This window comes from Listeria sp. ILCC792, from assembly GCF_900186135.1.
Taxonomy (GTDB): Bacteria; Bacillota; Bacilli; order Lactobacillales; family Listeriaceae; genus Listeria; species Listeria goaensis.
Genome location: NZ_FYBO01000003.1, coordinates 57,672 through 115,342, shown reverse-complemented (window position 1 = coordinate 115,342; position 57,671 = coordinate 57,672). Strand labels below are relative to the sequence as shown.

63 protein-coding genes and 1 other annotated feature (2 of these 64 cut by a window edge) are annotated in these 57,671 nt (G+C 40.4%); of the genes, 55 read left to right on the top strand and 8 right to left on the bottom strand.

The features are described from left to right. The 12 genes from CFS60_RS05290 to CFS60_RS05245 form a co-directional block, all read left to right on the top strand. Positions 1-68: the 3' end of an XkdX family protein gene (locus CFS60_RS05290; protein ID WP_088838926.1), read on the top strand. The gene continues 76 nt to the left of window position 1, outside the view; the window shows 68 of its 144 coding nt (coding positions 77-144); its start codon lies off the left edge, out of view; its stop codon occupies positions 66-68. Positions 69-121: 53 nt separating this feature from the next. Beyond that, complete coding sequence (locus tag CFS60_RS14035; RefSeq protein WP_255387550.1) at positions 122-253, top strand: hypothetical protein; 132 nt, start codon at positions 122-124, stop codon at positions 251-253. Positions 254-271: 18 nt separating this feature from the next. Continuing rightward, positions 272-649, top strand: coding sequence for a hypothetical protein (locus CFS60_RS05285; RefSeq protein ID WP_088838925.1), 378 nt, complete (start codon positions 272-274; stop codon positions 647-649). A 22-nt stretch (positions 650-671) separates the two neighbouring features. After that, positions 672-953: a phage holin gene (locus tag CFS60_RS05280; protein ID WP_088838924.1), complete on the top strand. Its 282-nt coding sequence runs from the start codon at positions 672-674 to the stop codon at positions 951-953. Beyond that, the gene (locus CFS60_RS05275) at positions 953-1,816 is read left to right on the top strand and encodes a M15 family metallopeptidase (RefSeq protein ID WP_088838923.1); all 864 of its coding nucleotides are present in this window, start codon (positions 953-955) and stop codon (positions 1,814-1,816) included. Before CFS60_RS05280 ends, CFS60_RS05275 begins: the two co-directional genes overlap by 1 nt. 887 nt (positions 1,817-2,703) lie before the next feature. Beyond that, entirely contained in the window at positions 2,704-4,197 is a 1,494-nt protein-coding gene (locus tag CFS60_RS05270) for a T7SS effector LXG polymorphic toxin (protein ID WP_088838922.1), read from the top strand. Then, entirely contained in the window at positions 4,184-4,519 is a 336-nt protein-coding gene (locus CFS60_RS05265) for a hypothetical protein (protein WP_088838921.1), read from the top strand. Before CFS60_RS05270 ends, CFS60_RS05265 begins: the two co-directional genes overlap by 14 nt. Before the next feature lie 197 nt (positions 4,520-4,716). Next, positions 4,717-4,923 carry a hypothetical protein gene (locus tag CFS60_RS14030; RefSeq protein WP_255387549.1) on the top strand — a complete coding sequence of 69 codons (207 nt, stop codon included), beginning with the start codon at positions 4,717-4,719 and terminating at the stop codon, positions 4,921-4,923. Positions 4,924-5,361: 438 nt separating this feature from the next. After that, positions 5,362-5,487, top strand: a complete 126-nt coding sequence (locus CFS60_RS14025) for a hypothetical protein (protein WP_255387548.1) — start codon at positions 5,362-5,364, stop codon at positions 5,485-5,487. Between the two features lie 279 nt (positions 5,488-5,766). Further along, positions 5,767-6,345: a LysM peptidoglycan-binding domain-containing protein gene (locus tag CFS60_RS05255; protein ID WP_088809539.1), complete on the top strand. Its 579-nt coding sequence runs from the start codon at positions 5,767-5,769 to the stop codon at positions 6,343-6,345. Positions 6,346-6,471: 126 nt separating this feature from the next. Next, positions 6,472-6,879, top strand: a complete 408-nt coding sequence (locus CFS60_RS05250; RefSeq protein WP_088809540.1) for an arsenate reductase ArsC — start codon at positions 6,472-6,474, stop codon at positions 6,877-6,879. 110 nt (positions 6,880-6,989) lie between these two features. After that, the gene (locus CFS60_RS05245) at positions 6,990-7,385 is read left to right on the top strand and encodes a hypothetical protein (RefSeq protein WP_088809541.1); all 396 of its coding nucleotides are present in this window, start codon (positions 6,990-6,992) and stop codon (positions 7,383-7,385) included. Positions 7,386-7,424: 39 nt separating this feature from the next. Here CFS60_RS05245 and CFS60_RS13825 read toward each other — a convergent pair whose 3' ends face one another. Further along, positions 7,425-7,583, bottom strand: a complete 159-nt coding sequence (locus CFS60_RS13825) for a hypothetical protein (RefSeq protein WP_159457901.1) — start codon at positions 7,581-7,583, stop codon at positions 7,425-7,427. A 129-nt stretch (positions 7,584-7,712) separates the two neighbouring features. Here CFS60_RS13825 and CFS60_RS05240 point away from each other — a divergent pair, with 129 nt between their 5' ends. The 5 genes from CFS60_RS05240 to CFS60_RS05225 all read left to right on the top strand — a co-directional run bounded on the left by CFS60_RS05240 (position 7,713) and on the right by CFS60_RS05225 (position 12,133). Then, complete coding sequence (locus tag CFS60_RS05240; RefSeq protein WP_088809542.1) at positions 7,713-8,279, top strand: LemA family protein; 567 nt, start codon at positions 7,713-7,715, stop codon at positions 8,277-8,279. A 27-nt stretch (positions 8,280-8,306) separates the two neighbouring features. After that, positions 8,307-9,137: a YgcG family protein gene (locus tag CFS60_RS05235; protein ID WP_088809543.1), complete on the top strand. Its 831-nt coding sequence runs from the start codon at positions 8,307-8,309 to the stop codon at positions 9,135-9,137. Positions 9,138-9,258: 121 nt separating this feature from the next. Beyond that, positions 9,259-10,860, top strand: a complete 1,602-nt coding sequence (locus tag CFS60_RS05230) for a copper resistance CopC/CopD family protein (RefSeq protein WP_179946599.1) — start codon at positions 9,259-9,261, stop codon at positions 10,858-10,860. A gap of 3 nt (positions 10,861-10,863) precedes the next feature. Continuing rightward, on the top strand, positions 10,864-11,463 hold the full coding sequence (locus CFS60_RS13900) for a YcnI family protein (protein WP_179946598.1): 600 nt from the start codon (positions 10,864-10,866) through the stop codon (positions 11,461-11,463). A gap of 22 nt (positions 11,464-11,485) precedes the next feature. Then, a complete protein-coding gene (locus CFS60_RS05225; protein WP_088816135.1) occupies positions 11,486-12,133 on the top strand; it encodes an MOSC domain-containing protein in 648 nt (215 codons plus the stop codon). Positions 12,134-12,418: 285 nt separating this feature from the next. On the opposite strand, the gene CFS60_RS05220 is transcribed toward CFS60_RS05225, so the two are convergent. The 4 genes from CFS60_RS05220 to CFS60_RS05205 all read right to left on the bottom strand — a co-directional run bounded on the left by CFS60_RS05220 (position 12,419) and on the right by CFS60_RS05205 (position 15,784). After that, a complete protein-coding gene (locus tag CFS60_RS05220; RefSeq protein WP_088816134.1) occupies positions 12,419-13,150 on the bottom strand; it encodes a glucosamine-6-phosphate deaminase in 732 nt (243 codons plus the stop codon). A 63-nt stretch (positions 13,151-13,213) separates the two neighbouring features. Continuing rightward, positions 13,214-13,924 carry a potassium channel family protein gene (locus CFS60_RS05215; protein ID WP_088809548.1) on the bottom strand — a complete coding sequence of 237 codons (711 nt, stop codon included), beginning with the start codon at positions 13,922-13,924 and terminating at the stop codon, positions 13,214-13,216. 17 nt (positions 13,925-13,941) lie between these two features. Then, positions 13,942-14,784 carry a Cof-type HAD-IIB family hydrolase gene (locus CFS60_RS05210; RefSeq protein WP_088809549.1) on the bottom strand — a complete coding sequence of 281 codons (843 nt, stop codon included), beginning with the start codon at positions 14,782-14,784 and terminating at the stop codon, positions 13,942-13,944. Positions 14,785-14,866: 82 nt separating this feature from the next. Continuing rightward, positions 14,867-15,784 (bottom strand): heme A synthase, encoded by a 918-nt coding sequence (locus CFS60_RS05205; RefSeq protein ID WP_088809550.1) that lies wholly within the window; start codon positions 15,782-15,784, stop codon positions 14,867-14,869. Positions 15,785-16,056: 272 nt separating this feature from the next. On the opposite strand from CFS60_RS05205, the gene cyoE reads away from it, so the two are divergent. The 8 genes from cyoE (at position 16,057) to CFS60_RS05165 (ending at position 22,701) form a co-directional block, all read left to right on the top strand. Beyond that, positions 16,057-16,971: a heme o synthase gene (gene cyoE, locus CFS60_RS05200; RefSeq protein WP_088809551.1), complete on the top strand. Its 915-nt coding sequence runs from the start codon at positions 16,057-16,059 to the stop codon at positions 16,969-16,971. Positions 16,972-17,157: 186 nt separating this feature from the next. Next, entirely contained in the window at positions 17,158-18,600 is a 1,443-nt protein-coding gene (locus CFS60_RS05195) for a lipopolysaccharide assembly protein LapB (protein ID WP_088838919.1), read from the top strand. Between the two features lie 62 nt (positions 18,601-18,662). Further along, positions 18,663-19,718, top strand: coding sequence for a CAP domain-containing protein (locus tag CFS60_RS05190; protein ID WP_088816131.1), 1,056 nt, complete (start codon positions 18,663-18,665; stop codon positions 19,716-19,718). Between the two features lie 61 nt (positions 19,719-19,779). Continuing rightward, positions 19,780-20,223, top strand: a complete 444-nt coding sequence (locus CFS60_RS05185; RefSeq protein WP_088809554.1) for a YlbF family regulator — start codon at positions 19,780-19,782, stop codon at positions 20,221-20,223. Between the two features lie 28 nt (positions 20,224-20,251). Beyond that, the gene (locus CFS60_RS05180; RefSeq protein WP_088809555.1) at positions 20,252-20,533 is read left to right on the top strand and encodes a YlbG family protein; all 282 of its coding nucleotides are present in this window, start codon (positions 20,252-20,254) and stop codon (positions 20,531-20,533) included. Then, positions 20,534-21,154, top strand: coding sequence for a 16S rRNA (guanine(966)-N(2))-methyltransferase RsmD (gene rsmD, locus CFS60_RS05175; protein WP_369823179.1), 621 nt, complete (start codon positions 20,534-20,536; stop codon positions 21,152-21,154). A gap of 5 nt (positions 21,155-21,159) precedes the next feature. Continuing rightward, on the top strand, positions 21,160-21,645 hold the full coding sequence (gene coaD, locus CFS60_RS05170) for a pantetheine-phosphate adenylyltransferase (protein WP_088809557.1): 486 nt from the start codon (positions 21,160-21,162) through the stop codon (positions 21,643-21,645). A 15-nt stretch (positions 21,646-21,660) separates the two neighbouring features. Continuing rightward, positions 21,661-22,701: a SepM family pheromone-processing serine protease gene (locus tag CFS60_RS05165; protein WP_088838917.1), complete on the top strand. Its 1,041-nt coding sequence runs from the start codon at positions 21,661-21,663 to the stop codon at positions 22,699-22,701. A 101-nt stretch (positions 22,702-22,802) separates the two neighbouring features. Here CFS60_RS05165 and CFS60_RS05160 read toward each other — a convergent pair whose 3' ends face one another. Continuing rightward, positions 22,803-24,104 (bottom strand): immunoglobulin-like domain-containing protein, encoded by a 1,302-nt coding sequence (locus CFS60_RS05160; protein WP_159458292.1) that lies wholly within the window; start codon positions 24,102-24,104, stop codon positions 22,803-22,805. A gap of 370 nt (positions 24,105-24,474) precedes the next feature. On the opposite strand from CFS60_RS05160, the gene CFS60_RS05155 reads away from it, so the two are divergent. Then, entirely contained in the window at positions 24,475-25,878 is a 1,404-nt protein-coding gene (locus CFS60_RS05155) for a glycosyl hydrolase family 28-related protein (RefSeq protein ID WP_088838915.1), read from the top strand. Here the strand turns inward: CFS60_RS05155 and CFS60_RS05150 are convergent. After that, entirely contained in the window at positions 25,852-27,012 is a 1,161-nt protein-coding gene (locus CFS60_RS05150; protein ID WP_088809561.1) for a nucleotidyltransferase, read from the bottom strand. The two genes, CFS60_RS05155 and CFS60_RS05150, sit on opposite strands and share 27 nt — an antisense overlap. A 137-nt stretch (positions 27,013-27,149) precedes the next feature. Here CFS60_RS05150 and CFS60_RS05145 point away from each other — a divergent pair, with 137 nt between their 5' ends. From CFS60_RS05145 to CFS60_RS05130, 4 genes are all read left to right on the top strand, one after another. Next, a complete protein-coding gene (locus CFS60_RS05145; protein ID WP_088809562.1) occupies positions 27,150-27,683 on the top strand; it encodes a DUF177 domain-containing protein in 534 nt (177 codons plus the stop codon). Between the two features lie 71 nt (positions 27,684-27,754). Next, positions 27,755-27,928, top strand: coding sequence for a 50S ribosomal protein L32 (rpmF, locus tag CFS60_RS05140; protein ID WP_088809563.1), 174 nt, complete (start codon positions 27,755-27,757; stop codon positions 27,926-27,928). A gap of 144 nt (positions 27,929-28,072) precedes the next feature. Beyond that, positions 28,073-28,954 carry a 2-dehydropantoate 2-reductase gene (locus CFS60_RS05135; RefSeq protein WP_088838914.1) on the top strand — a complete coding sequence of 294 codons (882 nt, stop codon included), beginning with the start codon at positions 28,073-28,075 and terminating at the stop codon, positions 28,952-28,954. Further along, a complete protein-coding gene (locus tag CFS60_RS05130) occupies positions 28,947-29,336 on the top strand; it encodes a DUF3397 domain-containing protein (protein WP_088809565.1) in 390 nt (129 codons plus the stop codon). Before CFS60_RS05135 ends, CFS60_RS05130 begins: the two co-directional genes overlap by 8 nt. On the opposite strand, the gene CFS60_RS05125 is transcribed toward CFS60_RS05130, so the two are convergent. Next, complete coding sequence (locus CFS60_RS05125; protein ID WP_088816127.1) at positions 29,325-31,043, bottom strand: ABC transporter substrate-binding protein; 1,719 nt, start codon at positions 31,041-31,043, stop codon at positions 29,325-29,327. The genes CFS60_RS05130 and CFS60_RS05125 overlap by 12 nt on opposite strands. A gap of 126 nt (positions 31,044-31,169) precedes the next feature. Here CFS60_RS05125 and CFS60_RS05120 point away from each other — a divergent pair, with 126 nt between their 5' ends. The 25 genes from CFS60_RS05120 to CFS60_RS05000 all read left to right on the top strand — a co-directional run. Beyond that, positions 31,170-32,441, top strand: coding sequence for an MFS transporter (locus CFS60_RS05120; RefSeq protein WP_088838913.1), 1,272 nt, complete (start codon positions 31,170-31,172; stop codon positions 32,439-32,441). Positions 32,442-32,619: 178 nt separating this feature from the next. Next, positions 32,620-33,051: a division/cell wall cluster transcriptional repressor MraZ gene (mraZ, locus tag CFS60_RS05115; protein ID WP_088809568.1), complete on the top strand. Its 432-nt coding sequence runs from the start codon at positions 32,620-32,622 to the stop codon at positions 33,049-33,051. Positions 33,052-33,063: 12 nt separating this feature from the next. Then, entirely contained in the window at positions 33,064-33,996 is a 933-nt protein-coding gene (gene rsmH / locus CFS60_RS05110; RefSeq protein ID WP_088809569.1) for a 16S rRNA (cytosine(1402)-N(4))-methyltransferase RsmH, read from the top strand. Between the two features lie 16 nt (positions 33,997-34,012). Then, entirely contained in the window at positions 34,013-34,375 is a 363-nt protein-coding gene (gene ftsL / locus CFS60_RS05105) for a cell division protein FtsL (RefSeq protein ID WP_088809570.1), read from the top strand. Beyond that, positions 34,372-36,633: a penicillin-binding protein gene (locus CFS60_RS05100; protein ID WP_088809571.1), complete on the top strand. Its 2,262-nt coding sequence runs from the start codon at positions 34,372-34,374 to the stop codon at positions 36,631-36,633. Before ftsL ends, CFS60_RS05100 begins: the two co-directional genes overlap by 4 nt. A gap of 153 nt (positions 36,634-36,786) precedes the next feature. Beyond that, a complete protein-coding gene (locus CFS60_RS05095) occupies positions 36,787-38,256 on the top strand; it encodes a UDP-N-acetylmuramoyl-L-alanyl-D-glutamate--2,6-diaminopimelate ligase (protein ID WP_240310308.1) in 1,470 nt (489 codons plus the stop codon). 49 nt (positions 38,257-38,305) lie between these two features. Beyond that, positions 38,306-39,280, top strand: coding sequence for a phospho-N-acetylmuramoyl-pentapeptide-transferase (gene mraY / locus CFS60_RS05090; protein ID WP_088809572.1), 975 nt, complete (start codon positions 38,306-38,308; stop codon positions 39,278-39,280). 102 nt (positions 39,281-39,382) lie between these two features. Continuing rightward, a complete protein-coding gene (gene murD / locus CFS60_RS05085; RefSeq protein WP_088809573.1) occupies positions 39,383-40,750 on the top strand; it encodes a UDP-N-acetylmuramoyl-L-alanine--D-glutamate ligase in 1,368 nt (455 codons plus the stop codon). After that, positions 40,747-41,838: an undecaprenyldiphospho-muramoylpentapeptide beta-N-acetylglucosaminyltransferase gene (gene murG / locus CFS60_RS05080; protein ID WP_088838912.1), complete on the top strand. Its 1,092-nt coding sequence runs from the start codon at positions 40,747-40,749 to the stop codon at positions 41,836-41,838. The genes murD and murG overlap by 4 nt, the downstream gene beginning before the upstream one ends. Before the next feature lie 35 nt (positions 41,839-41,873). Beyond that, complete coding sequence (locus CFS60_RS05075) at positions 41,874-42,665, top strand: cell division protein FtsQ/DivIB (RefSeq protein WP_088809575.1); 792 nt, start codon at positions 41,874-41,876, stop codon at positions 42,663-42,665. Between the two features lie 216 nt (positions 42,666-42,881). Next, entirely contained in the window at positions 42,882-44,159 is a 1,278-nt protein-coding gene (gene ftsA, locus CFS60_RS05070) for a cell division protein FtsA (RefSeq protein ID WP_088809576.1), read from the top strand. A gap of 36 nt (positions 44,160-44,195) precedes the next feature. Beyond that, on the top strand, positions 44,196-45,347 hold the full coding sequence (ftsZ, locus tag CFS60_RS05065; RefSeq protein WP_088809577.1) for a cell division protein FtsZ: 1,152 nt from the start codon (positions 44,196-44,198) through the stop codon (positions 45,345-45,347). Positions 45,348-45,401: 54 nt separating this feature from the next. Then, positions 45,402-46,073, top strand: a complete 672-nt coding sequence (locus tag CFS60_RS05060; protein WP_088809578.1) for a YggS family pyridoxal phosphate-dependent enzyme — start codon at positions 45,402-45,404, stop codon at positions 46,071-46,073. A 20-nt stretch (positions 46,074-46,093) separates the two neighbouring features. Then, positions 46,094-46,555, top strand: coding sequence for a cell division protein SepF (locus tag CFS60_RS05055; protein WP_088809579.1), 462 nt, complete (start codon positions 46,094-46,096; stop codon positions 46,553-46,555). A 23-nt stretch (positions 46,556-46,578) separates the two neighbouring features. Then, positions 46,579-46,869: a YggT family protein gene (locus tag CFS60_RS05050; protein ID WP_088809580.1), complete on the top strand. Its 291-nt coding sequence runs from the start codon at positions 46,579-46,581 to the stop codon at positions 46,867-46,869. 89 nt (positions 46,870-46,958) lie between these two features. Beyond that, positions 46,959-47,735, top strand: a complete 777-nt coding sequence (locus CFS60_RS05045; RefSeq protein ID WP_088816124.1) for an RNA-binding protein — start codon at positions 46,959-46,961, stop codon at positions 47,733-47,735. A gap of 19 nt (positions 47,736-47,754) precedes the next feature. Continuing rightward, entirely contained in the window at positions 47,755-48,273 is a 519-nt protein-coding gene (locus CFS60_RS05040) for a transcription repressor NadR (RefSeq protein WP_088809582.1), read from the top strand. Between the two features lie 131 nt (positions 48,274-48,404). Next, a complete protein-coding gene (locus CFS60_RS05035; RefSeq protein WP_088809583.1) occupies positions 48,405-48,938 on the top strand; it encodes a DivIVA domain-containing protein in 534 nt (177 codons plus the stop codon). Further along, positions 48,937-49,152 (top strand) — a binding site (T-box leader). Its footprint overlaps the gene before it by 2 nt. Before the next feature lie 258 nt (positions 49,153-49,410). Beyond that, complete coding sequence (gene ileS / locus CFS60_RS05030; protein WP_088816123.1) at positions 49,411-52,170, top strand: isoleucine--tRNA ligase; 2,760 nt, start codon at positions 49,411-49,413, stop codon at positions 52,168-52,170. A 70-nt stretch (positions 52,171-52,240) separates the two neighbouring features. After that, positions 52,241-53,209, top strand: coding sequence for a diaminopimelate epimerase (gene dapF / locus CFS60_RS05025; protein WP_088816122.1), 969 nt, complete (start codon positions 52,241-52,243; stop codon positions 53,207-53,209). Positions 53,210-53,220: 11 nt separating this feature from the next. Then, on the top strand, positions 53,221-53,919 hold the full coding sequence (locus tag CFS60_RS05020; protein WP_088809587.1) for a phosphatase PAP2 family protein: 699 nt from the start codon (positions 53,221-53,223) through the stop codon (positions 53,917-53,919). A gap of 354 nt (positions 53,920-54,273) precedes the next feature. After that, entirely contained in the window at positions 54,274-54,474 is a 201-nt protein-coding gene (gene cspD, locus CFS60_RS05015) for a cold-shock protein CspD (RefSeq protein ID WP_007472424.1), read from the top strand. 124 nt (positions 54,475-54,598) lie between these two features. Next, positions 54,599-55,261 carry a deoxyribose-phosphate aldolase gene (gene deoC, locus CFS60_RS05010; protein ID WP_088809588.1) on the top strand — a complete coding sequence of 221 codons (663 nt, stop codon included), beginning with the start codon at positions 54,599-54,601 and terminating at the stop codon, positions 55,259-55,261. A gap of 134 nt (positions 55,262-55,395) precedes the next feature. Next, positions 55,396-56,397, top strand: a complete 1,002-nt coding sequence (locus CFS60_RS05005) for a LacI family DNA-binding transcriptional regulator (RefSeq protein WP_088809589.1) — start codon at positions 55,396-55,398, stop codon at positions 56,395-56,397. Between the two features lie 104 nt (positions 56,398-56,501). Further along, on the top strand, positions 56,502-57,671 hold the 5' portion of the coding sequence (locus CFS60_RS05000; protein WP_088838911.1) for a pyrimidine-nucleoside phosphorylase. 132 nt of this gene lie beyond the right edge of the window; the window shows 1,170 of its 1,302 coding nt (coding positions 1-1,170); it begins with the start codon at positions 56,502-56,504; its stop codon lies beyond the right edge, outside the window.

Below are 57,671 nucleotides of genomic sequence, written 5' to 3'. Positions count from 1 at the left end.
TCGTAGGATTCGGCGCTATAACGAAAGAAGAATACCAAGAGATTACGGGCGAGGTATATCCCGAATAATCTCTTGGTATTTTGCAATTTAGACCAGACTTAAAGTGAAAGGAGGGTTTGAGTTGCAAACAAGTTTTAAAAACGGCGACTTAGAAATTACAGTCATTATAAATGGTGTTAGTGATAAAAATGCGGATAAAGCAAGACGGTTATTTGTCGCTGTGTATGAGACGCTAACAAAAAATATCAAGTAGTTTTTTGGGGTGGTGAAAATGGAACAAGAAGTGAAAATTTCTAACGCGGAATATCTTACTTTAAATAGACGTATCCAAAGTAACGAGAAATATGTGGAGGCTTTAAAAGAGGATGTCCAACAAGCGAATGCGGTTGTTAGTAGATTGCAAGAAGAGTTTGAAGAAGTCAAACATAACCGCGTATTAAACGAAGACACCCTTTCGCTAATGATGGAAAACGCCGTCCGCAACGGTCTAGGAGAGGTCTTGAAAGAAATAAAAGACCACGAAAAACAAATTCACGAGTTAAAAATAGATAAGTATAAAATGTCTTACCGCATTATTGTTTGGGGATTTAGCGTTGCGGGGGCGGTCGCTATAACTTATTTTGTCACTCGGTTTTTGCACGGATTATAAAATGTTAAGGAGTGTTTAAAAAATGAAAATCAATTGGAAAATTCGCTTTAAAAGTGTGACAACGTGGATTGTAGCAGCAATACCCGTCTTGACGATTATTTGGAGCACGGGAGGGTTTCAAGCTTCGGATTTAAACAGTTGGCAAGAGCTAGGGAAGTCTTTTATGACATTTATTAAAAGCCCAGCGGCTATTGTTGCGGTTCTATCTGCGTTATTCGCAACATATATTGACCCAACGACAAAGGGTATAGGCGACAGCACGCAAGCTTTAAAATATGAAAAACCAAGAAAGGAAGATGAATAATGTCCGTATCTTTAGAATGGCTCATCAAAAATGCGAATAAACGTCTCAATAAAAAAGGCATGCGGCTTGATACGGCTTCCAAAACAAGGAACGTGATTAAGAAAATGCATGCGCAAGGAATTTACGTTGGCATTGCGCAAGGGTATCGAAGCATTGCAGAGCAAAATGCGTTGTATGCGCAAGGACGAACGAAAAAAGGAGCAGTCGTAACGAATGCAAAAGGAGGCCAGTCTAACCATAACTTTGGCTGTGCGGTAGACTTGTTTATTTATTCGAGCAACGGCAAAAGCGTGGCTGCATGGAATCCGCCTAGCTCTGTTATTCATGCTATGAAAGCAGAAGGTTTCAAATGGGGTGGAGACTGGAAAGGTTTTGTGGATAAGCCGCATTTTGAATTATATGACGCTGCAGGCGGAGAGAAGATGCCAGCAGATAGGAATTTCGAAGTGGCAGTGAATCCAAACAGGCATTCCGGCCATATCGTCAACGGGATTCCGATTCTACCCAAAACAGACTTTAAAGCAAAACCGTATCGAATGTATAAGGCTGGGACGAAATTCAAGGTATATGAGCACTCCGCCTATTGGTATAAAACATATATTAATAACAAGCTGGTATATGTTTATAAAAGTTTCGTAAAAGTGACTGGGAAGAAGGATAAAAAAGGACGTATTCCAGTACAAGTGAAGCCGAAAAATCAATTAATCATTCCAATCTGGAATAATACGAAATTACGAGGCGGAAAAATTAAATGGTATCATGTAGGGCAGGGGCTATCTTGGTACGACCACGGAAAAGGTTATTTAGAATTGTGGTATCCTAATGGTGGCTGGTATTATGCAGCACCGTATACACTGAAATAATAATCCTACTCCTACACTATACCGTAAAAGCGGCAAAATTATTATCTGTCGACCAGCGATAGGGTGAAAACTCTGGCAGGTCGACAGATTTTAGATAAACGTTGCAGCGGAGAGGATTAGCATCATTTGGACTCATTTAAAGGTTAAAAAAACTTTAAAAAAATCGAGAAAATCTTGGGGTCGACAGAAAAGTCTTTTTGAGTTAAGATAGGAGTAAGGCTCGCGAGGGCACCTCTATGTATTGTGAAATGTAAATGCAGGCGCTAAATTTGTGGCTTTTTCACCAGCTTCCCACCATCTATGTATTGTGAAATGTAAATGCAGGCGCCTTTAGCCAGTTAAACAGTTCGGTCGCGTTTTAATCTATGTATTATGAAATGTAAATGTTACGGTGTATTGTTTTCCTGTCGTTAAACCGGAGCTCTACATGTATTATGAAATGTAAATACATGTAGAGCTCCATTTTCTATCTCTTCGTAAGTGTTTTAATCTATGTATTATGAAATGTAAAAGTTGGTGTATATTTCTAAGGCTAAGAATAAAAATTCAGTGTAAAGAATGCTTGAATCTTTTTAAAGCCATTTTTAGATTCGAATAAGTGTGTCTAGCTCCTCCTGGTGTTAGGCACACATCTCCTGCCTCGTCTAGTACGATTGCTTTTTTAGTAGAGATAAAGGAATGACTCACTTCCCTTGATTGGCTTTCTTTTTCTTAGGCTGATATTTGTTTAGCTTGGAAGATATCGGGTAAAAAATACTACTCCGCAAAACTTTTTATGAATAAATTTAGTTGACCTCTCTTTTTAGGAGTGGTCTTTTTTTGTTCAAAAAATAGACACATCTATACACCTTCCTAAATGGTATACTAAATGCGAGGAGGGAGATGGAATGAGTCGAATTGATATGGCAGAGGTACGTCATTTTCTCACAACATTAAAACAAACGAATGCGAATGCGCGAACGTGGCTACTGGATGTAAAACAAAGTGTCCAAGTTTATATAGAAGATACACGCTTATCGGGAAAGGCGGTTGAGGCGTCTAAGTCTTATTTTGAAAGCAGTTACCCAGCTTTGATTGATACTATTTTACAAGCATTTGACACCAGTGAGGAACTCTTGGCGCAGTATATTCAAGACTTTCATCATCAGGTGGATGCTTCCCCAGATGCCCGAATTGATGCAGAAATACTCGGACAAGTGGCAGAAAAAGTGGCAAGTATTCGAAAGAAACAAGAAGCGTTACGGCAATCGTTATCCAGTTCAACAGCAGGACTTTATGAAGGAAGAGCCCAGACATTACGTCTTGAGTTTGTCGAAGCAGTGGAACAAGAAAAGATTCTCGAAAAGTACTTGCAATTTGAACAAAGCCATACGAATTTTTTCGCCCCGTTTAGTGAGCTTGTACGCGCCGTGCAACGTGCCGTGGATGCGCTACAAAATCAGGTGCGCTTTCATGAACAGACGGGAACATATAAGGTAGCAGAAACTTTTGCCCCTGCCATGGAAAGCTTGCGGAAGTCGTTAGATCAAGCACGTGGCATGGATTCGAAACTAAATGAAGCGTTAGAAGATTACCACGTGTTTGCGGTTGTTTACAAAGACAATATGGGAAAAGATGCGGTGATGTGGATTTTAGAAAAGAACGGGGTACGGGTACAAAACCCTAAGTTACAAACATACATGGAACAGACAGGCCCCTATCAAGATGCGGATAAATATACTATAATCACATTAGAAGACCTCAATAAAAAGATAACAAAAGCGTGGAAAAAGGGCACCTATTATATGGACGGGAAAGTTTACTCTGGGGGAACGGGAAAAGTTTTACAAGCATCTGCGTATGTGCAGGAATGGAAAGGGAAATTTGATGAATCAGGCTTAACAGATGTGGTGCTTGGCTTGGGACTTAGTACGGCAGCGATTCGGTACAAAGATATAAAAGTGGATATGGTGGGTGGCAAAATCCCTATTAATGAGCATGCTAAAATTGCAAAAGCTTCCTTACATAATGTCAAAACAGACTCCATGACACTTGGGAAATATACACCAACCATAGAAAATGGTGTGGCTAACTGGGGGAAAGCTGGTCCAGATTCTTATATTGCCAAAGCTGGTAATGACTCGATGTATTTTGATTTAGGACAAAAATGGGGAGTAGTACAAAAGAAATATACGTTGTCTGATATTGAGATGTTTGAATATTTTAATGTTCCTGCACTAGAAAAGGCTATAGTTTCAAATAAATCAATTAAATTTTCGCATAACCCACTTGATTATGATAAAGGTTTTATAGTGGACGAGTGGGAGTATATAAAAGACAGGTTAAAGGTGACGGATAAAAATCTAATATTTAAGGATGGGTATTGGTATGTACAAAAATGAGATGATGGCAGAAAGTAAGAAGTTAAAAAGTTTAATTTCAGAATACTGGGGAGAAGAAGCTTCTGAAATAGAGGTAGAAATACCAGACAATACTCCATTTGGCATATTCTTTTTGGAAATGAAATTATACGGTAAATTCAAAGTGAAAATGGAATATGAACGTTCTACCTTAGGAATTAGCGTGAAAAATGAGAATTCTAATGATTATGTAATTCTAAGTAAAATGACTGACCAAAAAATTTATAGGGGTTTGCAAAGCTACAAAGAAAGTAATCTGAAACATAATTTTGAGGTGCTAAATAATCTCTTAAAAGATAAATAATCTAAATACGATGTTTCATAGTTATGATGAATTAACAAAAGAAGGAGATGTTTGGATTGCCAAAAAGTGAAGGATATGAAAGTATTAAAAATGAGTTAAAGGCTAAGCTAAAGAATTACTTTGGGGATAAAATAGATGATTTTATGATTTCGGGACAAACAGATACTCCGTAAACTATGTTTCATATGGAGTTTGAAATGTATAATTATTTTTATATAGCCTTAAATTTTGACCGTGGGAGTTTTGGCTGTGCCATTATTAATGGAGAGCTAGGTATAGGACTTGAAAATAGCCAAAAATGGTATGATAAAGCAGATTTAACCGTTTTTTGTAAAGAGCTTCAAGAAGATTTAGAGTCCCGAATCCCAGATAAGTTTTTACAAAGAAAAGGCTGGTTGGATTAATCATTTGTTGCACTATAAAAATCCCATTCTTTTTCCGTTGGCGAGTTTTATGGGGCAAAAAAGGGGCAAAAAAACATAAAATGGTGAAATATTGTTGATATATAATTGAGTGAATAAGTATACTTAAACCATTGATATGACAGCGTTTTGATATATTGTTGACACACCCTAGAATGTAAATTTCACTTGCGTAACTTACGCGGTAAAGCGGCTCGTATTAAAGAAATTCGTTAATTTAAAGGAAGCACCCTTTCAAAAGGGTGCTTTTTTTATTGGATAGAAATGATAAAACTAGAATATTTTTGTGGAAGTAATAAGGAAAATTACGATATGGAACTAGAAATATTCCAAAGTTTGGTGTGTGTGAAGAATTTCAAAACATTTATTTTAAGTTAATAGGAGAAAAGGTGGAACTTTTTTCGTGAGGAGCCTTTATTCATGGCTGAAAATTTACCAATTGTTGTTTTAAATGATGAAGTTATCAAAAAAGGTGGGCTTCTTATTATAGAAGAAATAGAACAAATTTTGGATATAGGGTTGTCGATACAGGTAGAAAATGAATAAGTTTATCCGTGTTTTTTAATGAAATCAAGCAATTTCACTAATAAATTCAGTAAAAAAATAAATTTTAATGAAGGGATATGTCACTAAACGTCTGAAAATTCAAACTTAGAAGAAGGGCTGTATAGCAGGAAGTTAGATTTTAATTGGTAAAATTTTCCTATTGACGTTTGGTGCCTGTGACTTTGTTTTGAAACAAAATGAAATGGAACAGTAGTTGTTTTGAAATGTTGCTATGTTATGATGAATCCCGTAGAAAAATTAAGGAGTTGTTTTTAAGGAATGAAAAAAAATGCATTAGGAATTGCCGTATCATCTTTTGTGATTGGAGCAGTAATTATCGCTGGAGGTCAATTCGTAGACGCTAAACAAATCAATGTAGCAAAGGGAGACACTCTATCCGAAATCGCCAAGAATAACAATACGACTGTCGATCAAATTGCCAAGGATAACAACATTTCGAATATTAATCTTATTTATATAGGTCAAGCGCTTGAAGTTGGAGAAGGTGGAAATGGCGTAGCTACTGCTGCACCTGCACCAGCTGCACAAAGCAAGCAACCGACACAACAACAACCAGCGCAAAAACAAACGCAACCTCGTCAAAGCGCGAGCGCATCAACTGGAAGTTCCACAGAGCAACAAGCGAAAGAATGGATTGCACAAAAAGAATCTGGTGGTAACTACGGTGCAGTAAGTGCAACAGGTAAATATATTGGTCGTTACCAATTAACGAACTCGTACTTAAATGGTGACTATTCTGCTGCCAATCAAGAACGTGTAGCTGAAAACTATGTGAAGAGCCGCTATGGTTCTTGGAGTAATGCGAAAGCACACCACTTACAAACTGGTTGGTATTAAAACGAAGGATTTTATAATCTTTGAATGACTATGTTTGGCTAGTATGAAAGATAGAGGCACTCTGTTGCCTCTATCTTTTTTTGCTTTAATACTATACAATAAACACGGAGAAATGTTTGGAGGATTATTATGCGGAAAATTGCCTTTATTTGTATTCATAATTCATGTCGCTCTCAGATGGCTGAAGGCTGGGGGAAAGTATTATTAAATGATATAGCAGAGATATATTCAGCAGGAACGGAGAACTATCCAGAAGTAAAACCGTTAGCAGTCGAGGTTATGGGGGAAGCAGGAGTAGATATAGCCGAGCAATATCCTAAATTATTGGCGGATATTCCTGGCGAAATAGATATAGTGATTACAATGGGGTGTGGCGTTTCTTGCCCTAATTTGCCGAGCCGTTATCAGGAAGATTGGGGCTTAGTTGATCCAAGTGGAAGCTCAATTGATAAGTTTAGAGAAACAAGGGACTTGATACAAAAGAAAGTTTCAGAATTACGAACAAGAATACTTGGTGGAGAGTTTGATAAATAAAAAATAGCAGGCTCACCTAGGCCTGTTCTTCTTTTATTGTAATCCGCTATTTAATTATGTTTTATTTTCAGGTATAATGTACTTTAGAATAAACAGAAAGTAGGGCAATTATGATTAATAGAAAAGCAGAATTTATCATGAGTATTATTGGTGCCAGTTTAGCAGCTCTAGGCGTCTTTATTATGGGAGGGTTTAGCATTATAATGCTATTTGCAGCATCGGTTGATCCAGTAGTGACACGTGATGATTTTATTGATATGTCATTTGGTATTGGATTTATTGCACTTAGCCTCTTGCTTGCTATTGCAGCTTGCGTGTTTGGTTTTATCGCTGCCTTTAAATTGAAAAATGGTGTTAGTGTAAAAGGCTGGTCAATCGTTTTAATTGTGATTGGCGGAATCAGTTTCTTTAGTTATGGTTTTGTAACGGGCGTTTTATTCCTTATTTCAGGAATTATGTCGCTAGCAAAACTTTCTAGTGAGAAAAATCAATTTGATTCATTTTAAATTATGAAAAGAGCCCGTGCTGCGTGTCAGCACGGGTTTTCAATCCTCATAAATTTCTATTTTATCCTTAATCGCTTGTTTGGTAAGATTATTTTTTTTCATATAACGAATGGCTCGTTTCACTGTGTAATGATATTCAAATACAAGTGCAATGAGTCCGAGGACGATAATACTCGTTAAAATGAGTGCTTCCTGCATCTAATCACCTCGCTTCACCTTAGTGTAGCACAGAATAAATGTGTTTTACAAAAAATCATGCGAGGGAAGTATGAAAAAATACAGCGTTATTGATATAATGAAAATATCTTATTTAAAAGGAGAAAACGAATGAAAAATACTTGGAAAGTAATTATTGGGATAGCGATTGCTTTGATTGTTTTAGGCGTGCCCTTTATTGCTACATATAATTCTTTAAATAAAAAAGAAAATGAAGTTTCTGCGCAGTGGGCAAACGTAGAAAGTAAGTTGCAACGCCGCTATGATTTAATTCCCAACTTAGTAAATTCAGTGCAAGGCAGCATGAAGCAGGAAAAAGAAGTTTTCGGTCAAATTGCCGAAGCAAGAACCGCTGTGTCTAAAGCTAGTACGCAAAGTGAAGAAATGAATGCGGCTAACCAAATGGACCAAGCTGTCACACGCCTAATTGCAACCGTAGAAAACTACCCAGAACTAAAATCAAGCGAGAATGTGACGCGTTTAATGGACGAGTTAGCTGGAACGGAAAATCGAATTTCAGTTGAACGAGATAAATATAATGATGTCGTCCGTTCCTACAATACGAAAGTGACAAGCGCGCCAACAAGCTTTGTTTCTGGCATGCTAGGCTTTGAAACGAAACCGTATTTTAAAGCTGTAGAAGGGGCGGATAAAGCGCCGGAAGTGAATTTCGACTAACTATAGAGGAAAGGGAGATGACGCGTTTTGAAACGGCTAACCTTTTTTACATTTTTTATTTTATTTCTGGCTGTTGTATTTCTGCCCAATCATGCACAGGCAGTCAAACTTCCTGAACCAACCGAGCAATTTTATGTTACGGATAGCGCGAATATTTTAGATGAAACGACGAAAAATATGATAATGTCGGTGAACTATGCGTATCAAAATCAGATGGAAAAGCCACAAATTGTGGTGGCAACGGTGGATTCATTTGATGGTTTAACCAAAGAAGAATACGCGCATCAACTTTTTAATAAGTGGAAAATTGGTAGTGATTCTCTCGACAATGGCGTTTTGATTTTGCTCTCAACTGGTGAGCGGGAAATTAAAATTGAAGTCGGCTACGGGCTTGAGGGCGCAATTACGGACGGTACGGCGGGTGAAATTTTAGACAATAACCTGACTTACTTAAAGGCGGATGATTATAACACGGGGTTGCGCAATATTTTTTCGGAAGTGGCTTTAAAAGTAAATCAAGAATATAACTATAAAGACGAAACGATTTTTAAGAACTACACTAACGAGATGCAACTGGCAAAAACGAATGGAGAGAAAGGCGCTTCAGGTAAGCTTAGTCCGGGCGTTATTGGCATCATTATTCTTGTAGTTGTTACATTTATTATTATTTCGATGATAAATGGCAGAGGCCCGCGCGGCGGTTCACGAGGTCCGTTTGATAGCGGACGGGGGCGTGGTGGCGGTCCATTTATCGGCGGCGGTTTTGGAGGCGGACGCTCAGGCGGCTCTGGTGGAGGTTTCGGCGGCTTTGGTGGCGGCGGAAGTTCTGGCGGTGGCGGAGCTGGGAGAGGCTTCTAAACGGTTATTTATGAAAGTCACGGTATTATATACTGTGGCTTTTTTGAATGCATATTGCTTTAAATAGAAAAAGAATTCAGGTATCGTAAAATGGAAAGTGATTATGAAAAGGGAGGAAGAAATGGCTGTTAATCGATTTTGGCAAGGGTTCCTGATTTTTTTCTTACTTATCCTTTTTCCGGCAACTCACGTAGATGCCCATGCCTATTTACAAAATTCAACACCGGCAGATGGTAGCAGTGTAGCTAAAATGCCGGCAGAAATTGTTCTTACATATAATGAAACGATCAAATCTGATTTTCCGCTAATTACAGTGACCAACTCGAAAGGGGAGCGAATTTCGACAGGAAAAACGCTTGTGTCTGCGGAGAATGATCATGTTGTTTCGGTGCATGTGGACGGAGAAGAAAAACCAGACGTGTACGCGGCAGAATGGCGTGTCGTTTCGGCGGACGGTCATCCAATTTCAGGTGTTATTTCTTTTAAAGTCGGTAAGACGGACAAAGAACTCCCGAAAACGATTGCTGAAACGCCAAACTCAGAAATAACGAACACCATTTTAAAAGACTTTCTTTATATAAGCTTTAGTATTGTTTTCGGTGTGTTGTTCGTTTTATTCGTTCTTTTCCCGCAGAAAGAAGCATTTTCGCGGCAAATGCTGAAACGGGCAAAAATCCTGACAGCTATTGGAATGGGGATGATGGGCAGCGTGGTGGCGCTTTTCCTACCGGTTCAAGTCAAAACCATGACATTTGGCGCCGCCCTGACGCCCGAACTCATACGCACATTTTTCGGCACGAGCACTGGGAAACTTTGGCTTACGCAATTCATTTTGTGGCTCATACTCGCTAGTTTGTTTTTCTTTTTGTTTAAAGGAAAAAGCCGGATTTTAATGCCGCTTCTTGCTGCCCTAACTTTGCTTGCCATCTTTATGACCAAAGCACTTAGTGGGCACAGCCAGGCGCAGGCGGACCGAATTGTTGCGACAACCGCTGACTTCTTGCATCTCATTTCGGCGAGCCTTTGGGTAGGCGGCATTATTACCTTGCTTTTCGTTGTCCCAAAACAAGAAGCCAAAGCAATGTGGAACCGATTTGCGATTTACGCGATGGCTGCGTTTGGTCTGCTCATTTTATCGGGCATTCTCATGTCCGTCATGAATATCGGGCAAATGAAAAACCTTGTCCAAACCGCGTATGGCATCACGCTACTCATCAAAATCGGCCTCGTCATTTTAATGGCGCTAATCGGTTTAGGCCACTACTTCTATTTGAAGAATACGCAAAAACAAATTCCGGTTAAAACGATTCTCATTGAAATGCTACTGGGCTTGCTTATTTTAAGCGCCGCGAGTATTTTATCTGACACGAAAACACCGCCCCCTGCGCCAAGCAAACCTTTCAGTGAGGTGATGGCGGACAAAAATGATCGAGCAAAAATTCGGCTGCAAATTACGCCGGCCAAAGTCGGAGATAACACATTTATAGCTCGTTTTTTAACCAAAGAAGGGGCTGTGCTTGAAGCGTTTCAACAAGTAACATTTAGCGCTAAGCATGCGGGCGGCCGTGCGCATGAGTTTCAGGGCGAGCTCGCGGAAAGCGGCGATTATGTCGCAAGCGGTTTATACTTAAATCAAATTGGAAAATGGGAAATTACGGTGCGCGGTTTAACGGAAAATTTTGAGACGATAGAACAAACATTTACTGTGCAAATAAAGGAGTAAGCGATGAAAAAATGGATTGTAATGTGTAGTGTAGCGATGTTAGTTTGGGGATTTCCTGCTCTTGTGAGCGCCCATGTCAGTGTTTCGCCTAGTGAATCGCAAACGGGAGCGTACGAGACGTATACGATGAAGGTGCCTGTTGAAAAAGAGAGTAACACGACGAAAATTGTACTTAAAATGCCTGCCGGAGCTACGTATGTTTCTTATGAGCCAGTGGCTGGATTTAAAACGACTTTTGATAAATCGAAAAATGTGATAACATGGGAGGCAACAGGCGCGGGCATTTTGCCAGGTCAGTTTATGCGTTTTAGTTTCATCGCGAGCAACCCGGAAAAAGCCGCTCAACTTAATTGGGATGCTTTTCAATACTATGCGGACGGGTTGATAGTGGAATGGACGGGGGATGCGAATTCGGATACGCCGCATGCGGTTACGACGGTGAATAAATCGAGCGTTCCGCAGACGGACGCGCATGGAAATACCACGAGCAAAGAGCAGGACGAAAAAAATGAATTCTCTGCTTGGCTCATTTACACGACACTTGGAATTAGCCTTTTAGCCATTATTGTTAGTTTGTTTGCTTTACTTCGGAAGAAAAAATAATACAAAATGGAGTGTGCTAGAAATGAGAAAAGTACATCATGTCGCGATTGGGAAGCCTAAGGAACTGGCGTTTTCGAGCAAGTCGAAAATGTTGACAGGAATTGAAAAAACAGGTGTGTTAGAAGCCCAGCTCACATTTCAAGGATTTGTTGGCGATGGACCGTTTAACATGAAGCATCACGGCGGCCCTGACCGTACGGTATGTGTGTTTCCAGTGGAACATTATGCGTATTTTGAGGAGAAATTTCAAAAGAAGTTACCAAAAAGTGCATTTGGCGAAAATTTAATGGTTTCTGGCATGCTTGAAAAAGATGTTGCGATTGGCGATATTTTCCAAATTGGTGAAGCGGTCATTCAGGTGACAGAGGCGCGTAACCCGTGTTCCACCATTGGAAAATATAATCATATGCCTGAACTCTATAAAGAAGTGCAGCAAACCGGCTTTACAGGCTACTTGTGCCGCACGATTAAGGAAGGGAAGATTCAGCAATTGGACGAAGTGATTTTGCTCGAAGCGGACGCGCACCAAGTTACGGTTGCTTATTGTCACGAGATGGTTTTACATAAAAAAGGAGCAAAAGCTGATTTCGAAAGGATTGCCGCCGTCAAAGCTTTGTCCGAACGCTACTATGAGTCCTTGCAGAAAAAGTTGCAAAACTCAAGTAGGTGACATCGCCAAACTTGGTCGAACATAGAGGGGATTTTAATCTACCGACTTATAATGATCTAGTTGATGCTGTTCAACTAGATGTAGATGAATACGTGAGTGTTAATACGAAGGCAATAATTGATTATATTCTTGAATAAAGTAACTGAACTTAAAAGATACTTTAATTTGAAGCTGTAGTGAGTAGACCACATCATTTTTAGATAATGTAAAGGTTGATTTTTCAATAATAAAACAGGAGAGAAAATCTTTTTTGATTTTCTCTCCTGTTTTAGATTCATCAAGAATTTATTGTTCCTCCACATCTAACTCCATAGCCGCTTCCGCATCTAAAATTACGGTTAAATTCGGATGCATCTGAAGAATGGAAGCAGGGACAGCGCTGTCGACCGGGCCAAAAAAGGCTTTTTTGATGATGCTTGCTTTTTTTCGTCCATTTGCAAACAAAACAATTGATTTGGCTGCCATTACGCTTTTTGGCCCCATCGTTACGTAAACGTCAGGACATTTGGATTCGTCGCCGCCAACTTCTGCAATTAAGATGTCGCGCATTTCAGGAATAGAGTCTGTTCGCACGAGTGTTGTTTCATCTGCGAAGGTTGTTGTTCCCGGAAGGTTGCCACAAAAGTGCCCATCTTCACCAATACCGAGCAAAATTAAATCTAAGCTGCCGTCTGCTTGAATACGAGCATCTTGATTTTGATAGTTTTCAGTATCTAAAACGTGAATGTTTCGTTCCGAAATTTTTGCCGGATGAAAGAAAAGGCGATTTAAATTTGTCATCGTCACACCAAAACCGCTTTCGCCAGCATAAGGAATTTCGTCAAAGTTATAAAAATGAACATTTTCCAAATAAGGACGCTCTTTTATCTCTGCTACTAAATACTCATACATTTTGACTGGCGTGTTTCCGGCCGTAATGGCTAAATTCACCCGATTTACTTGATACATTTTTCCAAGTAAAATATTCGCTGCAACTCTGCTCATCGACGCATAATCTTTTTCTACAATTAGTTTCATTAAATAGCTCCTCCTTTTTTGTTCTACAAGAAGTATACATTCTGTAATGCATTTCAGAGCAAGCTATTTTTTCTTTTTCATATCAAGATAACTTTCCAAAACAGCAATTTCCTTTTCATCAAGCTCTTCCACTTGGTCGATTGCTTTCGTAATATGCGAGATTTTTTCAGAACTGGTGGAAATTTTTCGTTGCTTACTCGCGTAGCTCATAATCGTACTAGTAATCATACCGATAAAACCGATACCGACAAGCATCATAATACTGGCTAAAATGCGCCCAATTGGTGTAATGGGAATGATGTCGCCGTAACCAACAGTTGTAGCGGTCACAATTGCCCACCAGATTGCATCAGGGTAGTCGTGGATATCTGGCTCAATCAGTACCATTGGAAGTGGAATGAAAATAACAAGTAGTAAGAAAATTAAAATGAAGCGATTCAGACCGTTTGTTTTTAAAAAATTAAAAAGAGGTGTTAAATAGCGATTTCCCATTGCAGTAAGGCGTAAAATATGGAATAGGCTCACGATTCGCGCTGCCCGAAAACCGCCGTATAATGGGATAATGGCAATTAGTTGGAACGGGTGTGTTTTAATGTAGCGTTTTTTGTCCTCTGCCCGAACGAGGCGGGAAAAATAGTCTAATGTGAAGATTCCCCAAATCACCCAATTTAAAAGGATTGTCCAAAAATTATGATAGGGAAGTAACGCGAGGGATAATATAACAAGTAAAAGCATGAATAATTCGTATATAAGTGTCCTTTTTGATATTTTCATAATCATCATCCTTTCATTCAAGTGAGACCGTGTTGCTTAAAGAAATTTGCAATGCCATCTTCATCTGGCGTACCTGTGACAAAATCGGCAATATTTTTTAATTCTTGTTTTGCATTTCCCATTGCAACACCGTAATTTACAAATTGGAGCATCTCAAAATCATTCATACCGTCCCCAATTGCAATTGTCTGTGCAGGGCTCGCATTGAGATGTGTCAGTAAGTAGCGAATTGCGACTTCTTTATTAATACCACGTAAAACAATTTCGCCGCTATTTTCTCCAAAAAGTGGAACAGTAGTATGTAAAATTGTAAATTTATCTTGATATGTATTTTTAACTTTTTCAAAAGGCACGTGTTCGCTCATAAATGAAATTTTGTTTACCGTAGTCAGTTCAGAAACGGGCTTTTCAGGTAAAAGTAAGTCAAAAAAGAAACTCAATTCGCTGGCGCGTTTTTGGTATTCGGCGTCCGTTTTGTTTAGCCCTTTAAAAATTTGTTTGCGAATTTCTGGAATGCATGTGTCACTTGCAAAAAGGCCGTCGTTTGATTCCAAATAGTAGCCGATACCTTCTTTTTTGAAAAAGCGAACGATGCTTGAAAGATCTGCTAAATCGAATTTTTTATGCAGAAGGAGCTTGCCTTGCTCTTCAATGTAGCCGCCGCCTGCGCCGATAAAGCCATCAAATTCAATATTTTTAATTTCGTCTGTGATTTCCGCTTTGGATCTGCCAGTGCATAAATAAACTTTATGCCCGTTTTGTCGTGCTTTATGAATGGCCACCCCAGCGGACTCGGGAACGCGGCCATAATCGTTACAAAGTGTACCATCAACATCAATGAAAATAATTTGTTGGTTCATGTCAAACTCCTTCAATGTTCTATTCTCACTTAGCTATCATAGCATATGTTGAACAAAAAAAACGAGCCTGAAAGGGCCCGTTTTAACGAATACGTAAACGATTTTTTTTGCTCCGCGCACCGAGCATACATAAGTAGCAGAAGAGCGCGAATAAAATGGTAATGATTAAACTGTGGAATAGTGCCACATAAAGATTAACCTCGGTGTAAACAGACAGGATACCTGTGAGCGCCTGAAGTGCTACGAGAATAACGGCGAGGACCATGCCATAGGTGAGCACGCGGTAATGTCTGTAATCACGGAAAACAAGCCATGTCACATAGAAAATCCAAACGACTAAAATGAAAGCGGCAATGCGGTGCCCATATTGAACATAATCTTGAATGGAATCTGGCCAAATGAATGTCCCGTCTTGGAATGGCCAAACTGGAACGGCGAGACTTGCGCGCTCATGTCGAACCAGTGCGCCGGTATAGACGGCTAAGTATGTATAGATGGTTAAAAAGTAAAGATTAAATCGCAGTTTCGTGCCCATCACTAAATTTCTGGCATCAAATTTGCGGTCAAACTCAAATATAAGTAGCGCCAGTAAAATGATTGCCGCATAACAGATAATGGAAATGCCAAAATGTAACGCCATGATGTATGGATTTTGGCCCCACATGACGGCGGCAGCACCCATGAAAGCTTGTAAAATTAAAAATAAAACAGCGATAATAGCGAGTGGTTTTGTTTCGCGGCGATCTTTAATTGTTCGCCAAGCGAGTATGGCCAACACAATAACAAAAATGGAAGCGAGTCCCGTTGTCATTCGGTGCGCGACTTCAATTAGTTTTTCCGTTGTAACGTCTGTCAGGCGAACGAGTTGTCCGTTGCAAAGTGGCCAAGTGTTTCCACAACCATCTGCTGAACCCGTTTTGGTCACCAAAGCCCCACCAAAAACAACAAATGTCATGAAAATAATCGTCAAGACGGACCAAATTTTAAGAAACTTATTCATGATTTCTTATTCTCTCCTTTTAGATGAATCTGTCATCAAACGTGCTTTTACACATTAATTTTATTGTAGCGAATTTTAAAACAGAAGTAAAGAATTCGTTATTTGGCGCTGTTTCACAAACTAAAACGAAATCTTTGCTAACAAATTCACATAACGCTTGCTTGGAATTAGTTTTATCCAGCCGAGTTTTGTGAAGCCGATTGATTGACAAAGCATGTCCTAATTTCACATAATAGACGTAGAGTGATTTACGCGTTTAAGGGGGAGAGATTTTGAACAGAATAGAGAATACTGGCGAGTTAAAAACAGGAGTTGCCAGTAAATTTACGGTTCGGGATTTCACGGAACTGGTTAAAATAGGAATCGTTAATTCCAATACAATTACAGCATTTACAGGAATGTGGCTTGCATTCCAGTTAAATGGTATTTCATTTATGCAAAATCTTGATGTGATGTTCTTTACGATTATTGGTTCTGCGCTCATCGTCGCCGCATCGGGCGCTTTTAATAACGTTATTGACCGTGATATCGACGGTAAAATGGAGCGAACGAAAAGCCGACCAACGATGACAGGGAAAATTTCGGGGAAAAAAGCACTCGTTTTAGCTTCTGTGCTGCTAATCATTGGTGTAGCGATGCTCTTTATGACAACTTGGCAGGCTGGTGTGCTTGGCATACTAGGCGTGTTTTTATACGTTGTGGTGTATTCCATGTACGCAAAACGAAATTTAGTTAGCAACACGGTTATCGGTAGCTTTTCAGGCGCTGTCCCGCCACTAATTGGGTGGTTTGCAGTTGACCCGACGTTTAGTTTAATCCCAGTGATGTTGTTTCTTGTGATGTTTTGCTGGCAACCACCGCATTTTTATGCGATTGCGATTAAGCGAAAAGAAGAATACCGCGCTGCTGGGATTCCTATGTTGCCTGTTGTAAAAGGCATCGAGCGGACGAGAAAAAGCATGGTCTTTTGGGTGCTACTTTTAAGTGTCTTGCCATTTTTTATGACCGAACTCGGCATCGTATATGTTATTTTAGCAACCGCACTTAATATTGGCTGGCTCGTTTTAAGCTTTTACGGCTTCAAAATGAAAGACAGCCTAAAATGGTCCCGCCTAATGTTCGTCTACTCACTAAACTACATGACCATTCTATTTGTCTCCATGATTGTAATTTCAATTTTCTTATAGGGGATGTCATCAGTCTCATTGTGCGTGGTACGTTTTGTTTGGCTTAAGTTTAGAGGTTTTCTACAAGCTGAAGTCCGATTTTAATCGGGCTTTTTTCTTTAAAAAATCTTTGAATTTTCCTCATCGTTTTTTTCCATTTCAGGTGATATAGTCAAGGGGAGAACGAAGAAATCGGAGTTGATTGTTATGAAAATAGCAAGTTTTGAGCGAATGACACAACTGCTTATCAGTGGAAAAGAACAAGAGGCTGAAAAAGAAAGCCAAAATATGATTACCGAGAATCCTTCGCATTACGCGGGTTACCTTTGCCTTGCTTATGTTTATGCAGAAACGAATCAAAATCTCGATTTAGCAACAAATTATATTGAACAAGCTTTATCATATAACCAAAATATTGTTGAAAATTACGTCGTCGGCATTGCCATCTACGAACAGTTACATAAACCAAAACGCGTCACAGAGCTCGCTCGCTTCGGTCTAACGCTTGATCACTCGCAAGCGAAATTTTACGAAGCTTTGGCAGAAAATGGGAGTGGAGGATTGGTAGAAAAAATCGCTTTGTACGAGAAAGCCCTATTTTATGCGCCCAACAATACGAGCTATATGGGCATTTTAAGCGAGGCTATTTTCAACCAAAATCCACGAAATCTGCGTGCGCTTGAGCTGGAAAACTTAGCTTTTGCGACAAAACCAGATGACATAGACAATTTAAATCGCTTTGCTAAAATGAATTATGCGCGCGGTGATTTTAAAAAGGCGCTTCAATACTCGGAGCGTGCTTTGTGTCTTGCGCCAGACAGAGAAGATTCGTGTGAGCTTTATGAGGAAGTGGAGCTTGCGCAAAATCCGTTTTTTGGCACGTATGAAAAAGTACGTCTATATACGCATCGTGTGCCAATTAGTGTTACTATACTCATCGTGTTAGCCTATGTGCTTCTTTTCATGTGGGCATTAAATTCAGTAGGCTATCTTGCGGTTGTCATGTGGATTATTCCGCTAGGGATTTTAATTGTCGCGATTTTAGTGCAAACTGGCACCCGGCAAAAGGAAACGATGCAAGCGAAGCAAAACCGGTATGTGCGCTTACCAATTGCGATTATCGCACTGATAATCCTGTTTATTCCGGCGGGGATTCAAGTTGTACATTTGGCGCTTGATGCGGTGAAACAGGAAGTGGCTGTGCCAAAAAGGCAAATGATGGTGCAGTCGCATGCGGAAAAAAAGATGCGCGTTGCGAATACGTCTGAAAATGCCACTTTTAGCGCGGATTATGACCGTGTGTTAGCTCTTCGGAAATTGCTTGAAAACGGAAAACAAAATGATGTTGCGCTTCTGGAATATGTCGCACGTTCGTATTTACCAACATTTAAACAGAAAATAGCAGATGCTAAAAATTATCATGCGTTTATGAATTTTAAGTTTTACCAAATGTTTGCACTGGACGGAGCGGAAAAAGCCTATTTGACGCAGGAAAATAATCAATTTGATGTCATTGTGCTTCTGGAAGACGGAAAAATTAGCCATGTCTATGGTGATTCTTGGACGACCGATAAAAAAGAAAAGCTTGCAATGGAAGGTATGATGCCGCATATCGTGGCGGACGGTAAATATACGGAAATTTATGAGTGAAGGCTAGTATTTAACTCGAAAAACGGCTACAATAGAGAAAAGGTTATTCGGGAGGCTAAAGTGTGAAATTTATTTTAAGAGTGATTGTGCTTCTTGTTATCAGCCTCTTTATTTTCTATAACACAGATTTATTTTTTCAAGCACCGACGGAAAAAAATGAGGCTTCTGAAAAAGTGAAGCAAGGAACAATCCTTCCTGAAGATAAAAAAACGAATGAATCGACTGAGGACATAGCGAATACGGACAGTATGGCAAGTTTTGTTAATCAAGACGTCAGTCAATTAAAAGAAAAATTTGGCGATCCCATTCGAATTGATAAGACGCCATATGGCTTTGAATATTATGTCTACAACCAACCGAATACAAGCTACATGTTGGTTGGCGTTTTAAATAATAAAGTGCAAACCATTTACGCGCTAGGTCAAGACTTAAATTTAACCCCATATAAAATTGGTATGTCTGTTGAAAAAGTATTTACAAATGCGAAATTGCAATCTGAAATCGCGTTTAATTATGAGAATAATTTTTATCGTTTTGAGCTATCCGAGAACGATTTAAACATGCGCCCAGTTGCCAATTTAGGCAGTGGTGTTTATGCCCAACTAAATTTCGACAAGGTAGACGGGAAGCTCGTGAGCGTGCGCTATTTGAACAAACTTTCCTTCATAAAAATGCATCCTTACGAGCTTAACTATCAAGGTGATATTTACGAGGAAGATGTTTCGGCGGCTTTATGGAGCGAAATTGATAAAGCGAGCGATATGCAAGTGCTCGAAATTACAAATGTGCTTCGTGAACGTTACGGGGCGGAACCTGTGGCGCTCGATCCAGATGTTGCGCGCGTAGCTTACGGTCATAGTGTGGATATGGCGAACAATAATTATTTTGACCACGACTCACCGACTGTCGGAACACTTTCTGACCGCTTAGAAAAGGGCATGGTGAAGTACACGAAGGCGGGCGAAAACATTGCATATAACTATTTAGATGCGGGCGCAACGGTTGAAGGCTGGTTAAATTCGCCAGGGCATCGCAAAAATCTGCTCGATAAAAGTTTTACGTATATGGGAGAGGGCACTTTCCAAAAATATTATACGCAAAATTTCATTACAAAATAAAAGACGAATTTTAGCTCTACGTGTTATAATGAAATATCGATGAAACTAAGGGGGAATAAGTTTGTTTGCAACAATGGAAAGTTTAGCGCTTCTTGACTTGTCGGATGAACTATCTGCCATGATTTTAGAGTCAGAAGAAAGACAAGCGTATGTTGAGAAAAAGAGTGCGCTAGAAAATGCGGAAACGCAAAATAAAATTAAAGCTTTTACGAAAATTAAAACGCAGTTTGAAGAAGTGGAACGCTTTGGTCGGTATCATCCCGATTATAAAGAAGTGACACGGAAAACGCGTGCTTTAAAACGTGAATTAGACATGGATGCGCATATTGCGGCTTTTCGGCAAGCGGAGATGGATTTTCAGTCACTGCTCGATGAAATCAGTCTGATGCTAGCAAATGCCGTATCCAGTCATATAAAGGTTCCAACTGGGAATCCGTTTTTTGAACAAAAATCTGCATGCAGTTCAGGTTGTGGTAGCGGCGGGAGTTGTAGTTGTTCAGCCTAGGACTTTGCGTGCTAAAGGGGCAATAGAGATGGAAAATGATAGACAAGCGATTATTGTTTGGATGAATCATTTGAAGCAAGTGCGTTCGCTCAAACGTTTTGGAAATGTTCATTATGTTTCACGAAAACTTAAATATGCGGTATTATATTGCAACATGAACGAACTAGAAGAAATTTCCACGAAAATAGCGCGTTTTAATTATGTGAAGCGTGTCGAGCCTTCTTTTCGGCCGTTTTTGAAAACGGAATATGAATCGAAGAAAGAAATGATGTATGAACGCAAAAATGAAGATGTTCAAATCAGTATTTAAATGCGAGGCAGTGCTCAAAACGGGCACTGCCTCAAGTGTCAAATCGAAGCGAAAAGGATGTTTAACATGAGAGTTATTGCGGGAAGTAAGAAAGGGCGCGCGCTAAAAGCCGTTCCAGGGAAAACGACGCGCCCGACGACAGATAAAATTAAAGAGTCACTTTTTTCGATTATTGGTCCTTTTTTTGATGGGGAAAAAGTATTGGATTTATTCGCGGGAAGTGGCGGTCTTGGCATTGAGGCGCTAAGTCGTGGCGCAGGCGAAGCCGTCTTTATTGATCAGGCGTCTCTCGCGGTTAAGACGGTGAAGGAAAATTTGACGGCGTGCCGTTTGGAAAATCAGGCGGTCGTTTATCGGAACGATGCGATGCGCGCACTTAAAATTTTCCAAAAAAATGAAGAAGTGTTTGATTTGGTGTTTTTAGATCCACCCTATAAAAAGCAGCAGCTTGCGAAAATTTTGACCTTTTTGGACGAAGCAAATTTAGTGTCTGATGGCGCGCTTGTTGTTTGTGAGTATGAGAAAGATGATGCTTTGCCGGATGCGATTGGTCGTTTTACGAAGACACGCGAGGTGAATTATGGCATTACGGTGCTATCCATTTTTAAATTTGAGGAGTGAGCGCATTGAAAGAAAAAATTGCAGTTTGTCCGGGAACGTTTGATCCGATTACGAATGGTCATTTAGATATTATTGAACGCGCGGCGAAAACTTTTGATGTGATTTTTATTTCGGTTTTAAAAAATGCGAATAAAAAACCGCTATTTAGTTTGGAGGAACGAATTCAGCTAATCGAGGACGCAACAAACCATTTGCCTAACGTCCGCGTGGAAAGTTCAGAAGGCCTCCTTGTTGATTATGCGCGCAAAAAACGGGCAACAGTCGTGATTCGCGGTTTGCGAGCTGTGACGGATTTTGAATACGAGCTGCAAATTGCGGCAATGAACCGAACGCTTGATGCGGAATTGGAAACTTTTTTTGTGATGACCAATCCAAAATATTCGTTCTTGAGTTCTAGCATGATTCGCGAAGTGGCGAGTTATAATGGTGATGTTGGAAATTTAGTGCCGCCTAATGTGAACGAGGCGCTACTTGCTAAATATAAAAAATAGAGGTGTAGTAATCAGATGCGAACGCAATGGAAAAAAATAGTTGCTATTGTCATTTTAGTGGTTGTAATTGCGGGCTTTTTCATTCCAATGCCCTATTACATTACAAAACCCGGTTCGACGGAAAAACTTGAGCCGCTTGTTGAAATTGCAGGGCATGAAAGTGAATTGAAAGGTTCGTTAAGTCTTGTGACCATTGCGATGGCCAATGCGAACATTTATACATACGGATTGGCTAAACTTTTGCCTTATCAAGAAATCGAAAAGGAAAGCGATGTTCGCTATGAAAACGAAACGGATGAAGAATATAACGTCCGTCAAATGTACATGATGAATGAATCGAAAAACAACGCGATTCAAGTAGCCTATAAAGCGGCGCATCAAAAGGTGACAGTGGAATACGACGGGATTTATGTTTTGAGCGTACTGGAAAATGTACCGGCCGCAAAGTATCTACACGCAGGTGATTTAATCACAAAAATTGATGGCCATGCTTTTGATTCTAGCGCGGAGTTTATTAAATATGTGAAGAGCAAAAAAGCTGGGGACGTTGTGAAAATTGATTATGTGCATAAGAAAAAAGCGGAGTCGGCGGAAATTAAGCTGACAACGATTGATGATAAGGGCACAGTTGGCATCGGGATTACGCTCGTTGATGATGAAAAAGTGACGACGGATCCAGCGGTGAAAATTAATTCGGAACAAATTGGTGGTCCGTCTGCGGGATTAATGTTTAGTTTAGAAATTTACAGTCGTTTTCAAGAGGCTGATTTAACAAAAGGCCATCAAATTGCTGGGACTGGAACAATCGATCCAGCTGGCAATGTCGGGCGTATTGGCGGCATTAATCAAAAAGTTGTGGCGGCAGATAAAAGCGGTGCAGAAATTTTCTTTGCTCCAAATGATGAGATTACGGCTGAAATGAAGAAAAAGGATGCCTCGCTAAAATCCAATTATGCAGAAGCGGTTGAAACGGCGAAAGACATTGATACAGATATGAAAATTGTGCCTGTTAAGACGTTTCAGGACGCGGTGGATTATTTGATGGATTTAAAGTAAGGAATAAAAGCTTACCTCACTCGAATTTGGTCAGGCTCTAATATGTTAAGAAACAATAAGCGCTAGGAGGTCGAACGTTGACCTTTAGCGCTTATTGTTATTTATTTTGCTATTTTGACTGGAGTTTCTGCTATAACATTTCCCTCATGGCTGTAGCTTAGAAGACTCACTTGATCAGTTACAGTCGATACGCGGCTCTTTGCATAGTATCGGAAATCTGTTGTATTCATGACACCTACTCTACTTAAAATGGTTCCATTCACTTTTAACGCTACATATTTTATGTTTCCTGTGTAAGTCCCTTTCACATAACTATCCTGGTTCAGGACAAACTCATCTGGATTCAAAATTGCCCTTTGATTGACTGTTACACGTTCTTGATTTATAACTATACCTGCTGAATTATAAGCTTTTATGCTTACAATATCTGAAAGGCTAATTTTCCCCTTTGCATAGTATTGCCAATTCGAAGCATCTAAAACGCGTACTCTACTATACTCAGTTCCATTTACTACTAATGAAATATATTTTACATCTCCCTCAAAAGTGCCTCTTACATAGGAGTCAGTTGAGAGTGTATAAGGTGTGACATTCAGTTCATTCTTATGCTGAATAAAAGCCCCTTGTGCCACAACTGTACTGGCACTTGTTGTTTGTCCGCTAGCTGTCGCTGTTGCTGTTACAATGGTACCAGCTTCTAGTTGAGGGATTGTGATACTATAATGACCACTTGAACTCACTTGCCCTACTCCAATTCTTGTTGCGCCAGTTTTAATTAGTAAAGAGGCATTTGGCTCAGCAGTTCCTTCAACTTTCGTAGAGTCTGTAGTTAACGGGTTGATAGTTGTTGGGGCAATATTGCCTTGTGCGACAACTGCGCTGGCACTTGTTGTTTGTCCGCTAGCTGTCGCTGTTGCTGTTACAACGGTACCAGCTGCTAGTCGAGGGATTGTGATACTATAATGACCACTTGAACTCACTTGCCCTACTCCAATTCTTGTTGCGCCAGTTTTAATTAGTAAAGAGGCATTTGGCTCAGCAGTTCCTTCAACTTTCGTAGAGTCTGTAGTTAACGGGTTGATAGTTGTTGGGGCAATATTGCCTTGTGCGACAACTGTACTGGCACTTGTTGTTTTTCCATTTAAAGATGCTGTTGCTACTATAAGCGTACCAGCAGCTTGCCTAGGAATCGAAAAACTGTATCTTCCATTTGAGTCTGCTTTCCCGGTTGCAAGTATTATTCCATTCAAACTTATTGAAATAACAGCATTTGGTTCAGCTGTTCCTTGAACTGTTATAGATTCGGATGTCAGAGAATTAATGCTGATTGGCGTGAGAATATATTGGTTTGTGGTTGAATTTTTTAGACTGCTTTTTTTTGTTTCAACACTAGATGCACTCACTTTGTCGTTACCTAACAGTGGGGAAAACATGGTTGAAATGATAAGTCCTCCTGTTAAAATACTAACTGCTGATTTTCTTAATTGTTCTTTTTTTATGTACATGCTAAACTCTCCTTTTTTAAGTAATAATCTGTACTACATAACGAAAAATCAGAAAAAAATCTTTATTTATTCTCCAAATCAAATCCACCTCCTTGTCAATCATACATTGTCATGGTAACATTTCAGGAAAAAATTCAGAGGCTATTAAAATCAAATTTCTATCAATTTTTTTGTAAATTTTGTGACATTTTTCTTATATTCGAAGTTCTTGTTTTTTTGTTTGAAATTCGGGAAATTACTAGGTAAGAACAAGAAATAGGTGGGGACGATGAAATTTAAGAATGATACGAAAAATAAAATTGGTCACTTCTTTCCGGCATACGTGGACGCGGAAGGACTTGATGCGGGAATTTTGGAGACGGAACGGGCTTTTTTAGCTTTGCCTTTTACACGGGAAATCGAAAAGATGCGTACGTGGAAATGGCATACGACGGGAAAGCTTGATAATACGTTTATGCGACCGGCGCTGATTAAAAAACGGCCGCTACTTGAAGTGGACTGGCAGCCGCTTCTTTTTGCTGAACTAGGCAAGCTTCGAGGTGAAGCGGTTCAAGTTTCGGTATTGGATTTTGGTGCGGTAGCGGACGGAAAAACGGATTGTACGGGGGCATTTGTACGCGCGATGGGACAAGGCGGGCGAAGCGTTCGGATTCCAGAAGGGGAGTTTATCATAACTGGCCTTAAGGTGCCTTCTCATACGGAGCTGATCGGGGCGGGCTCGGGGAAAACAATTTTGCGGATGCATGATTTTGCTGCGAAATCGCGTCAGGGGATTCGAAATCGGAATTGCTTCACAGGGAACAAGAGCATTCGGCTAGAAGGCTTCACGCTCGATTGGCGCGCGGAGCGTTTTCCTGAAAAAGAAAAAAGTGCGGCTCGAGGAATTCGTTCGAGTGGGATTGCGTTTTGCAATGTGATGTTTGGGCTCGTGCGGGATGTTTGTGTGCAAAATCCGGGGCTGCACGGAATTGATGTGACGTCTGCTTATTATAGTTATGGGGGTGACGGGACGACTTCGCGTTTTAGGAGTCGCTACGTGTGGATTGATGACGTGGAGGTTTATGGGTTTGGTGATGATGGTGTGACGACGCATCATAGTGATTATGTGTACATTACGCATTCTTATTTGCACAATCCGAGCGGTAGAGCGCACAAAAAAGGCGCCTCGAACTCGAATGGAATTGAAGTGGACGATGGTTCGCGGCATGTGGTGTTACACAATAATCGTACGGAAAATTGTTTTGGTGGCGTGGAAATTAAGGCGCATGAAACGAGCTCTGCGGCGTATGACACACAAATTATTGGGCATTATTCGCGCGGGGATAACCGAGCATACAATTTTAGACATATTGGGCACCACAAAGAAGGTGACGCGAATAGTTTGACGGCAATTGGCATTCGCGCCACCTTTTTAGTAGCAGAAGAGCCACGCAAGACGCCGCTTTATGCGGAAAGCCGTCCTCGGGCTCTAGTTGTTTCGGCGTATCAAAGAGTGGCGTTGAACTATGTTTGTACGGTAAGCGAAACCAAAGCGCCCGTTATCGCGGTGCAGTACCGCGCACGTGCTGTGGATCTTCAACATATCTCGCATTCAGGAGTAGCTCCGCGCATTAAAATTAGCCAAGATACACAGTCAGTTCGTGTTTCACCAGTAGATGAGCGGTCGCCTTGAAAAATCATTATCCGGCGCAACGAGGCTGCCTTCCATCAGACTGTAGAGCTTTGTCGCGCGAACATCGTAGGCAATAAGTTTTTCTTTTGCCTTTGAAACCGTCGTAACGAGCGGAAGTTCAAGGTCTTTTTTTACTTGGGATAAATAGGCCTGCCCAGTTTGGTTCATGCCTAGGAGGCGCAAGTAAGGCGACACCTCGTCTTGTTTTTCAAAGCGCATTAAAATTTGCATGGCCGTACGCTGAACACGTGCGCGGCTATAGCGTTTTGTTACGATTTCATTTAAGAAGGCTTCCGCCTCATCATGTCTGGCCGCTTTCACAAAGCGGTTTTCGATGCCTTCTGTAACGCTATTAATTTTCGAAAGTGTCCCCGGATCGTCCGTTATAAGACGGTAACGCAAAAGCGGATACAGCTCGGCAAATGTCATCAAATTTGCTGAACTCCCAATGATTTCCCAGTAAACAAACGGAGGAATGTATTTTTTTACCTCGTTAAAGTGTCCTTGTAAAAGCATATTGCGAACAGCGGTTGCGCTTGTGACAGCTGGTCTTGCGGGCGCTAATTCCGCGTAATTTGTTGTGCGCGTTAAAGTTTGAATGTTTAGCGGGCGATTCATTTTTTCATTGGCTAGCGCATAATGGAAGCCAAGGATATTATTTGGCAGTGTCACATCAAGTCGGTCCCCAATTTGTTCATGGAGAGCTTCTGTTAGTGCCGCACCGTAACTTAATGTCTTATCGCTTAATTTTTCTTTTATAAGCGCATCAAATGATTCTTGATTGGCTAGTTTTGCCGCCTCAACAAAGGCTTCGCTATCCCCATTTTCACTTCCAAAAAAAATGGTTTCAGCCTTTAAATCTGCAAGTATTCGCACGGCTTCAGTTGCGAAAATATCAGCTTGCTGCATGACAAACCTAACAGGCAGTTCAAAGACGAGGTCAGCCCCGCCAAGAATCGCCATTTTTGTTCGAGTCCACTTATCAAGCATAGCAGGTTCCCCCCGCTGAACAAAAGAGCCACTCATAACTGCGATAATACAGTCCGCCTTAGTTTGTTTTCTAGCTTTATTCACATGATAGAGATGTCCGTTATGAAATGGATTATATTCAACCACAATTCCCGTAGCACGCATGAAAATCACCTATTCCTTTTTTCTTTTTATTTTAGCACAAATTTGCGTGATGTGGTGCCGTTTCTTTTCCTAAAAAGGATTGACAAACCCGCCTAGAAAAGCTATAATGATTTTTGTTGCGCCCGAGGTGATTAATGATGAAATGGTCTTTAAGTCAACTAAAAAAATATCGCGATGGCGAGTTTGAAATTAATGAAACGATCGACTTAACCGAGTTTTTAAAAGAAAATAATCATGACGTCAGAGAGGCTTCGCCTGTTCACGTTACCGGAACATTCGAAATGAAGCGCGACGAAGTAATTGCTCATTTGACAATTGCTGGCGAGTGGACGTTGCCGTGTGCAAGGACGCTTACAGACGTTTTTTATCCGTATGAAATTAAAGCGGTGGAAACCTTTGTTAAAAATCGTGACCAAGTTCATGATGAATCTTGGCATGTAATGGAACAAGATACGGTAGATTTAGTTCCTGTTGTGAGCGAACTTCTGCTAGTTGAAATTCCCATGCAAGTTTTTAGTGAAGAAGCGGCTGATGTAGACGCACTTCCTAAAGGTCGTGACTGGGAACTTCAAACAGAAGAAAAATTTGCTTCTGAAAAAGCAAAAAACGAACCGAAAGTGGATCCTCGTCTTGCTGGACTAGCCGACTTTTTTAACGAAAAAGAAGATTAGTTTCAGTAAAGCTGGAATATATCTAAGGGAAACCTTAAGAATAGTTTTAATCTCTAAGGAGGTGTATGGAAATGGCAGTACCTTTTAGAAGAACTTCTAAAACAAAAAAACGCAAACGTCGCACGCATTTCAAATTACAAGTACCTGGTATGAACGAATGTTCAAACTGTGGTGAAATGAAACTTTCTCACCGTGTATGCCCTGAATGTGGTCATTACGATGGTAAAGACGTGGTAAATAGCTAATTCTAACAAGTGAGACGTACACTTGTTCACTAAAAAAACGACAAGATGCCATGGATCTTGTCGTTTTTTTGCATACATAAATAACAAAATAGTGTAAAATATGAGATGTAGTGCGTTTTCTATATTATAAAAGTAGGTGAGAAGATGAAGCCGAGTATTGGAATAATTGGAGCAGGTGCGATGGGGCTGCTTTATGCTGCTCATCTTGCTAAATATGCGCACGTAACACTTTATGTAAGGCGCGAGGAACAGCTGGAAAGTTTGAATAAGAACGGTTTGCATTTTAACGGAGAAACTCTCCCTGTTCAGGCGACCAAGGGCATTTCTTTTGAAAAAATGAAACAGCATGGCATTATTTTAATTGCCGTGAAAAGTTATGAACTTGAACATATTTGGACAGATTTAAATAAAATTCCGTCAGAAATTCCGCTTTTGTTCATTCAAAATGGCATTGCGCACTTGAAATTCATTTTAGACCTCACGGCGACAAATATTTGGGCGGCCACGACGACCTACGGAGCGAAGCGCCTGAATGACTTTTCTGTTGAACAAAAAGGCAAAGGGAAAACAATTTTCGGCGTACTAAAAGGGAGTGTCGCTACAGAAAAATTGAATTTCTTACAACAATTGGCCGATTTTTCCTTCGAATTTTCAAATGACATCAAAAAAGCGATGTACGAGAAACTCCTAATTAATGCAGCAGTGAACCCGCTTACCGCGGTTTTAGGAGCCAAAAATGGCGATTTAATCCAAAACGAAAACTGGCGCGAGTTACTTCACGAAATCGTCGAAGAAGTGAACCGCGCGCTACAAATTGATGATGCCATGCAGAAAGTGGAGCAGGTGTTAATCGCGACAAAAGAAAATCTATCTTCCATGGCAACCGACGTAAAATTGAATCGCCGCACAGAAATCGATAGCATTTTACTTCCCGTGATCCGGTTGTTAGAAGAGGGCAATTACCCTGCAACTCGTCTAGGGACCCTATATAAACTAATAAAAGGAAAGGAGCAACAATATGTTTAATTGGCTAACCGACACGACTTTTGTTTTAATCGTGCTACCCGTAATCGTTTTTTTAATCGTATTTTGGACAGTTCGCTTTTTACTCAAACAACCACGTCGCGCGTTAAAACTCGCAGCCGATTTTACAACTCTTTTCCTTATTATTGCTGTTCACTTATTCATGAAACTGCTATTTAATCATTCTTTCCTACTATACATATTCCTTTTCTTATTCATCATTGGGATCGTTATCATCGCGCTGTTTGCTAAACGTGATGGAGAAATTCATGTTTATCGAACAATTCGTATTTATTGGCGCATTTGCTTCTTTGTTTTCAGCTTGCTTTATATCGCATTGTTCCTTACGGGTCTTGTAATGAGCGTCGTTTACCTACTCGGATAAAGGCACCCAAACTTTAGAAAGACTGAAATAACCATAAATCATGTCCTCTACGCCGCGAATATGGCTGTCAATGTTATGTGTTTTATCGCCGTAAGCCACATAAAATAAGAAAAAATTTTCCGTAAGCCATGTGTCAAGCGACATGCGGCTTTTTTCTCGCTCTAAAAAAGTCTCACCAAACTTCATATCTTCCAAAAAAGGAGCTACAGTAGCTAAGATTTTTTCACTTAAAAACCTTTTTGGGAATAAATGAGGGTTAGTGAAGAACTCCATGTAGCCAAGTTCCATATCAGCGCCTGGTTCGTCCTCCAGCCAAATAAAATCTAATTTTTGAAAACTCGTGTCATAATAATCAGTCGCCAAATTGATGGGCACCCATTCCATTTGAAGGCCAAACGCCAAAGCCTGTTGCCTGAAAATTTCAGCGTTTTGTTTAATAATGGGGCGGTCAAAAATCCCTAAATAAATGATGCGCCCGTCATAACCCGACTTTTCTAGCAAAGAGGGAATTTGTTTTGCGTCTTTCCGAATACCAGGATTCCTTCCCGATTTAAAATAACTCGCCGCCTGCCGCTCTTTAGAAACTCCAATTAATTGTCCATCAAACAAATGATAAATCGCTTCGCGAAACGCTTTATTTTGAATAAGCGAATCTTGTTTTTGGAAATTAAAACAAACCGCCGAAACACCAGAAGACTGACTAGCCGTTTTAACGTAATGCTCATCCGATTTTTCCAAACCATAGGAAAAGCGCACATCATTTAATTTTTCAGCACCTTCAATATACCAAAACTCAATTTTATCTAGCAAAGCCCGCGGCATGAAATAGCCATCAAACGCTTCCAACGTAATTTTATTCCCAGAACGTTCGCTCAGGCGAAAAGGCCCTGTCGAAATCCATTTCATTTCATCAAAAATCGTATTTTTAGGCAAAATGGGAACATTAATAGACGTTAAATAACGAATAAAGAAAGGATCTGGCTTAACCAAATGAATCCGCAAAATGTAAGTAGAAACAAGCTCAATATGCCGGATATCCTTCAAAAAATGTGCCACTACAGAATCCGCCTCCTTTGCGCGGTAAAGCGAATAGGTGACATCTTCACTAGTTAAATAACGTCCATTATGAAAAGACACCCCTTTACGTAAATAAAAAGTCCAGCTTGTTTTAGTCGCGTTAGAAGAAAAATGGTGCGCAAGCCACGGTTCGATTTTTTGTGTTTCTCGATTAAAGATGACCAATGTGTCGCTTAAATGTTTCAGCAGGAAAGACTCAATGGAAGTGGACACCCGTTTAGGCTCTAATGTACTAATCTTGCGTCGCATCATCATTCGGAGAACGTCCGTATTCCCCTCGTGAAGTTGCGTATTAAATAATTGGCGAAACTCTTCTGTTATAAAGGAAAGAATATGAGGCGGCAAATCACTTTCTAGAAAAGTTGCAATGCAAGAAAGTCGTTCTTCTTTTGTTTTTCCTCCCAAAAAAGAGGTGATATCTTCTAAAAAAGATTGTGTGAAAGTTATGGAAGATAAATGCCCACGACCGCGGCCGGGAGAATAATAAAGTAGATTTTGAGTGGCGTAAGCTTGGATTTTTCGTTTCGCATTTTTGGGCGAGCAGTACCAAAGATTGGCGATTTCAGCCAGTTTGAAAGAACAGCTATGATTTTCTAAATAAGTCCGCAATTTAAAATAGTCAAAATCCATATTAAAAACCTCCACCTGTTAAAAGGGGACAAAAAAATCAATTAACGTCCCTTTTTATAAATTTATTTCTACTTTATAATAACAGAAGTAACGTATCAAAAGAAATTTTAGACGGAGGGGATATTCATGTTTCGTGCGCTTCACCCAAATATTCGCATGCGAATAGTGATTAACTTTTTTAGTAAAATTATTGCTTCCATGATTTTCCCTTTTTTGGCCATTTACTTTACAGCGCATTTTAATCCTTCTGTAGCGGGCATTTTATTAATGCTTAACATTGCGATCCCGTTTGTAGTAGGCCTTTATGGTGGCCATTTAGCAGATGTATTGGGGCGCAGAAAACTAATGGTGACCGGAGAAGTGCTAAAAATGATTAGCTATCTGGGGCTAGTTTTGGTGAATTCCGCACTATTTAGCTCTCCATTACTCACATTTGTATTTTTATTGCTCATCGGAATTGCACAAGGAATCATTAATCCTGCAGCAGATGCAATGCTAATCGATGTCAGCACACCAGAATCCAGAAGTTTTATGTATTCCATTAGCTACTGGGCAAATAATCTGTCTTCTATGATTGGAATTATTATAGGTGGTTGGCTCTTTACAACACATTTTTTCGAACTTTTAATTGCGCTCTTTCTTATGTCGATACTAACAACGTGGTTAACGTTCCATTTTATTACAGAAACGCATAAGCAAGACTCAAGTAAAAGTTCAGGGACTGGCATAAAAGAAGTTTTTAACGCCTATTCCGACGTCGTTCGCGATAAAAGCTTTGTTTTGTTCACGATTTCTGGGATTTTTATCATGACAATTGAGTTTCAGCGTAACAATTTCATTTCTGTACGTCTTGCAGATGAATTTCAAAACCTTACGCTGCAATTGGGGCAGCTTTTGGCAATCCCAATTGATGGCGTGCGAATTTTAAGCTTGCTCACGGCGCTAAATACGTTGTGCATCGTATTGTTCACAGCGCCAGTCGCCAAGTGGCTAACACATCGCAAAAATGAACCGGTCATGTATGTTGGCTTTCTTTTATTCGCAGTAGGCTTTTCTTTTTCAGCCTTTTTATCAAACATGTGGTTGTTATTTTTCGCAACGCTTTTACTTTCTTTAGGGGAATTGCTCTATGTACCAACACGCCAAACCATTTTAGCAGCGATTATCAACGACAATAAACGAGGCGCTTATATGGCTTTTAATGGGATTATCTTTCAAGTCGGAAAACTATTTGGCGCCGCCAGTTTATTATTCGCTCCTTTAATAGGAAAATATGGAATGGGCGTTTTCATCATTGTTTGCGGCGCCTTGGCATGTATCTTCGGGCGTCTTGCACTCAGAAAAAAACAAGTTCTTCTTGCCGAAAATGAATCAGATTCTCTTGAAAGTGGGGATTAGTGGTTTTGTCCCCCACTTTCCCACCACTTTATAATCTTATGCGGAAATGGCTTTGTACCAATGATTTATCATCTCTTTTAAATGAAGAGATGAATTTTTTTTGTCTTTTTTTAGGTTTTGGGTGGTACAAAGTGGGGAGATGTGGTAAAGTTGTACGTAAGAAAGTGGGGGAAGTCTAATGTTCATGGGAGAATATCAACACAACATTGATATAAAGGGCCGTTTAATCGTGCCAGCGAAGTTCCGTGAACTACTCGGGGACAATTTTGTCATTACGCGCGGGCTAGATAAGTGCTTATTTGCCTATCCGCAAAATGAATGGTCAAAACTCGAGGAAAAACTTCAGACGCTTCCACTGACTAAAAAAGATGCTCGTTCTTTTACGCGTTTCTTCTTTTCAGGTGCTTCTGAGTGTGAGTTAGATAAACAAGGAAGAATTAATATTCCGCAAAATCTAGTCGGTTATGCGGGGCTTGAAAAAGAAACCGTTATTATCGGAGTTTCAAATCGTATTGAAATTTGGAGTAAGTCGGAATGGGATGCTGTTTTTGAGGAATCAGAAGAATCCTTCTCCGAAATTGCAGAAAATATGATTGGATTCGATATTTAAAGGGGGGCTACGATGTTTAAGCATGAAACGGTCTTACTACATGAAACTGTAGACATGTTAAATATAAAAAAAGATGGCATTTATGTGGATTGCACGCTAGGCGGTGCAGGTCATTCCGCATACTTGCTAAGCAAACTGGGAAAGCAAGGGCGTTTAGTGGCTTTTGACCAAGATGTTACGGCAATCGAAAACGCGAAAGTGAAATTACAAGATGAGCGAGTGCTCTTTATTAAATCTAATTTTCGTTTTATTAAAGAAGCGCTGTTAGAAAATGGCATTTCAAAGGTGGACGGTATTTTATATGATTTAGGTGTTTCATCACCGCAGCTTGACGTTCGTGAACGAGGTTTTAGCTATCATCAAGATGCTCCGCTAGATATGCGCATGGATCAATCACAAGAACTTACAGCGCAAATTGTTGTTAATGAATGGGCGTACGAAGATTTGGTGCGAATATTCTTTCGCTACGGGGAAGAAAAATTTTCAAAACAAATCGCACGTGAGATTGAGCGTCGTAGGGAAATGAAGAAGATCGAAACGACACAAGAGCTCGTTGATATTATTAAAGAAGCGATTCCAGCGCCGGCAAGACGCAAAGGGGGACACCCTGGTAAGCGAACTTTTCAGGCGATTCGAATTGCGGTGAACGATGAACTTGGTGCTGTCGAGGATTCATTACACGATGCGCTTACGCTTTTAAAACCGGGCGGTCGAATTAGTGTGATTACGTTTCATTCTTTAGAGGACCGCATCACGAAGCACATTTTCCAAGAAGTGACGAAGGGGCCGGAAATACCGAAAGGACTTCCTGTTATTCCGAAAGAATTTGAGCCTGACTTTAAGCTTGTGTCACGAAAACCCATTTTACCTAGTGAAGAAGAAGTTGAAGCAAATAATCGGGCGCGTTCAGCAAAACTGCGCGTTATTGAAAAAATTGAGAAATGAGTAGGAGTTGAAAAATGTGAGTAATTTTGCCTACAAATCCAATCTGGAGCCTAAGCGAATACATAAGGAAGTAGAACAACCGAAAAAAGCAATTTTAAAGCGTGGACAAGTGACACTCTTTGAAAAACTAATTGTACTCATGGCGATTGTGGCTATGGCGATTTTTGCATTTTCTATCATCAGCGTTCAAACTTCTATTTATACCGTTAATAAGGATATTGAAGCAAGCGAAGAAAAATTAGCAACTCAGCAAAAAACGAATGATGATTTAAAAGTGCAAGTAAACGATTTAGGTCGGTATGAACGCATCTTGAAAATGGCGAAAGAAAAAGGCTTAAGTTTAAACGGAGATAATGTAAAGGTAGTGGACGGTAAATGAAACGGCGCAGAGGAAATATGAGGAGGGGCGCACTGGTACTTTTTGTCTTTTTCGCGACGCTCTTCCTTATTCTTACTGGCCGTTTTCTTTATTTGCAAATTACCGGTGAGGCAAACGGCGAACCATTAGCCGCTGAAGCCGCAAAACAACATTTGAAAACGGAAAAGATAGAAGCGAAACGTGGTTCTATCTTAGACCAAAAAGGCGAAGTGATTGCAGAAGATACATCGACGTATACGCTTGCGGCTGTCGTGTCGGATAAGTTTTCCAAAACATCAAAAAATCCCACATATGTCGTCGATAAAGAGCAAACAGCGGAAACACTTGCGAAATACATTGCTATGTCTAAAGCAGAAATTTTAGAACGTTTAAATACGGAAGATGTTTACCAAGTTGAATTTGGAAAAGCTGGAAAAAATATATCCGTCGAAACGAAAAATAAAATTGAAGCGGAGAATTTACCAGGACTTGAATTTACACGTCAAGCTGCCCGGTTTTATCCAAATGGCACCTTTGCTTCGCAGCTAGTGGGCTTTGCGCAACAAACCGAAGGCGAAACAGGTGAATCCACACTTGTTGGAAAAATGGGACTCGAGAAAAGCTACAATTCCATATTAACGGGTAAAGATGGCGAAATTAATTATAGTACAGATAAACTCGGTTACATTTTACCTAATTCAAAGAAAAATGTAAAAGAAGCAGAAGATGGAAGCGATATTACGCTGACTATTGATAAAAAGATTCAAACATTCTTAGAAGATACGATGACAACAGTTAATGCGAAATATAAACCTAAAAATATGATGGCAGTTGTCATGAATCCTAAAACAGGTGAAATTTTAGCGATGAGTCAACGCCCATCATTCAATCCGTCAACTAAAGAAGGTTTAAGTACAGAAAATGCGGGTGTGTGGCAAGATTTGCCAGTCGAATATGCTTATGAGCCAGGTTCTGTTATGAAAATTTTCTCATTAGCCTCAGCAATTGATACAGGTGTTTATAATCCAAATGCCTACTATAAATCCGGTATTTACCGCGTCGGCGATATTCCAATTCATGACCATAACGGCGGTGCCGGCTGGGGGACAATCACATATCGCGAAGGCGTTGAACGCTCTAGTAATGTGGCGTTTGCTACTCTTTTGAATAAAATGGGGACGGATACGTTTGAAGAATATTTGACGAAGTTCGGCTTTGGCCAAAAAACCGGAATCCAGCTCCCAAATGAAGCAAGCGGGAAAATCCTATACAACTATCCAGTTGAAAAAGTAACAACTGTTTTCGGTCAAGGGACAACCGTATCCATGATGCAAATGCTTCAAGGAGCTTCAGCAATTGCAAGTGATGGGAAAATGAAGCAGCCTTATATTGTTTCAAAAATTACCAATCCAAATACAAATGAAGTAACCGAAACGAAAACGAAAGTATCAGGAACACCAATTAGTGAGGCAACTGCTAAGAAAACACGTGAAGAATTGCAGCAAGTTGTTAGCGGAGAACACGGAACTGGTAAATTATATGCGATTCCAGGCTACTCGGTTGCCGGTAAAACGGGAACCTCTCAAATTGCTGACCCGAAAACGGGCAAATACATGACGGGAAGCGATAATTATATTTTCTCTTTCATGGGAATGGCACCAGCAGACGATCCAGAATTGGTGATGTATGTTACGATGCAACAGCCGCAATTGGAGGGCAGCGAAACTGGTGGTGAGGCCGTTTCAGAAGTGTTTAATCCGGTTATGAAAAACAGTTTGCAATATATGAACATTAAGCCAGCGAAAGAAGCGAAGATGGAAAAAGTTTCAGTTCCAAATTATGCTGGACAATCGGTTGAAGACGCTAAGGCCGCTATTACGAAAAGCAAACTGGTTCCTGTTGTTGTCGGAAATGGTTCAAAAGTAGTTCAACAAATCCCGCAACAGGCAAATAAAGTGATGGAAGGCGAGAGAATTGTCATCATGACAGATGGCGATATGACGATGCCAGACATGACAAATTGGTCGCGCGATGATGCTCAAAAAGTTTCCGAAATAACAGGTATCCCGTTCACCTATAATGGAAGCGGATATGTAGCGAAGCAAAGCGTTTCAGCAGGTTCTATTTTAAATGAAAATTCAAAAGTGACCTTAACGATGAAAGCACCAAATGAAATTTATGCCTTTAATCAAAACCGTGATCAGACGAATCAAGATCAATTGAAGCAGGATACGAACATTCAAGAAAATGCGGGTGTTGGGGACTTGCTTACAAGATAAATGAAGACGTGTCTTAGACAAATAAGCCATTTTTGTCTGAGACATGTACTCATTTTACCCTATGGAAATGCTTCTTGCTTTTTGCTAAGATAGAAAAGGATATTTTTTCTCTTAGCAAAGTGCGGGAAAATGTCGCTAAAGGAGATGGACATTTTGAAGTTAAAAGAGTTGCTCAGTATATTGCCGCTTTATGAGTCGAAGGCGGATTTAAATATGGAAATCACCAAAATTGCACAAGATAGCCGCGAAGTCGAAGCAGGCACGCTTTTTATTTGTATTGATGGCGAAGTTGTAGACGGACACCAATTTGCGCAAGTTGCGGAACAAAACGGGGCGGTAGCCATTATTGCTGAAAAGCCAGTAGACGTTTCGATTCCGGTTGTCCTTATTCGGGATACAAAACGTGGAATGGCGCTTCTTGCGGATTGTTTTTATGGTTCTCCGAGTCAAAAGATGCGTCTCATTGGCATCACTGGCACAAATGGCAAGACAACTGTAAGTCATTTGGTGGAGCAGGTTTTGCGCGATTCAGGCGAAACAACGGGATTAATTGGTACGATGTACATGCGCATTGCGAATCAAACAGTTGAAACGAAAAATACAACGCCAGATAGTCTGACTTTACAGCGTGTTTTTTCCGAGATGAAAAGAAGAGACGTCTCATCTGCGGTCATGGAAGTATCCAGTCACGCGCTTGTGCAAGGACGTGTTTACGGCACGGATTATGATGTTGCGGTCTTTACGAATTTATCGCAAGACCATTTAGATTATCACAAAACAATGGAAGAATATGCCTATGCGAAAAGTCTTCTTTTTGCGCAACTGGGCAATCGTTACTCGAAAAGTCATCCGAAAATGGCGGTTTTAAATGTGGATGATGCGGTTTTTGACACGATGAAAACCGCAACAGCTGCACATGTAATTACATATGGTATTGATAAAACGGCAGATTTCCAAGCACAAAATATTGAAATTACGAGTCAAGGTTCCACTTTCGAATTGTTTTCTCCAGAAGGACGCGAAAAGGTTCACATTCAAATGATTGGTAAATTTAGTATTTATAATGTGTTAGCGGCCATCGCAACTTGTTATATTAGCGGAATTCCGCTGCAACAAATTATGAAAACAATTTGTACGATAAAAGGTGTTGCCGGTCGTTTTGAGTTAGTCCATGCCGGACAAGATTTCCCAGTCATTGTTGATTACGCACACACACCAGACGGACTTTTGAACGTGTTACAAACCGTTTCTGAATTTGCCAAAAAACGCATTTTTGTTGTAGTCGGTTGTGGGGGAGATCGCGATAAAGGCAAGCGTCCTAAAATGGCGAAAATCGCAGCAGAATATGCAACCAATCCTGTTTTCACATCAGATAATCCACGTACGGAAGAGCCAATGTCGATTATTTCGGACATGCTAAAAGGCGTGGAAGGCCAGTCTTATGAGGTGCGTGTGAATCGCCAAGAAGCCATTGAATATGCTATAAACGAAGCAGAACCCGGCGATGTGATTTTAATTGCGGGAAAAGGGCATGAAGATTATCAAATCATCGGTACAGAAAAACATGATTTTGATGACCGCGTTGTCGCTAGAGAAGCTATTGAAAAAAAACAAAAACTTTAATACAATAGTAACAGTTTAGAGTGGAAAAAAAGATTGGAGAGAAAAAATTGTGTCTTTATACTTTTTAATTACAGCATTAGCGGTTGCTTTTATCATAACAGTAGCCTTCGTACCAATATTTATCCCATTTTTAGTGAAGCTAAAATTTGGTCAAAGCATTCGTGAGGAAGGCCCGAAACTGCATGCGCAAAAATCCGGGACTCCAACGATGGGCGCGATAGTCTTTTTAACGGCTATTGTAATTAGCTATGTGCTTCTATCTGTTATAAGTGGAGATTTTACATCTGCAACATGGCTGATTTTGATAGTGACGCTACTGTTCGGGGCACTAGGATTTCTCGATGATTATATTAAAGTAGTACAAAAACGTAATCTTGGCTTAACATCTAAACAAAAGTTTTTTGGTCAAGTAGCTATCTCGCTGCTCTTTTATATCATTTACCATTTGAGCGGTTACCCAGACACATTAACGATTCCCTTTACAAGCACAGAAATTAATATTGGCTGGTTTTTCCTGCTGTTTGTTTTGTTCTGGCTCGTGGGCTTTTCAAACGCGGTCAACTTAACAGATGGTTTAGACGGGCTCGTTTCAGGACTTTCAAGCATCGCGTTTCTCGCGTTCGGGATTATCGCGATTTACGAAAACCAAATGGAAGTAGCGCTTTTCTGTTTTGCTGTTGTTGGCGGCATGTTAGGTTTTCTTCTTTTTAATAAAAACCCAGCGAAAATATTTATGGGTGATACAGGTTCCCTTGCGCTAGGCGGGGCACTTGCAGCCGTCTCGATTCTCTTAAAACACGAATGGTTGCTCCTTTTAATCGGTGTCGTCTTCGTCATCGAAACCGCGTCTGTCATGTTACAAGTCGCCTATTTTAAAGCGACAGGCGGAAAACGAATTTTTAAAATGACGCCAATTCATCATCATTTTGAGCTTGTTGGCTGGCGCGAATGGCGCGTTGTTTTAACTTTTTGGGCAGTAGGACTTGTAGCGGGCATTTTAGCCGTACTACTTGTTATTATATAGGCCGCAATTTGCGGCATAAGGCGTCTCTAAACGGTTTTAAAAACCAGTTTTAGTTGGCGCTTTCGGTCGTTTCTAAGCATTTAAAAAACGGGGGAAATTTTTATGAAAAATATTAGTCAATACCATCACAAAAAAGTACTTGTGCTTGGTTTAGCCAGAAGTGGTGTTAGTGCAGCAAGTTTACTTCATAAATTGGGCGCATTCGTAACAGTCAACGACAAACTACCTTTTAGTGAGAACCCAGAAGCACAAGGTTTACTTGAACAAGGAATCAAAGTCATTTGCGGCAGCCACCCAACAGAATTACTTGATGAAGGCTTTGAACTGGTTGTGAAAAATCCAGGCATTCCATATAATAACCCGATGATTGCAAAAGCAGAACGCTTGAAATTGCCTATCTTAACAGAAGTTGAACTTGCTTACCAAATTTCAGATGCGCCTATCATTGGCATTACGGGAACGAATGGTAAAACAACGACAACGACCATTATTCATCACATGTTAAATGAAATGGAAAAAAACAAGTCGCTTCTTGCAGGGAATATCGGTTTCCCCGCGTCAGAAGTGGCAGAAAAAGCAACAAGTGACCAATACATTACGATGGAACTTTCCTCTTTCCAATTGATGGGAATTGATACATTCCGTCCGCAAATTTCAGTGATTACAAACATTTATGAAGCCCATCTTGATTATCATCATACGCGTGAGGAATATGTGGCTGCCAAGTGGAAAATCCAAAAAAATCAAACCGCAGATGATTATTTAGTCATCAATTGGGACCAGGAAGAACTTATCCACTTGACGAAAAAAACGGCGGCTAAGATCATCCCGTTTTCAACCACCCAAAGGCTTTCAGAAGGGGCTTATGTGCAGAACGGCATGTTGATGTTTGGCGAGGAAGAAATTGGGAAGCGCGATGATATTTTACTTCCGGGCGAACATAATTTGGAAAATATTCTCGCTTCTATTGCGGTAGCGAAGACGATTGGCGTACAGAATGAAGCCATCATGCATGTGCTTGAAACCTTTAAAGGTGTGGAGCACCGGACGCAGTTTGTCACTGAGCTACTCGGCAGAAAATTTTATAATGATTCAAAAGCAACGAACATTCTTGCAACTCAAAGCGCGCTTAAAGGGTTTAAACAGCCTGTGATATTGCTTGCCGGCGGACTTGATCGCGGCAATGAATTTGATGAATTAAAACCATTTTTAAGAAATGTTAAAGCCGTTGTTGTCTTTGGCGAAACAGCAAATAAAATGGCACGCATTGCAAAAGAAGTCGAGATTGATGTCCACTACGTGAAAAATGTTGAGGACGCCGTTCCAGTTGCCTTCAAGGTTTCAAGACCCGGCGACGTCATTTTGCTTTCGCCAGCCTGTGCAAGTTGGGACCAGTACCGCACGTTTGAAGTGCGTGGCAACGCCTATATGAATGCTATTCAAGAATTGACAGATGAGGTGGAACAATGAGAATCGTATTAAGCGGAGGCGGTACGGGTGGCCATGTTTATCCGGCGCTTGCTTTCCTAAGAGAATGTAAAAAAGAATATCCAGACGCCGAATTTCTATACATTGGTACAGAAAAGGGGCTGGAATCTGATATTGTGAAGCATGCAGACATTCCGTTTGAAGCCATTGAAATCACTGGTTTTAAACGCTCGCTTTCTTTTGAAAATATCAAAACGATAACACGCTTTCTAAAGGGCGTTACGCGCTCAAAGGAAATTTTGCGTGATTTTAAACCAGATTGTGTAATTGGTACGGGTGGTTATGTTTGCGGACCTGTCGTGTATGCGGCAGCAAAGTTAGGCATTCCAACTGTCATACATGAGCAAAATAGTGTCGCGGGTCTGACGAATAAGTTTTTAAGTCGGTATGCGGATAAAGTGGCAATCTGTTTTGAAGAAGTGAGCGATTCTTTTGCTTCTGAAAAAATTGTTTTCACCGGAAATCCGCGCGCCTCAGAAGTCATCCGCACAGAAGATGCCGCTGTTCTTTCGGCATACGGCTTAGATTCTGCCAAACAAACTGTGCTTGCATTTGGCGGAAGTAGGGGAGCGAAAGCAATTAATGAGGCAGTCGAGCAAATTTTACCCGCGTGGTGTGAAAAAGATTACCAGCTCCTTTATGTGACTGGTGAAGTGCACTACGAAAAAATAAAAGATAAGCTAGCCACAATGGATTTACCAAATACCATTAGCGTGCAACCCTTTATCTATGATATGCCCGCTGTTTTAAACTCTGTGAATCTCGTCATCTCAAGAGCCGGCGCGACGACGCTTGCCGAGCTGACAGCATTAGGTCTACCAAGTATTCTAATCCCGAGCCCTTACGTGACGGCGAATCACCAAGAGAATAACGCTCGTTCTTTAGAAAGAAATGGCGCCAGTATCGTCATTACGCAAGAAGAATTAACCCAAGCTAATTTAATGGAAAAAGTCGATGCGATTATGGTAGATGAAACCAAGTTAAACAAAATGGCTTACGCCGCTAAAGAGCTCGGAGTACCTGACGCAGCAGAACGTCTTGTTGATGTGGTTGTGCAACTAATTAAATAAAAAAGGGATGAAAACAATAGAAAGGAGATGCGAATATGACGGACAACAAAAAAATTATCTCAATCGAAAATAAAATTCCTGAACTAAAACGTTATCGCAAGAAGAAACTTATTCGTCATCTCGCTATATTGGTAGGCTTCTTTGCCGTTTTAATCCTGATTACCCTTTATTTTCTATCCCCTTTCAGCAAGGTTGATCAAATCTATGTTTCAGGAAATCGCCAATTGACCGAGAATGAAATCAGACAAGCAAGTGGCGTTGACTCAAGCGATTTTGTGATTGCTGTTAACAATAGCAAAGTGGAAAAGCAACTTGAGAAGCAAGAACTCATTAAAAAGGCAGTTGTTGAAAAAGATGGACTGCGCAACTTAAAATTAAAAATTACCGAATATAAAACGGTAGGCTATATGGAAAAAGACGGCATGTACTACGATATTTTAGAAAATGGCAAAATTCTAAATGATAATGCCCAAAAATTTCCAATTGGAAACCGCGCTTTATATGTCGGCTTTAAAAATGGAACGGTACTAAAAGACATGGTCGAGCAAATGAATCAATTGCCAGAAGAAGTCATACGAGCCATTTCAGAAGTCCATTTAGACCCTAAAAAAAGCGATGCCGAACATATTGTGCTTTACATGAATGATGGCAATCAAGTTTCCGCAACAATCCCTACTTTTGCAGAAAAAATGAGTTATTATCCGTCTATTGTAGCCCAGCTTCAAGAAGGACAAAAAGGTGTCATTAATTTAGAAGTAGGCGCCTATTTTGAAAGTTACTATAAACAAAATGAAGCGAAAAAGTCAGAAGAACAGAAAAAAGATTAGAATTAAGGCTTGATTACGAGCGTTTGTTCGCGTTTTTTGAGTTTTGAAAAAATAAATTCAAAAAAATAGTCAAAAATTGTTCTTTGTGCTTTAATTACATGTTTTGTTAGTGTAGACTGTAAATAAGTGAACTCGAAGCTAACAATAGAAAACAGGATAGAGAAAACAACCCCGTTTTGGGAAAATATATGAATGAATAAAAGGAGGTGCCGATAAATGGGAGAAAGTGAAATTTATGTGAGCCTTGACATTGGTTCATCCAAAATCAAGGTCATTATTGCCGAAATGGCAAACGAACGTCTTAACATTATTGGTGTTGGAGATGTTCCTGCACAGGGAATTAAAAAAGGTATTATTATTGATATCGATAAAGCCGTTGAATCTATAAAAAAAGCAATTAGTCAAGCTGAACGCATGGTTGGCGTTGAAATTTCGCAAGTCATTGTTGGCATTGTCGCGAGTCAAGTAGCGCTTTTAGAAGCGCGTGGCATTGTTGCTGTAAGCAGTGACAAGCCTGAAATTACTGTTGAAGACGTATGGAATGTGATGGATGCAGCGCAAGTGATACCGCTTACTGCTGAAAGAGAAATCATTAGCTTAATTCCAGAACAATTCGTTGTAGATGGTTTTGATGGCATTACAGATCCCCGCGGCATGAGTGGTGTTCGACTTGAAATGGAAGGAACACTTGTAACAGGCTCAAAAACAATTTTACATAATACACTGAGATGTGTGGAGCGAGCAGGACTTGAAATTACAGAAATCGTCTTGCAACCTTTAGCAGAAGCAGCAATTTCATTATCGGAAGACGATTTGGAGTTTGGCACAACATTAATTAATGTCGGTGCCGGCACAACGACTGTCAGCGTCTTTGAACATGGCAAATTAGTTTATACGTTTGTCATTCCAGTTGGCGGAGATAATGTCACAAAAGACCTTTCTCTTGGTCTAAATACTTCTACGACAAATGCGGAGAAGGTTAAATTAGAGCACGGTTACGCTTTTTATGACGAAGCTTCAGCGGACGAAATTTTTGCGATTGATGTGATTGGTTCTGACCAGAAGCAACATTTCACGCAAGTTGAAATCGCCGACATCATCGAGGCTCGCATGGAAGAAATTTTCCTACTCGCACTAGACGGCTTAAAACAAGCTGGTTTCACCCAATTGCCGGGCGGATTTGTCTTAACTGGCGGCGGCTCTGGCATACCTGGCTCCCTCGAACTAGCGGCTAAAACACTAGGTGGGCACGTTAGACTCGCGATGCCAGATTATATCGGTGTACGCGATCCTGCTTATACGACAGCGGTCGGTTTAATCCAGTATGCTTATAACTTAGCTGAGTTTGATGGCCGAGATTTAAGCAGCGATACAGAGGAGCAAGTAGAGGAAAAAACGCAAGCAAGAGCTACGAAACAGCCGAAGCGAAAGAAAACAGAAGATGAAAAGGTAACAACGAAAATGAAAAACTTTTTTGGAGCCTTTTTCGAATAAAATATATCGGAAATCGTGAAACTAGGAGGCAAAAATATGTTAGAGTTTGATACAAATTCTGAGAGCTTGGCGACGATTAAAGTCATTGGTGTCGGTGGTGGCGGAAATAACGCTGTTAACCGCATGATTGAACACGGTGTTCAAGGTGTTGAATTTATTGCTGTGAATACTGACGCTCAAGCGCTTAATTTAGCAAAATCAGAAATTAAATTACAAATTGGCACAAAGCTAACGCGTGGACTAGGAGCCGGAGCTGTTCCTGACATCGGGAAGAAAGCTGCGGAAGAAAGTCGCGAAATGATTGAAGAAGCATTAAAAGGCTCGGATATGGTTTTCGTCACTGCTGGAATGGGCGGCGGGACAGGAACAGGAGCAGCCCCTGTTATTGCACAAATTGCAAAAGAAATGGGCGCTCTTACTGTCGGTGTTGTGACTCGTCCGTTTGGCTTTGAAGGACCAAAACGTTCGAAGCAAGCTGTAGCTGGAACTGAAGCGATGAAAGAAGCGGTAGACACACTTATCGTTATCCCAAATGATCGCCTCTTGCAGATTGTAGATAAAAACACCCCAATGCTTGAAGCTTTCCGTGAAGCTGATAATGTTTTACGACAAGGCGTTCAAGGTATTTCGGATTTAATTGCTGTCCCAGGGCTAATCAATTTAGACTTCGCTGACGTAAAAACCATCATGACAAACCGCGGATCTGCCCTCATGGGAATTGGTATCGCGACAGGTGAAAATCGTGCCGCAGACGCCGCTAAAAAAGCAATTTCATCTCCACTTCTTGAAACATCAATTGATGGAGCAAAAGGTGTGCTAATGAATATCACAGGTGGCTCAAACTTAAGCTTGTATGAAGTTCAAGAAGCAGCTGAAATTGTATCAAGCGCATCTGATCCAGAAGTCAATATGATTTTTGGTTCAGTCATCAATGATGAATTAAAAGATGAACTTATTGTGACTGTAATTGCGACAGGATTTGATGAAGCGAAACAAGCGGAGATGAAAAACCGTCGTCCAGCTGCCGGGCAACAAATTCAAGTAAATCGTCCAAACTATGCAGCCAATGAAACACAAGAAGTGAAGCATGAGGAACCGCAAGTTGCGGAACCTAAACAAGCTGTGGAAACGAATAACGGCGATGTTGATGTGCCAGCCTTCATTCGCAATCGAAATCGCAGAAGCTAATTTCGTTTAAACCGCGGATAAAGTGGGAATCCACATAAAAAGGTGTAGGTAATCATGACGAAAAAAGACAATCTTAGTCACATTGAATCAAATATTGAAGCAGCCTGCCAAAAAGTTGGACGTACTAATGATGTCCATCTGGTGGCAGTCACGAAAACAATCGATGTGGCTGGAATACGAGAGCTATACGAGTTAGGTTTACGGAATTTTGGTGAAAACCGGGCGGACGTTTTTTTAGAAAAATTTGAGGCCTTACAGGATTTGCCCGATATTGTCTGGCATTTCATCGGTTCCTTGCAAACGCGAAAAGTGCGTGACATAGTGGATAAAGTGGACATCATTCATTCTGTAGACCGCCCTAGTTTAGCAAAAGAAATTGAAAAACGTACAACAAAATCATCACCTTGCTTCTTGCAAATTAATATTTCTGGTGAAGAAGCAAAACATGGCTTTACTAGGGAAGCAGCTGTTCGTTTCTTGAAAGAGACGGATTTTAAGAATATTGAAATTATTGGTTTAATGACTATGGCACCACTTACGGAAGATGTGAGTGAGTTACATCAAGTATTTCACGAATTAAAGCAGTTGCAACTAGACATTCAAAAGCTCGGTTTAAACCGTGTACCATGTAAGGAACTATCGATGGGAATGACGAATGACTACATGATTGCGATAGAAGAAGGTGCTACACATATTCGAGTAGGTAGAGCTTTGGTGAACGACTAATTACGGAGGTGCAAAAAATCATGGGACTTTCAAACAAATTTAAATCTTTTTTCTTTTTAGATGAAGATGGAGAAGAATACTACGAAGAACCAACATCAAAAAAAGTACAGGAGCCTGAACCAATGGTACAAAAAAAAGCAGCTAAGAATAAATTCCGAGCAGTGGAAGAATCTGAAAACAACAAGGTGGTAAGTATGCAAGGTGCGCAATTTTCTAGTCAAGTAGTGTTAGCTGAACCTCGTGTTTATGCAGAAGCACAAGAACTTTCGGATTACTTAAAAGAATATAAAACACTAGTTGTAAACTTACAACGAATTAGCCATGATCAGGCGATTCGGATTGTAGACTTTTTAAGTGGGACTGTATATGCTCTTGGCGGAGATATTCAGCGCATTGGAAATAATATTTTCTTATGTACACCTGAAAATGTGGACGTAGATGGATCTATTTCCGAAATGTTAGAAGAACAAGACTTCATGTAAGTAACTAGAGAGGTGGACTCTTTTTGGAACTGTTTTTATATCAAGTTGTGCAAGTAATCTTGTTTATCATTCGCTATTTGCCAACTTTAATGTTTGTTTACTTTTTGATGAGCTGGTTCCCAGGAGCGCGTGAATCTAAAATCGGACGTTTTCTAGGAAAAATCTTTGAACCAATCTTAGAACCGTTTAGAAGGATTATACCGCCAATTGGTATTTTTGACATCTCATCACTTGTTGCCTTTATTGCATTCCAATTTGCAATGTCGGTGTTAACAAATTTAATTTATAAATATGTATTACCATTGTTATTTTAAAGCTATGCTTAGGCATGGCTTTTTTTGTTCGTTATAAATCCATGGTATAATGAAATGTATATGCGTTTAAAAAAGAGGAGAGAGTACGAATGGAAGGGATTTATCAACATTTTCGCGGGGAAGAACATGCTTTTATTGACCAAATATTAGAAATTACGATGCAAGTAACAGATGAATATACGCCGAAACTAACCGACTTTTTAGATCCACGACAACGTTTTATCGTACAAACGATAGTGGGCAGTTATGAAAATATTGAAGTGAAGTTTTTCGGCGGAACGCCTGTTACAGAACGGAAAAGAGCACTCATCTATCCAGATTATTACACACCAACAATAGATGATTTTAACATCGCGCTTTTCCATATTCGCTACCCAGTAAAATTCACGACGCTTTCGCATCAAAAGATTTTAGGAACACTTATGTCACTCGGAATAAAAAGGGAGATTTTTGGTGACATAGTCAATTTAGAAGAGGAATGGCAATTTTTTGTAGATTCAGAAATGGAAAATTATGTTTCAAGTCAACTTGATAAAATCGGGAAAGTCAATATTACGCTTGAAAAGCTACCGCTTGATGCGGCGTTACAAATTGAACCAGTCTGGGAAGAAACAATGATTACAGTTCCAAGTCTTCGTTTAGATAGTGTGGTAGCTAATGCCCTACATTTATCACGGCAAAAAGCGAAACAAATGATTCAAGCAGGACTTGTTAAAGTGAATTGGAAAGTTGTTGAGAATCCAGATTTTGATTGTGAGGAAGCAGACATCTTATCCGTCCGCGGATACGGTCGAATTAAACTTTTGTATATACATGGACGAACAAGAAAAGATAAAATTCGCATGGATATCGGTTTTTTGAAATAAAAATTAAAGAGGTGTGCCAATGAAGAAAATGCTAGGTGAGGAACGTCGTAAATCGATTTCAAAATGGCTGATGGAAGCAGACGAGCCAATTTCTGGTGCAGAACTAGCCAAACGAACAAACGTCAGTCGCCAAGTGATTGTACAAGATATTTCTCTTCTTCGTGCAACAAATTCACCAGTTATCTCTACACCACAAGGCTATTTATACGTATCAGAGAGCAGTCGGCCAAGGCGAGTGATTGCTTGTCAACATACGAAACGAGAATCGGAAAAGGAACTTAACACGCTTGTTGATTATGGAGTATCCATTATTGATGTCATTGTGGAACACCCCATTTACGGAGAAATCGTTGCGTCGTTACATTTAAACAACCGTTTTGATGTTGAAAAATTTATTAGGCGTCTCGGAGCAACAAACGCAATGATGCTTTCAGGGCTAACTAATGGTATTCATTTGCATACAATTGAAGCAGATACAGACGAACAATTAGATGAAGCTATTGAAGCGTTAGGACGTTTAGGCATACTAGTTCAATAAATTTGACACAAAACTATGAAAACGAAGGTCTTTATGGTAAAATGTAATTTATATTAGGCTATTTTTACAGAAAAGCTATTTAAAAGAAAAAATTAAAAACTGTTTTTATAATTTGCATGGAGGTGTTAGCTATGCCATTATCACCACTGGACATACATAATAAAGAATTTACCCGTGGTTTTAGAGGTTACGATGAAGATGAAGTCAATGATTTTCTTGATCAAATCATCAAAGATTATGAGCAAGTAATTAAAGAAAAGAAACGTATGGAGGATTCGCTTAGCAACAACGAAGAGCGTTTAGGTCATTTTACAAACATTGAAGAAACCTTAAATAAGTCACTTATCGTTGCGCAAACAGCTGCCGAAGAAGTGAAACTATCTGCTGAAAAAGAAGCAAAATTAATCATTCGTGAAGCAGAGAAAAACGCAGACCGAATTTTAGCTGACTCTCTTTCAAAAGCACGTAAAATTGCGATTGAAATTGAAGATTTAAAACGCCAATCCAAAGTTTTCCGCGAAAGACTTCGCCTACTTGTAGAAGCACAAATGGATTTAATCCAAAGTGACGATTGGCAACAAATGATGGAATATGATGTTGACGCAACAGAATTAAAATCCATCAAAGAAGTACAAGATGCCGATTCAGAAGAAAATATTGACTAAATAGATGTTGAAAGAGACAAGTATATTTTTCTAACCCAATCCAAGCGATTCAGTGACGGTGTGAGACTGAAATTGGACGGAAAATAGAAATCACTCTGGAATCTCTAGTTCCGAATCCAGTAAGAACTAGCGCCGCCAAGCGTTATTGGAACGAGTGGGCAAGAAATTAAATTCCTGTCAACAAGGGTGGTAACGCGATAATCTCGTCCCTTTTTTGAGGGAGGAGATTTTTTGTTGGAACTCTTAACGCTTCAGCGTTTAGAGTTCCAATACAAGGCTGGGCGAAGCCCTGCGTTGATCCACAAAACTCTTAACGCTTCAGCGTTTAGAGTTCCAATACAAGGCTGGGCGAAGCCCTGCGTTGATCCACAAAACTCTTAACGCATCAGCGTTTAGAGTTCCAATACAAGGCTGGGCAAAGCCCTGCGTTGATCCACAAAAAATATACAAATCTTAAAGGAGCCAAATAAAAATGGAATACAAAGACACATTATTAATGCCAAAAACAGCTTTCCCGATGCGAGGAAATTTACCAAATAAGGAGCCAGAATGGCAAGCAAAATGGGAGAGTGAAAATCTTTACCATAAAATTCAAGAAAAAAATGCTGGACGTCCGACTTATATTTTGCATGATGGACCGCCGTATGCGAACGGGGAACTTCACATGGGACACGCCATGAATAAAACGATTAAGGACTTCATTGTGCGGTACAAATCTATGGCTGGATTCCGCTCACCGTACGTACCTGGTTGGGATACACATGGTTTGCCGATTGAGCAAGCTTTAACCAAAAAAGGGGTTAAACGTAAAGAAATGACGGTTGCAGAGTTCCGTAAACTTTGTGAAGAGTACGCGTATAAGCAAGTTGATATTCAGCGCACAGGCTTTAAACGCCTTGGGATTAGCGGTGATTTTGATAATCCATACATTACGCTAAAACCGGAATATGAAGCAGAGCAAATTAAAGTTTTTGGCGATATGGCGAAAAAAGGTTATATTTACAAAGGTAAAAAACCGGTCTACTGGTCGCCTTCAAGCGAATCCGCACTAGCAGAAGCAGAAATCGAATATCAGGATAAAACATCTGCCTCCATTTATGTGGCTTTTGATGTTAAAGATGGAAAAGGTGTCTTAGATAATGACACAAAAATTATCATTTGGACAACAACACCGTGGACGATTCCGGCTAATATGGCGATTACGGTAAACCCAGATTTAGACTACGCGGTTGTGAACACTGGCGGGCAAAAATATGTGGTTGCAGCAGCACTTGTAGATTCCTTAAAAGAGCAACTTGATTGGACGGATGTAACCATTGAAAAAACAATTCGCGGCGTTGAACTTGACCGCGTTGTGGCGAAACATCCATTCTATGACCGCGATTCGCTTGTTATTAACGGCGAGCACGCGACAGCAGACGCTGGTACTGGGGCAGTTCATACCGCGCCTGGGCACGGGGAAGATGACTTTATTGTGGGGCAAAAATATGAGCTTGAGGTGTTAGCTCCACTTGATTCGCGCGGGGTATTTACAGATGAGGCACCCGGATTTGAAGGGCTGTTTTATGATGATGCCAACAAATTGGTGACGGAAAAATTAAAAGAAGTGGGCGCGCTTCTTAAAATGGAATTCATTACGCATAGTTATCCGCATGATTGGCGTACGAAAAAGCCGGTTATATTCCGAGCAACTCCGCAATGGTTTGCTTCGATTAATAAATTCCGCGGTGAACTTTTAGATGCCGTTCAAGATGTAACGTGGACGCCTTCGTGGGGTGAAACGCGCCTGTACAATATGGTTCGTGACCGCGGCGATTGGGTTATTTCGCGTCAGCGCGCATGGGGGGTTCCGCTTCCAATTTTCTATGGTGAAAACGGGGAACCCATCATCACGGATGAAACGATTAAGCACGTCTCCGATTTATTCCGAGAGCATGGTTCGAATGTTTGGTTTGAACGCGAAGCGAAGGATTTATTGCCTGAAGGTTTTACGCATCCATCAAGTCCAAACGGCGAATTTACAAAAGAAACGGATATTATGGACGTTTGGTTTGATTCTGGTTCAAGTCATCAAGCTGTTTTAGCGAGTCGACCAGAACTTTCGCGTCCGGCTGACCTCTACATGGAAGGTTCCGACCAGTATCGTGGTTGGTTTAACTCTTCCTTAACTACGGCGGTTGCTATGACGGGTGCTGCGCCTTATCGCAATGTACTTAGCCATGGTTTTGCGCTTGACGGCGAAGGTCGGAAAATGAGTAAGTCGCTTGGAAATACGATTTTACCGGGTAAAGTCATTAATCAGCTTGGTGCGGATATTGTTCGCCTTTGGGTGGCGTCCGTTGACTATCAAGCAGATGTGCGGATTAGTGATGACATCTTAAAACAAGTGTCGGAAGTTTATCGTAAGATCCGTAATACGATGCGTTTCTTACTTGGAAACGTGAGCGATTTTAACCCTGAAACTGATAAAGTAGCTTTTCAGGATCTTCGTGAAGTGGACCAATTTATGCTTGTGAAACTGAATGAGCTTACGCAAAATGTCCGTAATGGCTATGAAAAGTTCGAATTCTCGACGATTTATCATCAAATCAATAACTTCTGTACGGTTATGCTAAGCCAGTTCTACATGGATTTCGCGAAAGATGTCGTATACATCGAAGCGGCAAATAGCTCGGATCGTCGTGCAATGCAAACAGTCTTTTACGAAGCCGCTTCTTCTCTGGCTAAACTACTGGCGCCAATTTTACCACATACATCAGATGAAGTGTGGTACCATTTAAACGGGGAACAATCGTCTAGCATTCACTTAGAAGATCTTCCAGAAGTTCAAAATTACGCAGATACTGCTGATTTAGTAACAAAATGGGATGCATTCCTCCGTGTGCGTGATGACGTCCAAAAAGCACTTGAAGAAGCGCGAAATGAGAAACTAATTGGGAAGTCCATGCTAGCGAAAGTAACGCTTTACGTTGATGCAGAAGGTGAACAACTATTTAACTCCTTACAAGGTGACTTTGCGCAGCTCTTTATTGTATCGGATTTCGAACTGGTCGTTGGTTTAGAAAAAGCGAATGAACAAGCCGTAAAAGGTGAACATGTTGCCGTAGAAATCACAGTAGCAGAAGGCGAAACATGTGAACGTTGCCGCGTTGTGAAAAAAGATGTTGGCGTAGATGCGCTTCATCCAACGCTTTGCGGACGTTGTGCGACAATTGTAACGGAAAACTATTAAAGGAGTAGAGGAGGGCGTTACTAGCGACCTCCCTTTTCCTTAATAAAAAAGTGAGAGGAGTTTTGACGCAATGAAAATAGAGTTTATTAAAGTTCATGGCTCACAAAACGACTTTTTTATCATCGATGAACGTTTAAATGACATCGAAAATTGGTCTGATGAAAGACGAACTAATTTGGCGCTTTTAATTTGTGCGCGCGATAATGCACTACGTGGTGCTGACGGAATTTTATTTGTGAGTACTGGGCGTGCGGGTACAATTGGGAAAATGCGTGTTTTTAACGCGGATGGCTCGGAAGCTTCGATGTGTGGGAATGGTCTTCGGACGGTCGCGCGTTATTTGCTTGAGAAGGCAAACTTAAACGAGGCGAAAGTTGAAACGATGAAAGCGGATCTTTTGGTTCAGAAAAATGAATCGCTCGGCTATGACATTCCAACCTATCAAGTCGAAATTTCACCCGTTTTGTTTGACTTAGGAAGCCTCCCTTTTAACTACGAGAAAAAAGAACTTTTGAATGAAAAAATCCCTGAATTTGATGACGAACTGACTTTTTCTGCGGTGGCGGTGCCGAATCCGCACTTGATTACGTTTACTAGTCAGGCCGTTTTGGAATCGAGTAAGCAGGAGGAGCTCTCGCATTATTTGAACGGGGAAAATCCCTATTTTCCGGACGGTGTCAATGTTAGTTTTGTTCGTAAGCTTACGCCGGAAAAGATTTTTGTGCGCACGTATGAGCGAGGAGTAGGCTTCACTAATGCATGTGGAACGGCGATGTCGGCCTCTAGTCTGATTAAAAAACTCATCGACCATGATAAACTGGATGAGGTGCTTGACGTTTATAATGATGGTGGACGTGTTCGTGTGAAGGCGGATGAAAAATCCATCCAACTTATCGGAAATGCGACATTTACGGCTTTTGGGACTTTTGAGTTGAGTGATAATGGTTTTGAAGTTACCGCTTTTTCTGAAACGGGTGAGCAGGAAAATTATCTAAAGATGGTTCGTGAAGTGGAACAATTTTTAAATGATACAAAATAAGGAGAGAATTTATGAATACAAATCGAAAGAAAGCTTTGCCACTTTTTGTCATAGGAGGATTTGCTCTTTTACTATTTTTGATTGAACTTATGAGTGTGGCATCGGAACAAAGATGGGTTGCGAAATTTGATTTAATGTGGATTGAACGTATTAGGGAAGGAAACATTAAACCGAGCACGACAAACATGGTTGAATTCCTGACCCATTTTGGTTCTGCTGAATACATCATAGTGATGACGATTATCGTCGTGATTGTCTTATTTATTTTGAGAAAATTTGTAGTTGGACTATGGTTCGGTGGAACAGTTTTACTTTGCGGAGTCGTTTTGAATTTACTGTTCAAAAACTTAGTTGAACGCACTCGCCCAGATTCAGTAAATTGGTTGATTTCTGAAACTGGCTATAGTTACCCAAGTGGGCATGCGACGGCAACAAGCGTGTTTTATGGATTAGCAGCACTATTTTTGATTTTCACGGTGCGTCAAATGTGGCTGAAAATTGTTGTAGGTGTAGTAGGACTATTTATCATTTGCTATGTGATGTATTCTCGTGTTTACTTAGGCGTTCATTTCCCGACAGACGTATTGGGAGGTTTCTTATTCGGAATGGCATCGATTTTCCTTTCGACAGGTGTTTATTTCTTAGTTCGCAAGCCACTTCATGATATGTTAAAAAAATGGCGTCTTAACGATAAAAGTGTTGTAGAATAAGCAAACAAATTGAAGTGAAGTTTTTCAGAAAAGATGCTGAAAGCTTCACTTTTTTTATTAAGTTTTATAAAAGGGTTGGAATTTTCAATCATGTAAACGCCTTACTTTTTACTTGCATTTTAGAGTAGAACGATGTAATATAAATATATTGATAAGAAAATAAGCAAGTTGTATCATGAAGTAATGATGAGAACTATTCACATGTTATAAAGGGTATTCGCCTTGTCATTTGAATACTTTTTATAATATGTGAATTTTTTTTAAAAAAGCACTCGGTTGTTTGTTGTTTAGCTCGAACCAGTTTGTTTTTTTTGAGAAAGGCCATATTAGTAAATTTTTGGAGGTTTGTGAAATATGCAAACAGGTAAAGTAAAATGGTTCAACAGTGAAAAAGGTTTTGGATTTATCGAAGTTGAAGGCGGAGACGATGTATTCGTACACTTCAGCGCTATCCAAGGCGACGGATTCAAAACTTTAGACGAAGGTCAAGAAGTTGAATTTGAAGTTGTTGAAGGCCAACGTGGCCCACAAGCTGAAAACGTAACTAAATTATAATTTTCAGTTTGACCAAGCCAAAAATCTAGCAAATAAAAATATTTGCTAGATTTTTTTATTCCGTTGTATTTCAGTGAAAACTAGGTTAAGATACAGATATCACGTATCGAAGGAGTTTTGAATAATGGACATTGCGAAGATGATTGATCACACTGCTTTAAAACCTGAAACAAGCAAAGAGGCAATTTTAAAGCTAACAAGTGAAGCGAAAGAGTATCAATTTGCTTCTGTTTGCGTCAATCCAACATGGGTAAAATTAGCAAGCGAAGCACTTTCAGGAACGGATGTAGATGTTTGTACGGTTATTGGTTTTCCGCTCGGGGCAAACACTGCAGAAGTAAAAGCTTTTGAAACGAAAGATGCTATCCAAAACGGCGCGACGGAAGTAGATATGGTTATTAATATTGGCGAACTAAAAGACGGTAACGATGACGCAGTTCTTGCTGATATTAAAGCCGTTGTAGATGCAGCGAATGGGACACTCGTTAAAGTGATTATTGAAACATGTTTATTAACTGACGATGAAAAAGTGCGTGCATGTGAGCTAGCTGTAAAAGCGGGAGCTGATTTCGTAAAAACTTCAACAGGCTTTTCAACAGGCGGTGCGACTGCAGCTGATATTACTTTAATGCGCAAAACAGTTGGACCGAATATTGGGGTAAAAGCATCTGGTGGCATACGCACAAAAGAAGATGTTCTTGCGATGATTGAAGCAGGTGCGACACGAATTGGCGCTAGTGCGGGAGTTGCTATTGTTTCTGGCGGCACGAGTACATCAGATTATTAGGATAACTTGAGGAAGCATGCGGGCATGCTTCTTTTTTATAAAATAAAATAGTATGCGTTTACATTGCTAGCGTTGCAACGATTGTCGCTTTAGTGTATGATGAAGAGGAGCGTTGAAGGAAGCGGGGGAACGGCATGAGTGTAACGATTCGGGAGATTGCGGAGAAAACGGGTGTTTCGATTACGGCCATTTCGCAAATCTTAAACGGAAAAGGGGACAGGTTTAGCGAGGTAACTAAAAATCGCGTGTTAAAAGCAGCAAAAGATATGGCGTATAAACCGAATTTTTTTGCTAAAAATATGGTCACGAATCATACGAATACAATTGGCATGGTTGTACCAGAAGTGACGGATGCTTTTTTTTCGCAAATGGTCAAAGGGGCAGAAGACTATTTAAATCAACATGATTACATGATTATGCTTTGCAACTCTTCCAATGATAAAGAGCGCGAAGATAGATATGTGGAGGAACTACTACACCGCGCTGTAGATGGACTTATTATTGCCAGCCCAAATATTTTAGCTTCCAAAGTATTCGAACGTATGCGTGAAAAAAAGAAACCGTACATTTTACTCGATCGACAACGAAATGAACAAAAAGAAGGACGAATTGCTGTTGATGACTATGAGGGCGGTTATATGGCGACCAAACATTTACTTGAACTTGGTCACGAAAAAATCGGGATTATTATTTCGGACAACTCATTTTACAACGTATTTGAGCGTTATGAAGGCTATTTGGCGTGTATGAAAGATGCGGGCATAACCGTACCAGAAGACTGGATTGCTAGCGGGGATCAGACGATGGACGGCGGATTTAAAGCTGGGGATAAGTTGCTTGCAGGCGGTGTAACAGGCGTGTTCGCAACGAATGATTTAATGGCTGTCGGACTTTATCGCTTTCTTTTTGATAAGGGGATTAAAATTCCAGAGGATTTATCGGTCATTGGCTTTGATGATATCGAACTTTCGGAATTCATGACGCCGCCACTTACAACCATTCGCCAGCCTATCTATGAAATTGGCGCGATTGCAGCCGAATTTCTCTTGCAAAAAATTGCTTGCCCAGAAGAAAAAATGAAAAATCGTTTACTCGATTTAAAGTTGATTGAGCGAGGCAGCACAAAAAAGATTTGACAGAACTTGGTAGCCTCAAGTATAGTGAAAATATCTGATAGTTTTAGTCAAAAGTAAAACGGTTTACTAAAAATGTAACCGATACCAAATAAGGAGTGGTTAGCGTGAGAATGGTGGATATTATTTCCAAGAAAAGGGACGGGCACGAACTTACGACGGCTGAAATTAATTTTTTTATTGAGGGATATACGAAAGGGGAAATTCCTGATTATCAAGTGAGTGCACTACTCATGGCGATTTATTTTGAAGATATGACAGATAACGAGCGCGCGGATATGACGATGGCGATGGTGAATTCAGGTGAAACAATTGATTTGTCGGCCATTCACGGAATAAAAGTAGATAAACACTCCACAGGTGGCGTAGGGGATACGACAACACTCGTTTTAGCTCCGCTTGTTGCGGCTTTAGGTGTTCCGGTTGCGAAAATGTCTGGGCGAGGTTTAGGGCACACAGGCGGCACGATTGACAAATTAGAAGCGGTGGAAGGATTTCATGTCGAGATTACGAAAGATGACTTCATTGAGCTTGTGAACCGCGATAAGGTGGCTGTCATTGGACAGTCTGGCAACTTAACACCCGCCGATAAAAAACTGTACGCTCTTCGTGATGTAACGGGTACGGTGGATTCCATTCCGCTTATTGCGAGTTCAATTATGAGTAAAAAAATTGCCGCAGGTGCGGACGCGATTTGTTTGGATGTGAAAACTGGCGCGGGTGCGTTTATGAAAACCGATGAAGATGCTGAAAACTTGGCGCGGGCGATGGTGCGCATTGGGAACAGTGTTGGTCGCAATACGATGGCCGTTATTTCTGATATGTCGCAACCGCTAGGCTACGCAATTGGGAATGCGCTTGAAGTGAAGGAAGCGATTGATACGCTAAAAGGGGAAGGTCCAGCTGATTTGACGGAACTTGTTTTAGTGCTAGGCAGTCAAATGGTAGTGTTAGCGAAGCAGGCAGAAAGTTTAGAAGAGGCGCGCGAAAAATTGCTTGCTGTTATGAAAAATGGACAGGCGCTTCAGAAATTTAAACAGTTTTTAGAAAACCAAGGTGGCGATGCAAGCATTGTAGATTCGCCAGAAAAATTGCCACAAGCTACATATAAAATTGAAGTACCTACTAAAAAAAGTGGTTTTGTGAGCGAAATTGTAGCAGACGAAATTGGTGTGGCCGCAATGATTCTAGGTGCCGGGCGTGCAACGAAAGAAGATGAAATTGATCTAGCGGTTGGACTGATGTTACGCAAAAAAGTTGGCGATGCCGTTCAAGCA

Excerpts from the sequence above, each read along its gene's own strand:
- CFS60_RS05280 (WP_088838924.1), top strand. The coding sequence starts at position 672 with ATGAAAATCAATTGGAAAATTCGCTTTAAAAGTGTGACAACGTGGATT.
- CFS60_RS05205 (WP_088809550.1), bottom strand. The coding sequence starts at position 15,784 with ATGAATAAGTTTCTTAAAATTTGGTCCGTCTTGACGATTATTTTCATG.
- CFS60_RS05215 (WP_088809548.1), bottom strand. The coding sequence starts at position 13,924 with ATGAAAATATCAAAAAGGACACTTATATACGAATTATTCATGCTTTTA.
- ileS (WP_088816123.1), top strand. The coding sequence starts at position 49,411 with ATGGAATACAAAGACACATTATTAATGCCAAAAACAGCTTTCCCGATG.
- rsmD (WP_369823179.1), top strand. The coding sequence starts at position 20,534 with ATGCGAGGCAGTGCTCAAAACGGGCACTGCCTCAAGTGTCAAATCGAA.
- CFS60_RS05265 (WP_088838921.1), top strand. The coding sequence starts at position 4,184 with ATGTACAAAAATGAGATGATGGCAGAAAGTAAGAAGTTAAAAAGTTTA.
- CFS60_RS05210 (WP_088809549.1), bottom strand. The coding sequence starts at position 14,784 with ATGAACCAACAAATTATTTTCATTGATGTTGATGGTACACTTTGTAAC.
- CFS60_RS05005 (WP_088809589.1), top strand. The coding sequence starts at position 55,396 with ATGAGTGTAACGATTCGGGAGATTGCGGAGAAAACGGGTGTTTCGATT.
- rpmF (WP_088809563.1), top strand. The coding sequence starts at position 27,755 with ATGGCAGTACCTTTTAGAAGAACTTCTAAAACAAAAAAACGCAAACGT.
- CFS60_RS05035 (WP_088809583.1), top strand. The coding sequence starts at position 48,405 with ATGCCATTATCACCACTGGACATACATAATAAAGAATTTACCCGTGGT.
- CFS60_RS05285 (WP_088838925.1), top strand. The coding sequence starts at position 272 with ATGGAACAAGAAGTGAAAATTTCTAACGCGGAATATCTTACTTTAAAT.
- CFS60_RS13900 (WP_179946598.1), top strand. The coding sequence starts at position 10,864 with ATGAAAAAATGGATTGTAATGTGTAGTGTAGCGATGTTAGTTTGGGGA.
- CFS60_RS05125 (WP_088816127.1), bottom strand. The coding sequence starts at position 31,043 with ATGGATTTTGACTATTTTAAATTGCGGACTTATTTAGAAAATCATAGC.
- CFS60_RS05165 (WP_088838917.1), top strand. The coding sequence starts at position 21,661 with ATGCGAACGCAATGGAAAAAAATAGTTGCTATTGTCATTTTAGTGGTT.
- mraZ (WP_088809568.1), top strand. The coding sequence starts at position 32,620 with ATGTTCATGGGAGAATATCAACACAACATTGATATAAAGGGCCGTTTA.
- CFS60_RS05255 (WP_088809539.1), top strand. The coding sequence starts at position 5,767 with ATGAAAAAAAATGCATTAGGAATTGCCGTATCATCTTTTGTGATTGGA.
- CFS60_RS05135 (WP_088838914.1), top strand. The coding sequence starts at position 28,073 with ATGAAGCCGAGTATTGGAATAATTGGAGCAGGTGCGATGGGGCTGCTT.
- CFS60_RS05145 (WP_088809562.1), top strand. The coding sequence starts at position 27,150 with ATGAAATGGTCTTTAAGTCAACTAAAAAAATATCGCGATGGCGAGTTT.
- CFS60_RS05020 (WP_088809587.1), top strand. The coding sequence starts at position 53,221 with ATGAATACAAATCGAAAGAAAGCTTTGCCACTTTTTGTCATAGGAGGA.
- murG (WP_088838912.1), top strand. The coding sequence starts at position 40,747 with ATGAGAATCGTATTAAGCGGAGGCGGTACGGGTGGCCATGTTTATCCG.
- CFS60_RS05240 (WP_088809542.1), top strand. The coding sequence starts at position 7,713 with ATGAAAAATACTTGGAAAGTAATTATTGGGATAGCGATTGCTTTGATT.
- CFS60_RS05040 (WP_088809582.1), top strand. The coding sequence starts at position 47,755 with ATGAAGAAAATGCTAGGTGAGGAACGTCGTAAATCGATTTCAAAATGG.
- CFS60_RS05120 (WP_088838913.1), top strand. The coding sequence starts at position 31,170 with ATGTTTCGTGCGCTTCACCCAAATATTCGCATGCGAATAGTGATTAAC.
- CFS60_RS05100 (WP_088809571.1), top strand. The coding sequence starts at position 34,372 with ATGAAACGGCGCAGAGGAAATATGAGGAGGGGCGCACTGGTACTTTTT.
- rsmH (WP_088809569.1), top strand. The coding sequence starts at position 33,064 with ATGTTTAAGCATGAAACGGTCTTACTACATGAAACTGTAGACATGTTA.
- deoC (WP_088809588.1), top strand. The coding sequence starts at position 54,599 with ATGGACATTGCGAAGATGATTGATCACACTGCTTTAAAACCTGAAACA.
- CFS60_RS05045 (WP_088816124.1), top strand. The coding sequence starts at position 46,959 with ATGGAAGGGATTTATCAACATTTTCGCGGGGAAGAACATGCTTTTATT.
- murD (WP_088809573.1), top strand. The coding sequence starts at position 39,383 with ATGAAAAATATTAGTCAATACCATCACAAAAAAGTACTTGTGCTTGGT.
- CFS60_RS05155 (WP_088838915.1), top strand. The coding sequence starts at position 24,475 with ATGAAATTTAAGAATGATACGAAAAATAAAATTGGTCACTTCTTTCCG.
- CFS60_RS14025 (WP_255387548.1), top strand. The coding sequence starts at position 5,362 with ATGGCTGAAAATTTACCAATTGTTGTTTTAAATGATGAAGTTATCAAA.
- CFS60_RS05245 (WP_088809541.1), top strand. The coding sequence starts at position 6,990 with ATGATTAATAGAAAAGCAGAATTTATCATGAGTATTATTGGTGCCAGT.
- CFS60_RS05275 (WP_088838923.1), top strand. The coding sequence starts at position 953 with ATGTCCGTATCTTTAGAATGGCTCATCAAAAATGCGAATAAACGTCTC.
- ftsZ (WP_088809577.1), top strand. The coding sequence starts at position 44,196 with ATGTTAGAGTTTGATACAAATTCTGAGAGCTTGGCGACGATTAAAGTC.
- CFS60_RS05075 (WP_088809575.1), top strand. The coding sequence starts at position 41,874 with ATGACGGACAACAAAAAAATTATCTCAATCGAAAATAAAATTCCTGAA.
- dapF (WP_088816122.1), top strand. The coding sequence starts at position 52,241 with ATGAAAATAGAGTTTATTAAAGTTCATGGCTCACAAAACGACTTTTTT.
- CFS60_RS05055 (WP_088809579.1), top strand. The coding sequence starts at position 46,094 with ATGGGACTTTCAAACAAATTTAAATCTTTTTTCTTTTTAGATGAAGAT.
- CFS60_RS05130 (WP_088809565.1), top strand. The coding sequence starts at position 28,947 with ATGTTTAATTGGCTAACCGACACGACTTTTGTTTTAATCGTGCTACCC.
- CFS60_RS05230 (WP_179946599.1), top strand. The coding sequence starts at position 9,259 with ATGGCTGTTAATCGATTTTGGCAAGGGTTCCTGATTTTTTTCTTACTT.
- CFS60_RS13825 (WP_159457901.1), bottom strand. The coding sequence starts at position 7,583 with ATGCAGGAAGCACTCATTTTAACGAGTATTATCGTCCTCGGACTCATT.
- CFS60_RS05270 (WP_088838922.1), top strand. The coding sequence starts at position 2,704 with ATGAGTCGAATTGATATGGCAGAGGTACGTCATTTTCTCACAACATTA.
- CFS60_RS05195 (WP_088838919.1), top strand. The coding sequence starts at position 17,158 with ATGAAAATAGCAAGTTTTGAGCGAATGACACAACTGCTTATCAGTGGA.
- CFS60_RS05150 (WP_088809561.1), bottom strand. The coding sequence starts at position 27,012 with ATGCGTGCTACGGGAATTGTGGTTGAATATAATCCATTTCATAACGGA.
- cspD (WP_007472424.1), top strand. The coding sequence starts at position 54,274 with ATGCAAACAGGTAAAGTAAAATGGTTCAACAGTGAAAAAGGTTTTGGA.
- CFS60_RS05225 (WP_088816135.1), top strand. The coding sequence starts at position 11,486 with ATGAGAAAAGTACATCATGTCGCGATTGGGAAGCCTAAGGAACTGGCG.
- CFS60_RS14030 (WP_255387549.1), top strand. The coding sequence starts at position 4,717 with ATGTATAATTATTTTTATATAGCCTTAAATTTTGACCGTGGGAGTTTT.
- CFS60_RS05060 (WP_088809578.1), top strand. The coding sequence starts at position 45,402 with ATGACGAAAAAAGACAATCTTAGTCACATTGAATCAAATATTGAAGCA.
- CFS60_RS05220 (WP_088816134.1), bottom strand. The coding sequence starts at position 13,150 with ATGAAACTAATTGTAGAAAAAGATTATGCGTCGATGAGCAGAGTTGCA.
- ftsA (WP_088809576.1), top strand. The coding sequence starts at position 42,882 with ATGGGAGAAAGTGAAATTTATGTGAGCCTTGACATTGGTTCATCCAAA.
- CFS60_RS05180 (WP_088809555.1), top strand. The coding sequence starts at position 20,252 with ATGGAAAATGATAGACAAGCGATTATTGTTTGGATGAATCATTTGAAG.